Below are 57,671 nucleotides of genomic sequence, written 5' to 3'. Positions count from 1 at the left end.
CCCCACAAGACGAATCCAAAGCCACTTATTTTGGTCGCCGCACCCCGGCTGACGGCTTGCTGCAATGGAACCGCCCGGCTGAAGAACTGTTCAACCTGGTACGTGCCGTGACCCAACCTTACCCGGGCGCCTTCTGCGCCGTGGGTGAGCACAAGCTGATTGTGTGGGGCGCCGAAGTGGTTGCCGGCAACCAGGGCCATGCACCTGGCCAGGTCATCAGCTGCGAGCCGCTGCGTATTGCCTGCGGCACAGACTCGCTGGTCATCACTGCCGGTCAGCGCAACGATAACGGTCTGTACCTGAGCGGCCCGCAACTGGCCCGTGAACTGGGCCTGGTCGAAGGTTCGCGCCTGCGTGGTGCTGAGTCCGGCCGCCCGGCACGCCGCACCCGCGTGCTTATCCTTGGGGTTAACGGTTTTATCGGCAACCACCTGTCCGAGCGTCTGCTACAGGACGACCGCTACGAAGTCTACGGCCTCGATATCGGCTCCGATGCTATCGATCGCCTGCGCAGCCACCCCAACTTCCACTTTGTGGAAGGCGATATCAGCATCCACACTGAATGGATCGAATACCACATCAAGAAGTGCGACGTGGTCCTGCCGCTGGTGGCCATCGCAACGCCAATCGAATACACCCGCAACCCGTTGCGCGTCTTCGAACTGGACTTCGAAGAGAACCTCAAGCTGGTGCGCTACTGCGTCAAGTACAACAAGCGCGTGATTTTCCCGTCCACGTCCGAAGTGTATGGCATGTGCCAGGACAAGAACTTCGACGAAGACACCTCCAACCTGATTGTTGGCCCGATCAACAAACAGCGCTGGATCTACTCGGTCTCCAAGCAACTGCTGGATCGCGTTATCTGGGCCTACGGTACCAAGGGCCTGAAATTCACCCTGTTCCGTCCGTTCAACTGGATGGGCCCACGCCTTGACCGCCTGGACTCGGCACGGGTTGGCAGCTCACGCGCCATCACCCAACTGATCCTGCACCTGGTGGAAGGTACCCCGATCCGTCTGGTTGACGGCGGCGAACAAAAGCGCTGCTTCACTGACGTGGCCGATGGTATCGAAGCTCTGGCGCGCATCATCGACAACAAGGATGGCAAGTGCGACGGCCAGATCATCAACATCGGCAACCCGGACAACGAAGCCAGCATTCGTCAACTGGGCGAAGAGTTACTGCGCCAGTTCGAGGCGCATCCGCTGCGTGACAACTTCCCGCCGTTTGCCGGTTTCCGTGATGTTGAAAGCCAGTCTTTCTACGGTACCGGTTACCAGGACGTCAGCCATCGCAAGCCAAGCGTGGAAAACGCCCGTCGCCTGATCGACTGGACACCCACCACCGAGCTGAGCGAAACCATTGGCAAGACCCTGGACTTCTTCCTGCGTGAAGCCATGGTAGAAATCGCGGAAAAACGCTGATGCAAGCTGGACTGCGTATCGATGTCGACACGTACCGCGGCACCCGTGAGGGGGTGCCGCGGCTACTCGAACTGCTCGACGAAGCCCAGATCAAGGCGACGTTTTTTTTCAGCGTGGGGCCGGACAACATGGGCCGCCATTTATGGCGGCTGATCAAGCCCCGGTTCTTCTGGAAAATGATGCGCTCCAAGGCTGCCAGCCTGTATGGCTGGGATATTTTGCTGGCTGGCACCGCTTGGCCCGGCAAACCGATCGGCAAGGATCTGGGGCACTTGATGCGCCAGACCCTTGCCGCCGGGCATGAGGTCGGCCTGCACGCCTGGGATCACCATGGCTGGCAGGCCAATACCGCGCGCTGGAGCGAGGCGCAGCTGATCGAGCAGATCCGCCGGGGTGTCGACACCCTGAGCGACATCACCGGGCAAGCCGTCGAATGTTCGGCGGCCGCTGGCTGGCGTGCCGACGAGCGCGTGGTCCGGGCCAAGGAAACCTTTGGTTTTCGCTACAACAGTGATTGCCGCGGGCACAGCCTGTTTCGGCCAAGGTTGGCCGACGGCAGGCTGGGGGCGCCGCAAATCCCTGTGGACTTACCCACATTCGATGAAGTGGTCGGGCCCGAGCTCAGTGCCGCCGATTTCAACTCATTCATTCTTGACCGCTTCAGCCCGCAAAAGCTGAATGCGTACACCATCCATGCTGAAGTAGAAGGGATTCTTATGGCCAATGACTTCCGTCAATTACTGGCGCAGGCCCGTGCCCGTGACATTCATTTCCAACCCCTGCGGGACTTGCTGCCCGCCGACCTCGAGAGCCTGCCCGCCGGGCAATTGAGCCGTGGCGTGCTGGAAGGCCGTGAAGGCTGGTTGGGAGTGCAGAAGCCATGACTTCACGCTGGACAATACCGCTGCTGGTTCTGGCCTTTATCGCCTTTTACCTGTTGCCATTGGGCACCCACGGCTTGTGGATCCCGGACGAAACGCGCTACGCGCAGATCGGCCAGCAAATCCTGATCGACGGTAACTGGGTCACCCCGCACTTTATGGATTTGCGTTACTTCGAGAAGCCGATTGCCGGCTACTGGATGATTGCCATCGGCCAGGCCATTTTTGGCGAAAACCTGTTTGGCGTGCGCATTGCCTCGGTCATCGCCACCGGTTTGAGCGTATTCCTGGCCTATGCCGTGGCCCGTCGCCTGTGGAACGATCCGCGCAAGAGCTTTGCCTGCGCCCTGGTGTACATGACCTTTGGCCTGATTGCAGGCCAGGCCGGTTATTCCAACCTTGATCCGCAGTTTACCCTGTGGGTCAACCTGAGCCTGGTGGCGCTGTGGTTTGCCGTCGACAGCAGCTCCAATCGTGATCGCCTGATCAGTTGGGTGGTACTGGGTTTTGCCTGCGGCATGGGCTTTATGACCAAGGGTTTTCTAGCTCTGCTGCTGCCGGTACTGATCGCTCTGCCCTACATGCTCTGGCAAAAGCACTTTCTGGAACTGGTCAAGTACGGCCTGGTGGCCATGCTGGTGGCGGCCATTGTCTCGCTGCCGTGGGTGCTGGCAGTACACGCCCAGGAGCCTGACTACTGGCGCTTCTTCTTCTGGCACGAGCATATCCGCCGTTTTGCCGGTGACGATGCCCAGCACGGTCGCCCATGGTGGTTCTACCTGCCGCTGCTGGTGGTTTCCAGCCTGCCTTGGGCAGCGTTGTTGCCGGTGGCCTTCAAGGACGCCTGGAGCAACAAACGCCATGCAAGCATTGTGTTCGTGCTGCTATGGCTGCTGCTGCCACTGGGGCTGTTCAGCCTGAGCAAGGGCAAGCTGCCAACCTACATCATGCCGTGCATGTTGCCGTTGGCACTGCTGCTGGGCCACGCAATGATGCAACGGGTTGAACAGGCCAAAACCTGCGCCCTGCGCTTCAATGGCGCGGTCAACCTGATCGGCGGCAGTGCGGCATTGCTGGCCCTGGTGTATTTCCAGGTCAAACAGCCCTTCTATGACAACGAACCGCTGCATATGGCCCTGCTGGTCGTGGTGCTGCTGACGTGGATCATTACCGGCCTGCTGACACTGACCAAACCTCTGAAAATGTGGGCTGCGCCGGCACTGGCCATGGGTGTTCTGGTACTGGTACTGCCAGCCGCCATGCCGAGCAGCGTGGTTCACAACAAAATGCCTGACCAGTTTGTCCTGGAACATATGGATGAGCTGTCCCGGGCCAAGACATTTCTGAGTAACGACCTGGGCGCAGCGTCTGCTTTGGCCTGGCGTCTGCGCCGACCTGACGTGACACTCTACAACACCCAGGGTGAGGTCAAGTACGGCCTGACCTACGACGATGCCAAAGGTAAAAGCATTAGCCTGACTGAAGTTGGCCCGTGGATGGCTGAAGCTCGCCGCAAAGGCCCTGTCGGCGTGGTGATGCGCGTCAAGGACAGCGATGAGAGCCATGAAATGGACGAGTTGCCCAAAGACGCCAAGCGCTATGACGAAGGCAATATGGTGATTTTGATTTACCCGCAGATTGCTCCATGACCCTGACGCTATTGCTGTTGGCCTGTCTGTTGACCTGTGCTGGCCAGATCGCCCAGAAATACGCGGTCGAAGGTTGGCGCGGGGTTGACACCGGGGTGGCGCAAAAACTGCGCTCCCCCTGGTTATGGCTGGCACTGCTATGTCTCGGCCTGGGTTTGCTGGTGTGGTTGCTGGTGCTACAACGGCTCGAGGTCGGGGTTGCTTACCCGATGCTCAGCCTAAATTTTGTACTGATCACCCTGGTGGCCCGCTATCTGTTTAAAGAAACCATCGACCTGCGCCATTGGCTGGGCGTTGGGCTGGTAATAGCCGGGGTGGTTTTGCTGGGGCAACACGCATGAGCCTGTACCGTGGATTTGCCTTTGCCTCAGGCAGTGTATTACTGGTCAGCGGCGCCCAACTGGGCATGCGCTGGAGCATGACGCGGTTGCCGCAGCCCGCCCAATGGCTTGAAGCGTTCAGCCAGGGCAGTGTCTCGCTCCCGGCGTTGGCCATGGTAGTTGCCGCCATTGTCGCGTATGCACTGTCGATGCTCTGCTGGCTGCTGGCCCTGCGCGATTTGCCCTTGGGCCGCGCCTATTCGCTGCTAAGTGTCAGCTATGCATTGGTCTACCTGCTGGCTGCCAGCCTGCCGATTTTCCATGAAAGCTTCACCCTTTCAAAAACCCTCGGTGTGACGCTGGTCATTCTTGGGGTGCTTGTGATCAATTCTCGACGTACTTCCGGAAACAGCGCATGAAAATCAGTGTATTTGGTAGTGGTTATGTAGGCCTGGTGCAGGCGACGGTTCTGGCGGAAGTCGGCCATGACGTCATCTGCATGGACATTGACCAGAAAAAGGTCGAGTCGCTGCAACAAGGTCACGTCAGCATTTTCGAGCCCGGGCTTTCAGCCCTGGTGCGTGAAAACCTCGAGAGCAAGCGCCTGCGTTTTACCAGCGATGAAAAAACCGCTGTCGAGCACGGCCAGGTACTGTTTATCGCCGTGGGCACACCACCGAGCGAAGACGGTTCGGCTGATCTTGGCCAGGTGTTCTCCGTGGGTGACGCCGTTGCCCGCCACCGCAAGGAGCCGCTGATCCTGGTCGAGAAATCCACCGTGCCCGTGGGCACTGGCGACGCGCTGACCGCCCATATCAACAAGGCCCTGGAACAGGCCGGACGCTCGCTGCAATTTGACGTGGTATCCAACCCGGAATTCCTCAAGGAAGGCTCGGCCGTCACTGATTGCCGCCGCCCGGACCGCATCATCATTGGCTGTGCCCGTGAAGAGGTGCGTGAAGTCATGCGCGACCTGTACGCGCCGTTCAACCGCAACCATGACCGGATCATTTTCATGGACCTGCGCAGCGCCGAGCTGACCAAGTACGCCGCCAACTGCATGCTGGCGACCAAGATCAGCTTTATCAACCAGATCGCCGAACTGGCCGAGCACCTTGGGGCCGACATCGAAGCCGTGCGCCTGGGCATTGGCGCCGACCAGCGCATTGGCTATCACTTCATCTACCCTGGCTGCGGCTATGGCGGTTCGTGCTTCCCCAAAGACATGCGCGCGCTGATCCACAGTGCCCAGCAGGTCAATTGCTCCAGCGATCTGCTGCAAGCGGTCGAAGCGATCAACGAGCGGCAGAAGCACAAGCTGTTCGAACGCATCAACGCGTTTTTCAAGGGCAACCTTCAAGGCAAGACCTTTGCGTTGTGGGGCCTGGCATTCAAACCCAATACCGATGACATGCGCGACGCACCCAGCCGCGTATTGATGGAGGCCCTGTGGGCTGCGGGTGCCAATGTGCGCGCTTTCGACCCCGAAGCCATACAGGAAACCCAGCGCCTTTACGGCGATGAAGCGCGCCTGAGCCTGATGGGCACACCGGAATCTACCCTTAATGGCGCCGACGCATTGATCGTCTGCACCGAGTGGCAGCAATTCAAGGCGCCGGACTTCGACCTGATCAAGCAACGCCTGAGCACACCGGTGATATTTGACGGGCGCAACCTGTATGACGGTGAGCGCCTGGCCAAGGCCGGCTTGCAGTACTTCCCGATGGGGCGTGGCGAGTCGTGCAACTTGCCGGTCGGGTCTACAGCCCTTTGATGATTCAGCAGCGCCGCCATTGGCAACAATGGCGGCGTTTTTTTTGTGCGTCCCGATGAGACAAGGAAACTCGACATGCGTGCCGATTTCACCTCCCCCGCCCTGCTCACCTTGCGCAGGCAATCGCTGGTTCTGGGCGCGCTCGCCTTGCTGCTGTTTATCCTGGGCAACCATCAAGAGGCCGCGATCGGCTTTGATTCTCGCTTTGTCATGTTCGCCAATGAAATGCTGCGTCACGGCCCCGGTTTTTTCCCGACCACCTACGGCCAGCCTTACGCGGACTACAGCGCAACCTCGACCCTGCTTACCTGGCTGCTGTCCCTGCCCTTTGGCAAAGTCACCAGCCTCACCGCTTGGCTACCCACGGCCATTGCCAGTGCAAGCATTGTGACCTTGATGTATCGCCTGGTAGCGGCGCAATCGCGCACCTGGGCGCTGGTCAGCGTGGCACTGCTGTTGCTGAGCATGACTTTTATCACCGAAACCCGCGCGGTATCGCTTGACCAGATGCTGGCAGCGCTCAGTTTCAGTGCCTTCTACCTGGCTTACGCCCACGATCACTTTGCGGCACCACGCCGTCATTTCTGGTTGTTGGCCCTGCTGGTATTGGGTTTTGCGGTGCGCGGGCCGATCGGCCTGGTCATTCCCACCGGTATTCTGTGCAGCTATTACCTGCTTAATGGCCAGTGGCGGCGCCTGATCAGCTTTGGCCTGCAAGCGCTGGTCTTGCTGATCCTGTGTATTGGCACGTTATTGATGCTGGCCTGGATCAGTGGCGGTGAGGCTTTTGTACATGAAGTCATCCGCATGCAAGTGACAGGACGCATGGATGGAACCGAAGGCGCCAGCGGCGTGCTGTATTACTTCACCAGTTCCATGGGCAATTACGCGCTGGCCTATCCGCTGGCCGTTTTGGTGCTGCTGGCGATCCTGATTACCGGGCGCAAGCCGTCGGGGCCAGCCTTGCAACTGGTCAAGTACTGCGTTGGTGCAGCCCTGATCGTGATGATCGGCCTGTCGATTCCCCAGGCCAAAAAGGCCCGTTACCTGCTGCCCATGTTACCGATGGCCGCGATTATTGCGGCCTACCCGTTCCAGGTCATGCACGGGCGGGTCTTTGCTGGCCTGCGCGGCTTGATTCAGGGGTTGTTCCTGCTGCTGCCGGGTTTACTGATTATCGGTCTGGTGGTTGTACGCAAGCGTTTTGGTGAAGAGTTGCCACCCTTGACCGTCATATTCGTGGCCCTGGCCGTGCTTCAGGTTCTGGCCGTTGGCGTACTGTTCAAAGCCCAATGGCGTGTTGCGGGGCTGGCAACCTGTGCGGTGCTGGCGATGTGGAGCAGCTATATCATGGTCTTCGAACCTGCAGAGCGCAGCCTTTACGATACGCGTACCTTTACCCTCAAGGCCATGCAACTGATCGACCAGGCTCCGGCCCCAGTAGTACTGCATGGCATGGGCAAGGACGCCAAGGCGATCAAGTTCATGGTTAACGTGGATCGTGATCTGCTACCGCTGTTCACCCAGTCATCCGCTGAACTGGCAGCATTGCCGGCTCCGGCCTGGATCATCATGGATCGCAAGGACTATGAGGCCTTGCAAGGCAGTGACCTGGGTAATATTGCCCCGACGCTGAGCGGTCGTTTCGACAAGAACGACTATGTGTTGCTGCATCGGCCTTGATCCTGTGGGAGCGGGCTTGCCCGCTCCCACAACTACGGCAAAACGCCAGAGCACAAACAGTGCGCCTGCAGGTACAATCCCCGCCCTTCTCTCTCCCCAAGGAATCCCAATGTCAGGGCTTGAACTGTTTGCCGCCGCACTCGGCGTCATTGCTGTCTGGTTGACAGTCAAACAGAACCCCTGGTGCTGGCCCATCGGCCTGGTGATGGTGCTGCTCTACAGCTGGATCTTCTTCGAGATCAAACTGTATTCAGGCATGCTCTTGCAGGTATTTTTTGCCCTGTTGCAAGTCTATGGCTGGTGGCAGTGGACACGCGCAGGGGCACAGCATGAAGGCCGTGTCGTCAGCCGGCTAAGCCCATTGCAAGTGCTGGGCGGCGTGATTGCAGGCGCCATCGGCAGCGTGGTTCTCGGCGCCTCAATGGCCCATTGGACCGATTCCACTTTCCCCTGGTCAGATGCCACGCTGACAGCCTTCAGTCTGGTTGCCCAATTATGGATGGCGCAAAAACGCCTGCAGTGTTGGGCATTGTGGTGTGTCATCGATGTGCTTTATATCGGCTTTTTTGCCTGGCAGGACCTGTACTTCACCGCCGGCCTGTACGCGTTGTTTACCCTGATAGCCATTCAAGGCTGGCGTGACTGGCGCCGCGACCCGGCGCTGCGCACATGAAGGTGGTCGTTCTGGCGGGGCCGGAGTCGAGTGGCAAGAGCTGGCTCGCTGCGTTATTGCAGCAGCGCTTTGGCGGCACGATGGTGGGCGAGTATGTGCGCTACTTTATCGAGCAAAACCCTCGCGAGACCTGCCTGGCCGATATTCCGGACATCGCTCTCGGGCAGCTTCGCTGGGAAGACGAAGCGCGCGCCCAACAACCCGCGCTGCTGATTCTGGATACCCATTTACTCAGCAATATCCTCTGGAGCCAGACCCTGTTTGGTGACTGCCCACAGTGGCTTGAAACTGAACTGCTCAAGCGCCACTACGACCTGCATTTGCTGCTGTCCCCCGACGATGTGGAGTGGACCGCTGACGGTCAACGCTGCCAACCCTCACTGGCGGAACGCCAGGCGTTTTTTGCGGCCAGTCTTGACTGGCTCACCGATCATCAACAAACCGTACAAGTGATAACCGGCGACTGGCAGGCCCGGCAACAGCATGCCTGCGCCGCAGTCGAACAATTAATGGGTAGTCGGGAAACTTGCTCAGACAGTATTAGTCCATAAGTTAGGTTGTTTACAACAAACAACTGGCAAGCGAGTTACTTAATGCTTTCAGCTTCTTGCCAATGTCCGTTGCTGTTACATGAAAATTTCGTGAAGCCTCTAAAACATTGGTTTGAGGCACGACTTTGCGAAATTGTAAGGTTAACGAGACACCCCCCTGCACCACGTAATTTGCAACCCGGCCCTTATTGTACAAGGGCCGGGGCTGCACACTGACATCTCATGTTCGTTACACCTGATCCCGCCCGGAACAGTCATCGTGCTGTGTGCTGTTGTTTTCAAACATTAACTTAGAAATGGCACAGCTCATGCTCTCTTCCTATCACGCTTGCCAGGGCCAGCGTCGATAAGGGAGCACAGTCATGGGGCACGCATGTTGTGGTAATGGTCACCTGCTGATGGCTTGCAGCCTGAGCGCCTTGCTGGGCTGGTGCGCCGTTGTTCAGGCCGCCGGCAATGGCGAAATAGTGCTTACCCGTACCGTGCAACCCCATGCGGTGGGCAATCCGCCCATGCATCCCGATCCTGACCCGCTAACCGCAAATGCCAGCCCCTTGGTTCAAGTCATGGGTGCAACCCGTGAACTGAGCGATGGTGACTTTGCCGGCGTCAGCAGCGGAGCTGCGATCACCCGGTCCATTATGCCCAGTGGTAACACACTGCCCGGCCTCACCACCAGCAACGGCCTGCCAGGCATAAGCAATGGTCATGCTGGCGGCAGCGCAAACAGCATTTCCGGCACGATTGGCAATAGCATCAGCCAGGGGATGCGCCCGCTCACTGCCCTGGGCCAGGGGAAATAACATGATTGCCTGCCGCCTGCCTGCACTGATTGCCGCGCTGCTGGTCACCTCCTTCGCTGTGGCGGCTTCCGATAACAACGCCACGATCAAGGATTCGGGGGCCAACTACCATGGCAATGTCTCGCTTAACCAGGCCTCTGGCGATCAGCAACAGCAAGTCAATATCCGTGCAATTGCCATCGGCACCGAGGCACGCGCTACGACTGCAGTGACCCAGAAACTCAATACCCCCGCCGACACCTCGCTCAATGCCCGGGCAACTATCGGTGGCAATTCCTTCAGTAATGGCAGCGGTGTGATCGGTATCAACCAGTCAGCCGGAGCCAATAACCAGATGGTCAATGCCGTGCGGGTCAGCATCAGTGCCCGGCCGCAAGGTATTGACGACAGCGCCTTGTCCCAGCAGAACGTGGCGCTGCTTCCAGACTCGGGTACCGCATCCCCCGCCAGCGGCAGTCGCCAGATCGTTACCAGCGATCAGGCCTTCACCGGCAGCCGAGGGGTGGTGCAGTTGAACCAGAGTGCAGGGGTGGGGAACCGCATGGCTAACACCCTGAATATCCGGGTTGCTGACTGACCCGGCAACAACGCAGTGCAATTGGAAAGTGCCAACACTTAACCCAACTAATGATGCACGGAGAAACACCATGAAACCGTCAATCGTTCTGAAGCCACTGGCTTTCGCTCTGGCAACACTGGTGGCCGTATCTGCTCAAGCCAACGGTACCGGCAACAACAATCCGCCGCCTCCATCGACACCGCCTGCATACACCCTTGACCCTAATGCCGCCGCTGCTGCAGTCGTGATTGACGTGCAAAACAGTCACAACAACAAAGTGACCAACAAGGCGGTCGAAAACAATGCAACCATCAAGGACTCGATCAAAGGGTCTGAAGGCAACATGGGTGCGAACGCCGCTTCCGGCTCCGGCAACCAGCAAGACAACGCCGTAGCGATCGCCACTTCAGACGAGAGCTTTGTGTTTGGTACCGCTGCGTCCCTGACCAGCGCCACCCAGACCAACAGCCACAACAACTCGCACAACTATGGCGCACAAAACAACGCCTCGATCAAAAGCTCGGCCAATGGCAGTTCGGGTAACGTCGGCATAAACGTTGCTTCGGGCGAGTTCAACCAACAGAAAAACAACCTGGCCATCGCCGTATCCAATGGTCGTATCGCCAGCGCCGGGGCAACCGCCTCGCAAACCTCGAACAACCTGTCGGTGATCAACGAAGCCGGTGCGTCTTACCTGAGCAATGTGAATACCTGGAATCAAGGGTCGGGCTGGAACAACAAAACCCCTGTCGTCAACAACGCCACCATGGACCATTCGTTCAATGGCTACTCGGGTAATGGCGGTGCCAATATTGCGGCAGGTACCGGCAACCAACAAAGCAACTCGCTGTCCATCGCTGCCGGCTGCAAGGTCTGCATGTAGTCGCGACGCTAAAGAAGGGTCTCGTTTATGAGACCCTTTTTCCTTATTCAGGCGTATCAATCATGCGTATTGTCGCCCTCACCCTCTTCTTCGGCCTGAGCGCAATGGCCCATGCCGCACAGATGCCAATCGCTGCCCTGCCTGGCGGCAACCTGGTGTTCAAGCAGGTGCAGAGCATTCGTGAAAGGCGCTTTGCGGATATCGTTGAACAAAAAACCGATTTCAGTTGCGGCGCTGCGGCGCTCGCCACCGTACTGCGTCAGGCCTATTGGCTGGACGTCAACGAAGACCAGATCATCAAGGGGATGCTGCAAAACGCTGATCAGGATCTGGTTCGCACCCAGGGCTTCTCAATGCTCGACATGAAGCGCTACGTTGAGAGCATCGGCATGCGCGCCAGGGGTTACCGAATTCCGGCGCAGAGCCTTGAAAGCGTGAACATACCCGTTGTGGTGCTACTGGATATCCGTGGCTACAAGCACTTTGTCGTGCTGCAACGCGCGCAGAAGGACTGGGTGTATATCGGCGACCCTGTACTGGGGCACAAGCGCTACTCCCACGCAGATTTCCTCAAAGGCTGGAATGGCATTGTGTTTGCCATCATCGGCCCCGGTTACGACAAGACCAATGCGTTATTGACCCCGCCTGCCCCGCTGACCGCAAAAAACCAGCTCAACGGGTTTAACCCGGTCAAAGACGCAGAACTCATGGACTTCGGTTTTATCCAAAGCGACTTTTTTTAAGGTGCGTCAATCATGACTACGGAGCCCGACGCTCCAGGAGCCGTACATGAAAACTTCCATATGGCTGATTGCCGCATGCCTTGCGAACAGCCTGCACGCCCAGGCGGCGTCCTTTAAACCGGTTGAATTGAAAGACACTGAAATGGCCGAGTTGCGCGGCCGTTATGTGATGCCCGGGCGGATCATCAGTTTCGGCATCGTGATGAACAGTACCTGGACCAGCAGCAATGGCGGCGTAGTCGGCGCCAGTACTTCCATGTATGTGCAAAACACCATTGAACCCAAGTTTTACGTGTCCACTTACAGTTCTGCCGGTAACGGTGCCCCTGGCTCAAACGGCACTGGCTCGGTTACCGGTGGTGCGGGCCTGACCACAGCCCAAGGCGTCACCCAGAGCGTTCGGGCTGCGGGTGACAACAACAGTGCCTATAACAACGTCGACATCAATGTCAGCGAGGCCGACCAGGCCCCCATGGTCAACCAGCAAGGGGTATTACTCACGACCCATACGTCCATCACCCAGGCTGCTGGTGCGGGCAATGTGACCGTCTCCGCCACGGGTGGGGGCGTTCAGCTGGCCATTCAGGCCAACAACAATCAAGGCAGCTCACTGCAGCAAATCGCCCAGGGTGGCGTATTGCAAAGCACTACTTTGCTGGGCGGCGGTAATAGGGTCAATAACATGGCACAACTTAACGTGGTACTGGGTAACAACCTGCCCAGCCCCGGCGCGCTCGATTGCAACCTCAATCAGTTAAAAGGCCTTCGCAATATGGGTTATTGAACTAGGCTCAGGCTCTACAACTTGGCTTATCTGGACGGCTTATTTCATGCATCGATCGTTAACCTTTCGCGCAGTTGTATGTATGAGCACTATATTCCCGTCACCCCTGTTATATGCAGCGGCTGATGCCGATCTAGCGCTACTAAAACAAGAACTTATGGAGCTTCGCCAACGTTACGATCAACAGCAAAAAGCCTTGGCAGTGCTTGAGCAACGGGTGCGTGAAGTTGAGGATCAGCCTGCGACGCCGCAACCCAGGCGCCTGGCCAAATCACCGGCCGACATGAAGGGCAACCAGAACGTTACGGCTGCCAGTGGCACCAGTACCGCTGCACAAGGCAGCTCTTATGGCGCCGCGCTCAAGGATGACTCCGCCCCCGCCCAGAGTGTGGTCAACCTCTACGATGAAGCCAGCGGTTTTTTCGGCGGCGGCAAGTTCAGCCTCGAAACGGGTATTACCTATTCGCGTTATGACACACGCCAGCTGATTCTCAATGGTTTTCTGGCCCTGGATTCAATTTTCCTGGGCAACCTCAACCTCGACCGGATCAAGGCCGACAACTGGACCCTTGACCTCACCGGACGCTATAACCTGGATAACCGCTGGCAGTTTGACGTTAACGTTCCGGTGATTTACCGCGAGAGTACTTACCAGTCCGGCGGGGCCAACGGCGGTGATGCGCAAGCCACTTCAGAGCAAACGGTTACCCGCGACCCGACCATTGGCGACGTCAACTTCGGAGTCGCATACAAGTTCCTCGACGAGTCGGTCAATACCCCGGATGCGGTCTTCAGCGTGCGGGTCAAGGCCCCCACCGGCAAGGACCCGTTTGGCATCAAACTGGTCAAAGCCTCTGAAAACACCAACTTGTTTGTCCCTGAAGACCTGCCCACCGGCAATGGTGTGTGGTCGATCAGCCCTGCCATTTCCCTGGTCAAGACCTTCGACCCAGCTGTGCTGTTCGGCTCTCTCTCGTATACCCATAACCTTGAAGAGTCATTTGACGACATCAGTTCCACGCAAAACCTGAAGCAGCCTGGCAAGGTCAAACTGGGTGACAGCTTCCAGATTGGCGCAGGGGTTGCTTTTGCCCTCAACGAAAAAATGAGTATGTCGTTTTCCGTGTCCGACCTGATTCAGAAAAAGAGCAAACTCAAGCAGGATGGCGGTGACTGGCAAACAGTTACCACCAGTGATGCCAACGCCGGTTACTTCAATATCGGCATGACCGTAGCAGCGACCGATAACCTGACCATCGTGCCAAACCTGTCCATAGGCTTGACCGACGATGCGCCGGACTTCACCTTCAGCCTGAAATTCCCTTACTACTTCTAAACAGCAAAAGGCCCTCCGCGCTTGAGCGCTGGGGGCCTTTTGCTGCTTTCAACGAATGTGATGCTTGTGCAGTAACCGATAAAACGTCGGCCGCGAAACCCCAAGCACCTTGGCGGCCATGCTCAAATTGTCGCTGTGCCGGTCCAGCACCTCGCACAGTGCCTGGCGTTCGGCGCGGTCCTTGTATTGTTCAAGGGTGTTCATCGTGCCGACCAGCAACGGGCGCAACTCCAGGCCCAGATCATGCGCTTCGATCTGCCGCCCTTCGGCCAATACCAGGCCACGACGCACGCGGTTGGCCAGCTCGCGGACATTTCCCGGCCAGCCATGATTGCCCATGGCAATCAACGCCTCGTCACTGAACGTACGCGGGCGACGGCCTGTTTCCAGACTGTAGAAACGGGCAAAGTGACTGGCCAGCATGGCCAGGTCACCATGTCGCTCTCGCAAGGGGGCGGTGGTTAATTGCAACACGTTGAGGCGGTAATACAGGTCTTCACGAAATTGACCGTTGGCGACTGCCGCCTCGAGATCAACATGGGTCGCTGCCAGAATACGAACATCGATGGGGATCGGCTGGTTGCCGCCGACTCTCTCGATGTGTTTTTCCTGCAAAAAGCGCAACAGGCTGGCTTGCAATTCCAACGGCAGATCGCCAATTTCATCCAGAAAAAGCGTACCGCCATTCGCGGCCTCAATGCGTCCAACCCTGCGCTGATGGGCGCCGGTGAAGGAGCCCTTTTCATGGCCGAACAGCTCAGACTGGATCAAGTGGTCGGGAATGGAGCCGCAATTGATTGCAATAAATGGCTTGCCGTTGCGCTGGGATTGACGGTGCAGTGTGCGGGCGACCAGCTCCTTGCCCGTACCGCTCTCGCCGCGAATCAGGATGGGCGACTGGGTGGGTGCAAATTTGCTCACCGTCATGCGCAGGTCCCGCATCAATCGGCTGTCACCCAGCAGTTCATCTTCCTGTACATCGGACGGGGTTGAAGTTTGCCCTCGCAGGCACGCCATGCCAAAGGCCCGGCCGAGTGTGACCTGGACCCGGGAGACGTCAAAGGGCAAGGTGTGAAAGTCAAAAAACCATTCGCAGACAAAATCCCCCACATTGTTCATTTTCAGTACGTCAGGGGTGAGCGCCGCAATCCACTCGGTACCACTGCGACTGATCATGTCTTTTACCGCTTCGGGACGTTCCAGATGAAAAGGTTGCAGCCTGAACAGGCCAACATCGCAAGAGCGGTCAACAACGGTTGCCAGAGTGCAGCTGTCGACCGCCCAGCCTATGGTTCGCAGACCGGGGAGCAATTCATGACAATCCGCACAGGGATCGACCACCAGCAGACGTCGGGGAGAGGACATTGCAAGCATGACTGTTCCTTGGCGCCAGAAAAACATAAAACAGCATTAAAAACAGTCCCTTGTTCAACTTACGCGTAACCTTAGCAAGCCATTGGGCGCTTTCTGGATCGTTTGTTTATAACCCTAATAGCCAATCAAACTGTACAGCCTCGTTCCAAGAGCAGGGGCGATAGATACACTCACTGAAAATTGATCTGGATCAGTCATATAAAAAAACTTTTAAAAATATGACGAAAGTGTGTGACCTGATGCCCCTCTAAAGTCATCAGTACAAGTAACCAACCGAACGGTAAGCCCAGCCGACGGTTAATCACTTGATGGGCATACTTGAGAGAACACCCTATGAACGCCCCGCTCCGTTTCAACGAAGCTCTTTTGATTGCCGGCCACGCTTTTGAACCTTTTCAATGCGTTGCCTGGGCTGCACAGGATGGTCATGGCGAGTTGAGCCTGACTGTTATCGATCGCACCAATACCCGTATCGGCCGCAAACAGATCCCGCGCAGCGCCTGCGCTGACGCCGCTCAGCTGGAAAGCCTGCTGGCACAAGCCCGCGCCGAGATCAGCAGCGAAGGCTACACCCTGCAGCCTTGGGTCATGCCTGCTTGAGAAGCGGCTGACTGATGTGGGAGCTGGTTGACCAGCTCCCACAAATAATCAGCCATCAATGTGTACATACTCTGCATTCAACTCGGCGGCCATTTGACGCGAGCGGCCCAAACGAAGCGGGCCACGCTCGATATCGATCAACAGTCCCGGGCAGTCAATGGCCGGCAGCGTTGACCACTCTTTCAGTCGGCCATCGGTCAACAGTAAAAAGCGCTGTTGTTCCTCTGGACACTGTTTGCGGCGCCTTTCAAGCCAGTCAGCGACTTCCTGCAAGGCCTCCAGCAAAGGCGTCCCGCCTCCAGCACCCAAGCCCTGCAACCAGTCATTCAAGGCAGCAGACGCCTTGGAGCCGATGACCTGCCACTGCGGCGCCTTTGCGCTGACCGTCATCACCGCCACCCGCACACGCTGGCGATACGCATCTTCAAACAGTTGGGCCAGCAGCCCCTTGGCGTCACTCAGCGCCTGATGGCGACGGGTTGAAGCAGACGCATCCACCACCACCAGCCAGAGTTCCGGCGCTGCACTTTGCCGGGTTTTCCAGGCCAGATCAGCGTGCAGCCGGGGACGACCGCCGAGCAGGGTTTTCACCCAGTCGATCATCCCGCTGCCGGCGCTGCGGCTTGCGCCTTGCCTGCCCGCAGAGAGCTGACCTGACCGGGGCCTGGCATCCGCCCCCACTGCAGAACGGGGGCGGATGCCTAGGGCTTTTTTGGCCAGCTCGGCACTTCACGGCGCGCGCCCATGGGTTGCACCTGTGCAGGCAGTTCGCCCCACTGGCCCTGCCCCGATTGAGGCGAAGCATTGCTGGCCTGAGGGGGTGACTGCGGTGGTGGTGTTGACGCCTGGCCTTTAGGTTCTCGGCGGCGATGACGCAAGGCAAACTCGGCCACGGCATCAATATCGTCCAGGCTGATGGCCGTGGCCCCGCGCCAGGCGGCATGGGCCCGCGCTGCGCGCAGCCAGACCAGGTCGGCACGCATGCCATCCACCGCGGCGGCAAAACAGCGCTCAGTTACAACAGCCAGAGACTGATCATCCAGAGCGATGCTGCCCAGCCGTTCACGGGCCTGCTGGCAGCGCTCGCGCAAGGTCGTTTGCGCCTCATCCCATTGCGCGCAAAACTTCTGCGGATCAGCGTCAAAGGCCAGGCGCCGGCGGATGATTTCGCTGCGTTCTTCCGGTTGCGGCTGGCCGCTGAGCATCACATTCAGGCCGAAGCGGTCGAGCAACTGCGGGCGCAACTCGCCTTCTTCCGGATTCATGGTACCAATCAGCACGAAACGCGCAGCATGCCGATGGGAGATACCATCACGCTCGACCACATTGGTGCCGCTCGCTGCCACGTCCAGCAGCACGTCCACCAGATGGTCGGCAAGCAGGTTGACTTCATCGACGTAGAGCACGCCGCCGTCGGCCTTGGCCAGCACCCCCGGGGAGAACTGCGCCTTGCCCTGGCCCAGTGCGGCATCCAGGTCGAGGGTACCAACCAGACGCTCTTCGGTTGCGCCCAACGGCAAGGTGACAAACTGGCCGCTGGCAAGCAGGTCGGCCAGACCGCGTGCCAGCGTCGACTTGGCCATGCCGCGCGGGCCTTCAATCAGTACGCCGCCAATTTTCGGGTCAATGGCGGTCAGGCACAGCGCCAGTTTCAATGAGTCCGCGCCGACCACCGCCGATAACGGGAAATGTGGGGTGTCAGTCATGTTTTCGGGCTCCAGATTTTAGAATATTGATCGGCCTCAAAAGCTCCTCACCCCAGCCCTCTCCCAAAGGGAGAGGGGGCCGATTTTTGGTGAGGTATAAATCCTGAACATCCCCCGATCAGTCCCCTCTCCCTCCGGGAGAGGGTTAGGGTGAGGGTTGCCTGGTTACTCTTCCTCTATATCCAGCAACAGATTCTCCAGCGCCGCTTGATACTCCCCCGGTTCACTCCACAGCCCGCGCTGCTGCGCTTCGAGCATGCGTTCGGTCATGTCGCGCAGGGCATGCGGGTTGTGCTCACGCACAAACTCACGGGTATCCGGGTCCAGCAAATAGGCATCCGCCAGCAATGCATATTGATGATCATCGATCAGGTGCGTGGTTGCATCAAAGGCAAACAGGTTGTCCAGGGTAGCGGCCATTTCAAATGCGCCTTTGTAACCATGGCGTTTGACCCCTTCTATCCATTTCGGGTTGGCCGCACGGGATCGGATAACCCGGTTCAACTCTTCCTTGAGCGTACGGATCTTCGGCAGATCCGGCTGGCTGTGGTCGCCGTGGTAGCTGGCTGCGGCCTCCCCACGCAAGCTCTCTACCGCCGCCAGCATGCCGCCCTGAAACTGGTAGTAGTCATTGGAATCGAGCAGGTCATGTTCACGGTTGTCCTGATTTTGTACCACCGCCTGCATCTGCCCCAATCGCTGGGCAAACTGACCGCGGGCCGCCGTGCCTTCATCGGCGCCGCCATAGGCATAACCGCCCCAGTTCAGATACACCTCGGCCAGGTCGTCGCGGCTTTGCCACAAACGCCCATCGATTGCGTTCTGTACCCCGGCACCGTAAGCCCCGGGTTTGGCACCAAACACCCGCCAGCCCGCCTGACGGGCCGCCAGTTCCGGGGCCAGCCCTTCGCGCTCCAGCTGTTCACGCTCGCTGCGCACTTTTGCCGCGAGCGGATTCAGGTCATCAGGTTCGTCCAGCGCCGCCACCGCCTGAACAGCGGCATCGAACAGGCGAATAAGATTGGCAAAGGCATCACGGAAGAACCCGGATACACGCAAGGTCACGTCCACCCGCGGCCGGTCCAGCAGGCTCACCGGGAGGATTTCAAAGTCATCCACCCGCTGGCTACCCGTGGCCCACACCGGGCGCACGCCCATCAGCGCCATGGCCTGGGCGATATCATCACCGCCGGTGCGCATGGTCGCAGTGCCCCATACCGACAGGCCGAGCTGACGCAGGTGATCGCCGTGGTCCTGCAAATGACGCTCAAGAATCAGGTTGGCCGACTGAAAACCGATACGCCAGGCCGTGGTGGTGGGCAAGTTGCGTACATCCACGGAAAAGAAATTACGCCCGGTAGGCAGTACGTCCAGGCGCCCGCGGCTCGGTGCACCACTGGGGCCGGCAGGGACAAAACGCCCCGCCAGAGCATCGAGCAGACCCTGCATCTCGGCCGGGCCGCAGGCATCCAGACGCGGTGCAACAACCCCAAGCAGCGCCTCAAAAATCCCCCGCACTTCGCTCCATTGCTCTGTGTCGGGCAATTGCAACGTGCCCGCCAACGCCTGCTCGATCAGCTGCGCAGCATACAGTTCCAGACGTTCGCGGGTATCGCCTGCGGTGCGCCACAGCGCCTCGCTGACTGCTTGCAAAGGCGCGGGGCGACGTGCCGTCCAGGGCTCGGCCAGCGCACAGTCCAGCGGATCAAAACTCAGCCCGAAGGCTTTGGCCAACGCCCGCAGCACGCTTGATTGCGCCCCGCGGCCATCACCGCGGGGGATGCGCAGCAATGCCAGCAAGGTGTCGATGCGCAGACGCCCGGCAGGCGACTCACCAAAAATATGCAGGCCGTCGCGGATTTGCGATTCCTTGAGGTCGCACAGGTAGGTATCCAGCCGTGGCAGCCAGATTGCGGCATCGCTGTCGCTGTCGAGGTGTGCGTCCAGTTGCAGCTCGCGGTCGATATGGGTATCGCGCACCAGCTTGAGAATATCCCGTTGCAACTCCCGCGCCCGGCGCGGATCAAGCAGTTGCGCTTCGTAATACTCGTCGGCCAGCAGCTCCAGGTCAAGCAGAGGGCCATAGGTTTCGGCCCGGGTCAGCGGCGGCATCAAGTGGTCAATAATGACCGCCTGGGTCCGGCGCTTGGCCTGTGCGCCCTCACCCGGATCATTGACGATAAACGGATAGACGTTGGGCATGGGGCCCAAAATAGCATCCGGCCAGCAGTGTTCAGACAGCCCGACGCCCTTGCCCGGCAACCATTCCAGATTGCCATGCTTGCCCACATGCACCACCGCATGGGCGCCGTAGGTGTTGCGCAGCCAGAAATAAAACGCCAGATAAGCATGGGGCGGTACCAGGTCCGGGTCATGGTAGACCGCACTGGCATCGACCTGATATCCCCGCGCCGGTTGAATGCCGACAAAGGTCAGGCCAAAACGCAGCCCGGCAATCATCAGGCGACCGCTGCGAAACATCGGGTCGTGCTGTGGCTCGCCCCAACGCTCAATCACCGCCTGGCGATTGGCTTCTGGAAGACGATTAAACATCGCCTGGTATTCATCCAGCCCAAGGCTTTGATGGCACGGGCGTAGGTCGAGGCTGTCGAGGTCGTTGCTAACACCGCCCAACAGAGCTTGAATCAACGCGGTGCCGGTATCCGGGAGCTCAGCAGCCACCGGGTAGCCTTCGCCCTGCAAGGCGCGCAAAATATTCAGCGCCGCAGCCGGGGTATCCAGCCCTACGCCATTGCCGATACGGCCATCGCGGGTCGGGTAGTTGGCCAGGATCAGGGCGATACGCTTTTGCGGGTTCGGCACACGTGCCAGCTCCACCCAGCGCCGTGCCAGTTCTGCGACAAAATCCATCCGTTCGGGATGCGCTCTGTAACACACCACATCCGACTGACTGCGCTCACTGCGCCACGCCAGGTCCTTGAAGCTGATCGGCCGGCTGATGATCCGCCCGTCCAGTTCCGGCAAGGCAATGTGCATGGCCAGGTCCCGCGGGCCCAGACCCTGCTCGCTGGCTTGCCAGCCGGGCTGGTTGTCCTGGGCACAAATGGCCTGGATCACCGGGATATTGCGGCGAAACGGGCGCAAATGCGGAGCTTCCGGGCTGGACTGGGCAAACCCGGTGGTATTGAGAATGACCCCTGCGCCGACTTCATCGAGCAAGTCCTGTACCACCGCCAGGCAGCCCGGCTCCTTCAGGCTGGCGACCGCAATCGGCAGCGGATTTAGCCCTGCCGCCTGCAGTCGCTGGCAGAACACATCGACAAATGCCGTATTGGCCGCCTGCAAATGCGAGCGATAGAACAAGAGCGCCGCCACCGGTTGGCCCGGCTGCCAGTCGGCTTGCCAGTCCTGCAGTGCAGGGCTGGAATGGGCCGGATGATAAATGGCAGTACGGGGCAAGGTGTGCGGTTCGTCCCAGGCATAGTCGCGGCCCAGCCATTGGCTGGCCAGGCAACGATAAAGCTGCAGGGCGTTATGCCGCCCGCCCTGGCGCAAAAAGTGCCAGAGCCGTTCGGCCTGCTCGACGGGCACTGTGCTCAGGGCGCTGAGTTCCGGGTCGGGGCGGTCATCGCCCGGCACCAGAATCAGGGTCACACCGCGTTCAGCCAGTTGCACCAGCCGTTCAATGCCGTAGCGCCAGTAGCCGATGCCACCGTGCAGCGACAACAAAATCACCTTGGCGTGTTGCAGAACCTCATCGACATACAGGTCGACCGAGCCGTGGTTTTGCACCTGCATCGGGTTGGCCAGACGCAGGCTTGGATAATCGTCAGGCAACTGCTGCGCCGCTTCGGCCAGCAGGGCCAGGCTTGAGTCACCGCTGCACAGGATCACCAGTTCGGCGGGGGTCTGGCCGAGGTCGGCAATATTGTCGTCCGCTACAAAGCCGCCGGGCTGGGTCCTGAGCAAATGCATGGTTTAGGCGCTCAATGCTGTACGCAGGGTGGACTCGAGCAGGGTCGCGTCCAGGTCCTGGCCGATCAGCACCAGTTTGGTGGTGCGCGCTTCGTCGCTGCCCCAGGCGCGATCAAAGTGCTTGTCAAAGCGCGTGCCCACGCCCTGGATCAGCAAGCGCATCGGTTTGCCCGGAATCGCGGCAAAGCCCTTGACCCGCAGAATGCCGTGCTTGACCACCAGTTGGCTCAGAGCATCCATCAGCGCGCGCTCCTCTGCCTGAGGCAGCTCGATAGAGATCGAGTCGAAGGCATCGTGATCGTGGTCGTCGTGGTCATCATCGCCATCGTGATGATGGTCGTGATGGCTGTGGCGGCCATCGATATGGTCTTCCGAACCCGTCTCCAGGCCCAGCAGCACGTCCAGCGGCAAGCGACCGCTGCTGGCTTCGATGATCTTGACCGCCGGTGGCAGTTCTTCAGCCACTTCGGCACGTACACGGGCAAGGTCTTCAGGGCTGATCAAGTCAACCTTGTTGAGAATCACCAGATCGGCACTGGCCAGTTGGTCAGCAAACAACTCGTGCAGCGGCGACTCGTGGTCCAGGTTAGGGTCGAGCTTGCGCTGGGCATCTACCTGATCCGGGAAGGCCGCGAAAGTGCCAGCCGCCACCGCCGGGCTGTCGACCACGGTAATCACCGCGTCAACTGTGCAGGCGCTGCGGATTTCCGGCCACTGGAAGGCTTGAACCAACGGCTTTGGCAGGGCCAGGCCCGAGGTTTCGATAAGGATATGGTCGATATCGCCACGGCGCGCCACCAGCTCACGCATCACCGGGAAGAATTCTTCCTGCACCGTGCAGCACAGGCAGCCATTGGCCAGTTCATAGACGCGTCCCTTGGCCTCTTCTTCGGTGCAGCCAATAGCGCATTGCTTGAGGATTTCGCCATCGATACCCAGTTCGCCGAATTCGTTGACGATCACTGCAATGCGACGGCCGTTGGCGTTGTCCAGCATATGACGCAGCAAGGTAGTCTTGCCCGAACCGAGAAAGCCGGTAACGATAGTGACGGGGGTTTTGGCCAGTGTTTTCATCGGATGCCCTTTGGCAAAACGGCGGGCATACGGGACGACGGCCGCAAGCAGTGCGCGGTCAGTCTTCGCCACCGGATCACCCCGCCCGGTTGAAGTAAGAATCTGTTACGAGGCAGGTCTCCTGGCTTACGGCTGATACCTACCTTGCGCCTTCCCGCCTGTGAAGCAGTGGCATTGCAAGATCAACGACCGTTTACAGTTGCGGGGGCAGCCGCGGCATACCGCGTTCCCTTCTTAGCTTCGCGCTGCGAAGAACCTCGAACGCGCAAGGCTACGCAGTGCTTTGTAACAGGTCAACACAGATACGTTTAGATACCCTGACCTATTGTGGGAGCGAGCCTGCTCGCGAACGACCTTCGCGAGCAGGCTCGCTCCCACAGGTGCAGTATTCCTGTAGCCGCTCACAAGGTAAGAGGCAGCGACCACAGGTGTTGTAGGCAACTTGTGTTCTAATTACCGCCTTTTATCAGCCACAGCGCTTCAAGGATCTGCCCATGCCGTCCACTCGCCCAACCCGCGTCCTGATTATTGGCTACGTGTGGCCCGAGCCCCGCTCTTCGGCGGCGGGCGGACACATGATGCAGATCATCGAAAGTTTCTTGCAGCAAGGCTGGCACATCACCTTCAGCAGCCCGGCAGGCATTGGCGAACACAAGGCTGATCTGGCGACATTGGGCATTGATGAAGTCAGTATCGCGCTCAATAACAGCAGCTTCGATACCTTCATCACCGAGCTGGCCCCGGATATCGTGCTGTTCGACCGCTTCATGATGGAAGAGCAGTTCGGCTGGCGCGTGGAGAAGCATTGCCCGCAGGCCCTGCGCGTACTGGAAACCTCCGACCTGCAAAGCCTGCGCGACGCCCGCCAGCAACAGCTCAAGGCGCGCCTCAAACTTGACGCCGACACTGATGATTTCAGCAGCCTGTTCGCCCCGGCACAACGGGAGACCTTCGAGCAGATGGCCGTTACCGATCTGGCGCAACGGGAGATCGCGGCGATTTATCGATGCGACTTGAACCTGATGATTTCCGAATACGAAATCGATCTGCTCGTAGAGCACTTCAAGGTGCCCCGAGCCCTGCTGCACTGGTGCCCGTTGATGGTCGACAGCGTACCTGCGCAGTTCGTACCCTTTGACCAGCGCCAGCATTTCCTGAGCATCGGCAATTTCCGTCATGCCCCCAACTGGGATGCCGTGCTCTGGATGAAAACCGCGATCTGGCCATTGATCCGTCAGCAACTGCCCACGGCGCAATTGCATGTCTATGGTGCTTACACCCCGCCCAAGGCCACTGCGCTGCACAACCCGGCACAGGGTTTTCACGTGCTCAACTGGGCCGAAGATGCGCTTGAGGTGATGAGCAATGCGCGGATCTGCATGGCCCCCCTGCGTTTTGGTGCAGGAATCAAGGGCAAAATCGCCGATGCCATGCTCTGCGGCACGCCCAACGTCACAACTCCCGTAGGCGCCGAAGGCATGCATGGCGACCTGCCGTGGGCAGGTGCCATCGAACAGAGTGCCAGTGCGATTGCTGCCGCTGCGGTGCAGCTGTATCAGAGCCCTGACGCCTGGCATCAGGCCCAGCAGCACGGAACGGCACTACTGGCGCAGCGCTATTTGCAAAGTACCCACGGCCCGGCTCTGGTCGAGTGCATCGAAGCCTGCCGCGCCGGCCTGCAACAGCATCGGCGCAACAACTTCACCGGTGCCATGCTGCGCCATCACCAGCATAAAAGTACCCAGTACATGTCGCAGTGGATCGAGGCAAAGAATCGAACGGTTTGACTAGGGCTGTGCCAGTCGCGTCGCCTTGAACATCTCGGCAATCATGATGATGCGGTCTTTTTCGCCCGGTATCTGGACGCTTGCCGACATTGGCGCAAATTGCATGGCGTCGGCACTTTGCGCCTTGTCTGGATTGAAATTGACCGTAATTCGGGTTCCATCATCAAACACCGTGCGCTGCAGGCTCCGGTCTGCACTGAGCACCTGAAAATCAACCAGTGCCTGGGTAAAAAGCCGTTGATGCAAGGGCGAAAAAACCTCGTTGTAGGCCGCGATAAAGGGCAAGTCGCGCTCCAGCACGGCGGCATTGAGGTGGTACATGGGCGGCGTCATGTACAACAGCTGCAGCAGTGCCGTGTTCTGCTGCTCATTGGAAAATTTCAACGATGGGTAGGCCCAGTGATGCGTGCTGACCAGACTGTCGTGAAGCACCATTTGGTAAAGCGGCAAGCGGTACTTCCAGGAGCGGACATAAGTTGCCAGTTGCCGTTTGATCGGAACAGTCTTGAAAAACAGTGTTGGCGTCTCCGGGGGCCAGTACTGCCCTACAAAGAAAGGTGACTGTTGATTACCGGACATGTCAGGGTCGGTCCAGTCGAATGGTTGTGTGGCAATGCCGTGGCTGTAGGCAATATTGGCTGCAAACGGAGAAACCGCCCCCTCGCTGCCCGTGACCAGCCCCAACGACTCGCCCGGGTAATCCAGGCGCCGGGCAATCACCCGGGCATTTTCACTTTCACTGGTTTCCCGGCCGGGGGTGTAGTCCGCCTGTGCAGTGACCGCAGCATCGACATCGAGAAAATAGCTGTTGAGCCCGGCAGCACCTGCCACAGCCTTGATGCGCTGGCGCGCATAGTCCTGGGCCTCCCGGGGATTGGCAAAGACGCCAATGCCATTAAACCCCTTGCTCGAAGCACCGCTCGCATCATGCTGCCCTGCACTGGCCAGGTTCGCGCCCATTTGCGCAGCGGCCCAGGTTTCCGGTTCGGCGGGTGCATGAGCGTCTGCGTAGTTGTCGTACACCGCCACCAGAAACCCGGCTTGCTTGGCCAATGCCACAGCCTGCGGGTGCCAGAATGCATCAAGCCAGTCCTTGGCACCCAGCCAGGCACGGGTGAGCCCGGCTTGTTTGAGCGCGTTGACCGTATCCACAGACAGCCCTCCTCCCCAGCGCTCGGCCGGTAACAGGTAAGGCCCGAAAGCCTCGACCAGCTGAGTTCTGGCTGCCTGCCCCCACAGCACCTCGCCAGCCGGATCATGCCCCCCGTCCAGAGGTTCCTTGGCGGGTACCGCTACAACCTGCCGCATTCCCTGGTTGATGGCACGAACCAGTTGCAGTTGATTGAACGGTGAAACCATTCGTAGCCGTGAGCGCGTACTCGACAAACTCATGTCAAATACGCTGCGGGTTTGCGGATCAAAGCTTGCCCATAAACTGGCAGCCAGATGCCCGGGGGTACGGCGCGCCCGGTCAAAAGCCGTGATAAAGCTTGCCCAGTTGAGGACGTCTGTGGTTTTCAGCGGCCCTGCGTCCCAAACGTAGATATGGGGTGCACCGCCGAGCAGGGCAGTTTGCGGCACCGCACGAATTTTATCTGTCAGTGAAACGAACTGGCCGTTGCTCTTGAGCCATTTGCGATATAGCCCTGCGCCATATAACGGTTGTGCAGGGCCGGGGGCGATGCTGATCACAAAGGGCGCATCAGGTGCAAGCCGGTTGAAGTCATGCTGCAATTGCGGCACCGCAGTGTTTTTGACTCGCTTGATACTAAACAGGGTGTCGAAGGGCGTTTCTACTATCCAGGTGACCGACAGGTCCTCGTGCAATTGAGTCCAGAACGGCATGCTCAACTCACCCAGCAACTGCCCGCCGGAGTAGCGCTTGACCAGCCAGTTAAGCCAGCCGGGGTCATTGGCCGGTATATAGCTACCCTCGCCAAAAGGAATGGCGTAGGCGCGAATGTCGGTTTGCAGGCGCGGCCAACGCAAGCTTGCAGGGCGGGACGCCTGTATCGAAACGCGCAACCTGTCGTCCTCAACCTTGATGTCGACCCGGTATTGATTCCCCTCCTGGCTAATCATCCAGCTGTCGGAAGCCAGTTCAGTGACCTCGCTGTCCTGCCTGAATGCACCGCCACTGAGCAACAAGGGCGCTTTGCCGGGCCGTAGCAAGAACACCTCAAGGGTTGCCCGGTTCACATCGAAGGTACCCTGAGCGACAGCAAAACTGGCTCTGCCAGTGGCATTGGCAGGGCCCGGCATCACAAGCCCCCATGCTGCAAAAAGCAGGACACACAACAACCCACGGTAACAACGCAAACAGGCAAGATGGGCTTTCATAGCTGACTCATGTAAACGACGCAATACAGGAGCCGAACTGTAGGCAGTTGTATCAACTTGACGCCATAATCTAATTCTACAAAACATGTACGAAAAAGACTTCGACGCAACTGCCTATTCACTCAGGCGGGTGCGCCTGCGCAGCAGATACGTGTCCATTATCCAGCCCTTGCTTGCTCGGGCAGTACTGCGGGCCTGCTTGATCTGCTCGCACACTTCGCTCAGTTTGCCCGCGATCAGAACCTCGTCCGCAGTGCCGATATAGGCGCCCCAATAGATATCGACATTTTCTTCGACAAAGGCTTCAAAGGCACAATGTGCGTCGAGCATGACCACGACATTATCCAGATCCTCGGCCACCAGCTTGCGTCCGGTGGTGATGCGGATCGGCTGGCCGATAGTGTTGAGCGCAATGCGATGGCGGGCGACAAGGGCCTGCACACTGCTGATACCGGGGATCACCTCATGCTCGAAGTCGCTGCAGCCCCCGGCCCGGACACGGTCGAGAATACGCAAGGTGCTGTCATACAGCCCCGGGTCGCCCCACAACAGAAAAGCCCCGCATTCGCCATCGGCCAGTTGGTCTTCGATCAAGTGGGTAAACACTTCGGCCCGCTGTTGGTGCCAATCCTCGACGCCATCGGTGTAGCACGCCGTTGAGCTGTCACGCTGCGGGTCGTTGACCTGCACCACACGGTAGCCCGGCTCACGGATATAGCGCTGGCAGATCTGCAGGCGCATGCGCACCAGGTCTTCGGTGGCCTGGCCCTTGTCGAGCACAAACAGCACATTGGCGCGATTCAGCGCGTTGATCCCCTGGACGGTGATGTGCTCCGGGTCTCCGGCGCCGATACCGATCAACAACAGTGTTTTCATCCTGTAATACCCTCAAATCTGACTGGACTTAACCGCAGGAACCGGCATGATCCACGCCATAACAAGACTGACGACGGCCCAGCCCATGACCCGCCCCGCCCGCGCCACAGACCCGTCCTACGAACTGATGGACGACCACAATGGCCTGTCGATCATCTATCGCCAGCATGGCTTCCCCTGTCCGCTGGTGCGCTGGCACTTCCATAAGGAATACGAGTTGCATCTGATCGTTGCCAGCAGCGGCAAGGTGTTTGTGGGCGACTATATCGGTAATTTCCACCCCGAAACATTATTCCTCACCGGGCCCAACCTGCCTCATAACTGGATCAGCCAGGTGGCCGGTGACGAGGTGGTACCCACCCGCGACATGCTGGTCAACTTCACCGATGAACTGCTTGAGGGCGCCGCCTCGGTACTCACCGAACTCAAGTCCCTCACGCCAATGCTTGAACGGGCGCGCCATGGGATCGAGTTCCGCTGTAAAGCCACGATCCGCAAGGCTATGGACCTGATGCAGGCAATTGCCGGCTCCAGCGGCATCACCCGGCTTGGCCATTTCCTGATCCTGCTGGAACTGCTGGCCGGCTGTGATGACTACCAGCTGCTGTCTGGGGTCACCGCCGGAAATCTGGCCGACGAGCAGACCATCGACCGCACCAACCGGGCTGTCGACTATATCTTCAGCCACTACACCCGCGAGCTGCCGCTAGAAGAAGTCGCCGACTACATGGGCATGAAGCCCACCTATTTTTCCCGCGTATTCAAGCAAGCCACAGGGCGCTGCTTCATCGAGTTCGTCAATCGGCTACGCATCAGCAAGTCCTGCGAGTTACTGGCCGATGGTCAAAAGCCCGTCACAGATGTGTGTTTCGAGTCAGGTTTCAACAATATTTCCAACTTCAACCGTCGCTTTCAGCAACTCAAAGGAATGACCCCGTCACACTATCGTCGCCTGGCGGTGCAGCGTTTGACCGAGCAAAACCAGCGTGCGCCGGGTGAACGCCTGCGCAGTGCAAAATAGTATCGATTGATGTGCTTCCTGTGATTTGTCACGCCGGTGATTGAGGGCTGTAATCGGCCCAGGCGCTTGCCCCGTGCGAGCCGCTATAAAAACAATAACCGTCCTTCAAAAGCCGCCAGGCCGCTGAAGTGGAGTGCTCAATGAATATCCCTGTCAAAGCGTTATGTGTCGCCACGTGCATGACCCTGAGCGGCATCAGTTCAGGCGCGCAAACCCTGACCATCGCCACGGTCAACAACAGCGACATGATCCGCATGCAAAAGCTGGCGAAAACCTTCGAGAGCGAGCACCCCGAGATCAAGCTCAACTGGGTGGTGCTGGAAGAAAACGTATTGCGCCAGCGCCTGACCACGGACATTGCCACCCAGGGCGGACAATTTGACGTGCTGACCATCGGCATGTACGAAGCCGCACTCTGGGGTGCCAAGGGCTGGCTTGAGCCCATGACCGATCTGCCCGCCACCTATGCCATCGACGATGTGTTCCCGTCGGTTCGCGACGGCCTGTCCGTCAAGGGCACGCTCTATGCCCTGCCGTTTTATGCCGAAAGCTCGATGACCTATTACCGTACCGACCTGTTCAAGGATGCCGGGCTGAGCATGCCCGAGCATCCCACCTGGGAGCAGATCGCCGGCTTTGCCCGCACCCTCAACAAACCTGACCAGGAACAATACGGCATCTGCCTGCGCGGCAAGGCGGGCTGGGGTGAAAACATGGCGCTGATCAGCACCATCGCCAACGCCTACGGCGCGCGCTGGTTCAATGAACAATGGCAACCGGAGTTCAACGGGGCCGAGTGGCAAAATGCCTTGAATTTTTATGTCGGCACACTGAAAGCCTCAGGCCCGCCGGGTGCGACCAGCAATGGTTTCAACGAAAACCTGGCGCTGTTCAACAGCGGCAAATGTGCGATCTGGGTCGATGCCAGTGTTGCTGGCTCGTTTGTCACCGACAGTAGCCAGAGCAAGGTCGCCGAGCATGTCGGCTTTACCTTCGCCCCCCATGCTGTGACCGATAAAGGCAGTGCCTGGCTGTACTCCTGGGCACTGGCCATACCCACCAGTTCCAAAGCCAAGGACGCCGCCAGGACATTCAGCACCTGGGCCACGTCCAAAGAATACGGTGCTTTGGTGGCGGAAAAAGACGGCATTGCCAATGTACCCCCGGGCACCCGGGCCTCGACCTACACCGAGGCGTACCTGAAAGCTGCACCCTTTGCCAGGGTCACCCTCGAGTCCTTGAAAGTTGCCAACCCTCAGGACCCGACCCTCAAGCCCGTCCCTTATGTGGGTATCCAGTTGGTCACCATTCCGGAGTTCCAGGCGGTGGGCACCCAGGTTGGCAAGCTGTTCAGTGCCGCGCTGATTGGCCAGACCACCGTGGACCAGGCACTGGCCGCGGCCCAGCAGAGCACCGAGCGCGAAATGAAGCGGGCGGGTTACCCCAAGTAGCACTGCCAACACCAAACTCTGGTCTGTGGGAGCGAGCCTTCTCGCGAATACCGCGTCGACTCCTTCACGAGGAGGCTCGCTCCCACGCAAAGCAATTCAGGTGTATTGACGATGACGACTTCGACTGTTATTGCCGCGCTCGACGCCCCGCCAACGGGGCGGCGTCCGCGCCTGTTCAATCCCGGCTGGTTTCTGGTAACGCCCTCTGTGGCGCTTCTGTTGCTGTGGATGATCGTGCCACTGGGGATGACCCTGTACTTTTCACTGATCCGCTACAACCTGCTCTATCCCGGCGAAAACCAGTTCGTGGGGCTGGAGAACTTCACCTACTTCCTCACCGATTCGGGCTTCCTGCCCGGCGCAACCAACACTTTGCTGCTGGTTGGCAGTGTGCTGCTGATCAGCGTGGTGCTCGGCGTACTGATCAGCGCCCTGCTCGAAGCCAGCGAATTCATGGGCCGCGGCATCGTAAGGGTGCTGTTGATCTCGCCGTTTTTCATCATGCCGACCGTGGGCGCGCTGATCTGGAAAAATCTGATTTTCCATCCGGTATCCGGCGTCCTGGCCGCCGTGTGGAAGTTGTTTGGCGCCCAGCCGGTGGACTGGCTGGCGCACTACCCGCTGCTGTCGATCATCATCATTGTGTCGTGGCAATGGCTGCCCTTCGCGATCCTGATTCTGATGACCGCCATGCAGTCTCTGGACCAGGAACAAAAAGAAGCCGCGCGCCTGGACGGTGCCGGCCCCATCGCGATTTTCTGGCACCTGACCTTGCCCCATCTGGCGCGCCCCATTGCCGTCGTAGTGATGATCGAGACCATCTTTCTGTTGTCGGTGTTCGCCGAAATCTTTACCACCACCAACGGCGGCCCGGGCTATGCATCCACCAACCTCGCGTACCTGATCTACAACCAGGCGCTGGTGCAGTTCGACGTGGGCATGGCCTCGGCCGGCGGTTTGATCGCCGTGGTCATCGCCAATATTGCCGCCATCATTCTGGTGCGCATGCTCGGCAAAAACCTGACAGACAAGCCGTGAGGGCTCAGTGATGACACTTCAACAATCGCGCCGCCTGCAAAGCCTGCTGCTGGGCACCCTGGCCTGGGCCATCGCCATCCTGATCTTTTTCCCGATCTTCTGGATGCTCCTGACCAGTTTTAAAACCGAACTCGACGCCTTTGCCACGCCGCCCCAGTTCATTTTCACGCCCACGCTGGAGAACTACCTGCATATCGAACAGCGCAGCGGTTACTTTCACTTCGCCTGGAACTCGGTGGTGATCTCGTTCACTGCCACGGCCCTGTGCATGCTGATCGCTATCCCGGCGGCCTACTCGATGGCGTTCTACGAAACCAAGCGCACCAAGGGCACGCTGCTGTGGATGCTCTCCACCAAGATGCTGCCGCCAGTGGGTGTACTGATGCCCATCTACCTGCTGGCCAAGAGCTTTGGCCTGCTGGATACACGGGCGGCACTGATCATCATCTATACCCTGATCAACCTGCCGATCGTGGTGTGGATGATTTACACCTACTTCAAGGATATTCCCAAAGACATCCTCGAAGCCGCACGGCTGGACGGCGCCACGCTGTGGCAGGAGGTGGTGCGCGTATTGCTGCCGATCAGCAAGGGCGGCCTGGCTTCAACCCTGCTGCTGTCGCTGATCCTGTGCTGGAACGAAGCGTTCTGGTCACTGAACCTGACCTCTTCCAGCGCCGCGCCTCTGACTGCACTGATCGCGTCCTACTCCAGCCCCGAGGGCCTGTTCTGGGCCAAGTTGTCGGCCGTTTCGACCCTGGCCTGCGCACCGATCCTGATTTTTGGCTGGATCAGCCAGAAGCAACTGGTGCGCGGTTTGTCCTTCGGCGCAGTCAAATAAAAATACTGATTGGAGGCCCACTATGGCCAACCTGAGAATCAACAATCTGCACAAGGGCTTTGAAGGTTTCTCGATCATCAAAGGCATTGATCTTGAGGTCAACGACCGTGAGTTCGTGGTATTTGTCGGGCCGTCGGGCTGCGGTAAATCCACACTGCTGCGCCTGATTGCCGGGCTTGAGGAAGTGACGGACGGCACCATCGAGCTGGACGGGCGCGATATCACTCAAGTCAGCCCGGCCAAGCGCGATCTGGCCATGGTATTTCAGACCTACGCTCTGTACCCGCATATGAGCGTGCGCAAAAATATGTCGTTTGCCCTCGACCTGGCAGGCGTGCCCAAGGCCGAAGTGGCAAAAAAGGTCAACGAAGCCGCCCGCATTCTGGAACTGGCACCCTTACTTGAGCGCAAGCCCAAACACCTGTCCGGTGGTCAGCGTCAGCGCGTGGCCATTGGCCGGGCGATTGTTCGCAACCCCAAGATCTTCCTGTTTGATGAGCCGTTGTCCAACCTCGATGCCGCGCTGCGGGTGCAAATGCGTCTGGAACTGGCACGCCTGCATCAGGAACTGCAAGCAACCATGATCTACGTGACCCACGATCAGGTCGAAGCCATGACCCTGGCCGACAAGGTGGTGGTGCTCAATGGCGGCAGGATCGAACAGGTTGGCTCACCGCTGGAGCTGTATCACCACCCCGCCAACCTGTTTGTTGCAGGCTTTCTCGGCACACCGAAAATGGGCTTTTTGAAAGGCCGGATCAGCCGCGTTGACAGCCAGGGTTGCGAAGTCGAGCTGGACGCTGGCGCCCGTATCCAGTTACCCCTGAGCAGCCCTGCGCTGAGCCTGGGCAGCCCGGTCACCCTGGGCATTCGTCCGGAGCACCTGAACCTGGCCAAACCCGGTGAGTGCACCCTGAGCGTGACTGCCGATGTCGGCGAGCGCTTGGGCAGCGACACCTATTGCCACGTCAATACTGCCTGCGGTGAACCGCTGACCATGCGCGTGCGCGGTGATATGGCCAGCCGCTATGGCGAGCAGTTGCAGTTGCACCTGGACAGTGAACATTGCCATTTATTCGATGCCGGGGGCCTGGCCCTGACCCGTCCATTGCGCGCAGCTGCCTGAACCCACGAGATTGCCCCATGAAACTCAATCGCCGAAACCTCGACACCCTTACCAACCTGGTGGCCAAACCCACCTACCTTGGCAGCGATACCCGGCAGGGCATTGCCCACATCGGCGTGGGCGGATTTCATCGCGCCCACCAGGCGTACTACACCGATGCCCTGATGAACCGGGGCCAGGATCTGGACTGGAGCATCTGCGGCATCGGTCTGCGGGGCGAAGACCGCAAGGTGCGCGACGCTCTGGCCGGTCAAGACTACCTCTATACCCTGTTCGAACTGGGCGACAGCGACGACACCCAAAGCCGCATCATCGGCTCTATCAGCGGCATGCTGCTGGCCGAAGACGGCATCAATGCACTGATCGACAAGCTGGCCAGCCCGGCCATTCGCATCGTTTCGCTGACCATCACCGAGGGCGGCTATTGCATCGATGACAGCAGCGGCGAATTTATGTCTGCACTGCCACAGATCCAGCACGACCTCACCCACCCCGAAGCACCGACAACCGTGTTTGGTGTGCTATGCGCCGCCCTGGCCCGACGCCAGGCCAGCGGTATCCGGGGCTTTACCCTGATGTCCTGCGATAACCTGCCCCACAACGGCGCTGTCGCGCGCAAGGCCCTGCTGGCTTTTGCCGCGCTGCGCGGTGCTGAACTACATGATTGGATCGCTGCCAATGTCAGCTTTCCAAATGCCATGGTGGATCGCATCACGCCCATGACCAGTAACGCCCATCGTTTGCAACTGCATGACCAACTGGGTATAGACGACGCCTGGCCGGTGGTCTGCGAGCCGTTTATCCAGTGGGTACTCGAAGACAAATTTGCCTGCGGCCGCCCGGCATGGGAAACCGTGGGCGTACAGCTCACCGACGACGTCACGCCTTATGAAGAGATGAAAATCAAACTGCTCAATGGCAGTCATCTGGCATTGACGTACCTGGGGTTCCTCAAGGGCTATCGGTTTGTTCACGAAACCATGGGCGATCCCCTGTTCGTGACGTATATGCGTGCCTACATGGATCAGGACGTAACGCCGCAACTGGCGCCGGTGCCCGGCATTGACCTGACGGCCTACAAGAACACCCTGGTGGAACGCTTTTCCAATCAGGCCATTGCCGACCAGTTGGAGCGCGTGTGCTCGGATGGCTCGTCGAAGCTTCCCAAGTTCACCGTGCCTGCCATCAACCGGCTGATCAGCGATGGTGGCGAGTTGAAACGTGCGGCACTGGTGGTTGCAGCCTGGGCGCTGTATCTCAAGGGAGTTGATGAAAATGGGCTGCACTATGCCATTCCCGACCCGCGAGCGGAGTTTTGTCAGGCCCTGGTGGCGGATGATGAGTTGATCGTGCAGCGATTATTGAGCGTTGAAGAGATCTTTGGCGGCGCCATTCCCCGGTCTGCCGAGTTTGTGGCTGCGTTCGAGTGGTGCCTGAACAGCTTGCGTGATGTCGGGGTGAGCAAAACCCTGGAAAATCTGCTTCATCTTTGAAGCCCACCCAGCCCTCTCTGGCAGAGGGTGCTGAATTGAGCAGTCGCAAGTGCACCGTTATCCCCGATCAGTCCCTTATCCCTGCGAAAAGGGTCTGTTAGAGGCTTTTGATCTGGCTAAGAGCAGGTTCCCATGAGCACAACCCACTTATACCTGGGCATCGATTGCGGCACCCAGGGCACCAAGGCCCTGATCCTCGACAGCGAGTCCGGCCAGGTGCTCGGGCTGGGCAGCGCCCCACACACGTTAATCCAGGGCGCACAGGGGCGGCGCGAGCAGGATCCCGGGCAATGGCTGGATGCATTGCAACACGCCACCCGCCAGGCCCTGACCCAAGCCGGCATCAGCGGCCAGCAGATTCAGGGCATAGGCGTGTCCGCACAACAACACGGGCTGGTGCTGCTCGATAGCCAAGGCGATGTATTGCGCCCGGCCAAACTGTGGTGTGACACCGAGTCAACTGGCGAAAACAACCAACTGTTAGAATGGCTGGGCGGCGAAACCGGCTCCCTGGAGCGGCTGGGCCTGGTGATCGCGCCAGGCTACACGGTCTCCAAGCTGCTCTGGACAAAACACCATCATCCTCAGATTTTGGCACGCACTGCCCATATCCTGTTACCCCATGACTACCTGAATTTCTGGCTGACCGGACGCTGCTGCAGCGAATACGGTGATGCGTCCGGCACCGGTTATTTCAACGTGCGCACTCGCCAGTGGGATCGCGAACTGTTGCATCATATCGATCCCGACGGCCATCTGGAGCAGGCGCTGCCCGAGCTGATCGAGCCCCGCCAACCGGTCGGGCGTATCCGCCCGCTTATCGCGCAGTTGCTGGGACTGAACCCCGATGCCGTGGTTTCCAGCGGGGGCGGCGACAATATGATGGCAGCCATTGGCACCGGCAATATCGAACCCGGAATCATCACCATGAGCCTGGGCTCGTCGGGTACGGTGTATGCCTTTGACCCGCAGCCACAGGCCCGCCCTGAGGCCTCAGTGGCCAACTTCTGCTCGAGCACCGGCGGCTGGCTGCCGCTGATCTGTACCCTGAACCTGACCAATGTCACCGGTGCCGTGCGCGAGCTGTTCGGCTTGTCTCTGGAGGGTTTCAACCATATGGCCAGGCAGGCACCCGCAGGCGCAGAGGGCGTCAGTCTGCTGCCCTTCCTCAACGGCGAGCGGGTGCCTGCCCTGCCCGATGCCACCGGAAATTTTCAGGGCCTTACACTGACCAACATGACCCAGGCCAATCTGTGCCGCGCAGCCATTGAAGGCACCACCTATGGCTTGCGCTACGGCCTCGATCTGCTGCGCCGCAACGGCCTGCAAAGCCACGTCATCCGCCTGGTAGGCGGCGGTTCAAAAAGCCCCCTGTGGCGCCAGTTAGTGGCCGATATCATGGCCACCCCGGTAGTCTGCCCTGAGCAGAGCGAAGCAGCCGCACTGGGGGCTGCAATTCAGGCTGCCTGGTGTGTGGCTGCTGACTCACCGACACTGGCTGATCTGTGCCGGCGTTGCGTGCGCCTGGATCCTGCGGGTGAAACCCGGCCCGAGGCCGATAACGTCCGGGCCTACGAGCACTTCTATCAACGCTACCGACTACAGGTCGCAGCCTTAACCGAGTAAATGTTATGTATCTGGTATGCGGAGAAGCCTTATTCGATTTTTTTGCCCGGTCGCCTGAGAGTACGCCGACGGGCCAGGTGGACTTCAAGGCCATTGCTGGCGGCTCACCCTTCAACGTGGCGGTGGGCCTGCGCCGCCTGGGCGTCGACACGGCACTGTTTGCCGGGCTGTCGACCGACTACCTGGGCCAGCGGCTGAAACAGGTGCTGGTGAATGAAGGCGTGAGCACGCGATACCTGCATGATCTGGACGCGCCCACCACGCTGGCCATGGTCGCGCTGGATGCCAACGGCTCGCCCGCCTACAGCTTTCGCGGTGAAGGCTGCGCCGACCGGCAATTGCACGCCCATCACCTGCCGCTGCTGGGGCCCGAGGTGCGGGGTGTGCATGTGGGGTCTTTTTCGTTGGTGGTGCAGCCGGTGGGCGATACGTTGCTGGCACTGGTCAAGCGCGAGAGCGGGCAACGGCTGATCAGCCTTGACCCCAATGTGCGCCTTAATCCAGAGCCGGACATCGAACGCTGGCGTCAGCGGATCAAGGAACTGATCCCCTATGCCGATGTGATCAAGGTCAGCGATGAAGACCTGGAGCTGCTGTACCCGGGACAGGACGCGCAGCAGATCGCCCGGTCATGGCTCAACCATCGTTGCCAACTGGTGTTTTTAACCCGGGGCAGCCAGGGCGCCAGTGTGTTCAGTCGCGAACATGGCCAGCGTTCGGTGCCCGCCAGCCTGGTGGATGTAGCCGATACCGTGGGCGCGGGGGATACCTTCCAGGCCGCAGTGATTGCATGGTTGACCGGGCATGGGCTGGACTCGATCAAAGGCATACAGGGCCTGAGTGCGGTGCAACTGGACGCCCTGCTCGACTTCGCCAGCCGTGCCGCAGCCCTGACCTGCAGTAAAACCGGCCCGGACCTGCCCTACCGCGAACAGCTGCTATAACCGTTGTAGCCGCAGAGGAGCGAACGAGGCAGCGATAAGGGCCGCAGGACCTTCAATATTTCAGGGTCGCTGCGCAACCCATCGCCGCCTCGCTTCGCTCCTCAGCGGCTACAGCCCTTACCAGATCGACAGGTTATAGCTGACGATCAAACGGGTCTCATCCACGTCACGGGCAAACTGGGAGTAGTTGGTGCGGTAGGTGGCATTACGCAAGCGCAGGCTGACGTCCTTGAACGTACCGCTTTGCACGATGTATTTCAGCTCGCTGTCACGCTCCCACTCCTTGCCCTCTTCGCTGCTGCCCACCACCTTGATATGGTCGCCGTTGACATAACGGGCCAGGAACGACAGACCGTCGATGCCGATGGCCTTGAAGTCGTAGTCGTAACGCAGTTGCCAGGAACGCTCCTGAGCGTTGGCAAAGTCGTTGACCTGCAGGTAGTTGACCAGATACGGGTTGCTGCCATCCAGGTACGGCATTGAAGTATCGCCGTTCATGCGCTGCCAGCCAGCACTGATCTTGTGCCCGCCCAGTGCATAGCCGAGCATGGCGCCCAATGCGCGGTTGTCGATAGTGCCAGCTTTGGCCGAACCCGAGTCATCACTTTTCAGCAAGCGCACATCGGCGGACAACACACCCGGACCGACCGGTTGATTGGCCTGCAAACCGACAAACTGCTGGCGATAGATATCCTGCAATTCACCGTAGTGGTATTGCGCAGTCAGATGCTCGTTAACCTTGTAGTCCAGACCATACATGCTGAAGTGATCAGCGGTGATATTGCAGCCATAACGCTTGTTTTTGCAGTTCAGGCGCAGGTCCTGGGAGTCGGTGGAGTCCCGGGCGGTATAACGGTCAAGGCGCGAGGCCATGAACTTGAGATCCCTGATTTCCTGGGATACCAGCATGGCGCCATTGAACATGTTTGGCAGTAAACGGCCATCATTGTATTTGAGCAACGGCAGATCAGGCAGCAGCGCGCCGTATTTGAGCACGGTGTCGGATACGCGCATTTTTGCTGTCAGGCCAAATTTGGCGTACTGATCCTTGGAACGACGCGGGTCGCTGCCGGTCGAAGGCAGCAGGCCACTATTGCTGTCGGCCGGGCTGGAATCCAGCTTCAGGCCCAGCATGCCCAGTGCATCCAGGCCAAAACCGACGGTGCCCTCGGTATAGCCCGATTGCAGATTGAGGATAAACCCTTGCGCCGTTTCATCGCGCTTGGAGGCGCCCTGGGGGTTTGAGCTGCTACCATCGCGAAAATCGCGATTGAAGTACACCGTACGTGCTTCCAGTCTGGCGCTGCTGTCTTCAAAAAAGCCGCCGGCCTGTGACGGTGCGGCAAAGCCGGCACACACTGCCAGCGCGCCCAAGTGTGCTACCCGGCGATGCGCCAACAATGAAAAAGGATGAACCATGTACAAGCTCCAGCAGCCAATCATTGGCAGGGTGAAAACGACCGAAGACACGCTCGGATACAAAGTGAGCGTCCTCAATCAAAAAAAGGGGCGCAATTGTACGAAAGGCTAAGCTGGAGCCTCATTCGACCTTAGTCGCACGGTCAAGACCGGGCTTTGCAGCAAGGCTGACAGCCTTGTACCGGTATGCGGCCTTAAACAGACCGACTTACAGATTCAAATTCAGGACCTACCATGCCAATCAAGAGTTCAAGGCGCCACCAACGCTTGCAGGCCAGCGCCACCGAACAAGCTTTGCTTGAGCTTAACGAAACCCTTGAGGAGCGTGTGGCCGAGCGTACCCGGGCATTGGCCGAGGCCAATATGCAATTGCAGCTCGAGATACAGGAGCGGGCCCGTGCTGAGGAAGCCCTGCGCCACGGGCAAAAAATGGAGGCGGTAGGGCAATTGACGGGCGGCATCGCCCATGATTTCAACAATATGCTCACTGGCATTATCGCCAGCCTGGACCTGATGAAACGCTACATCGCGGCAGGCCGTATTGACGAGGTCGAGCGTTTTGCCGATGCCGCCGTCAACTCAGCGCAGCGCGCCGCCGCGCTGACCAACCGCTTGCTGACGTTCTCCCGTCGCCAGTCGCTGGATCGCAAGCCGCTGGACCCCAATCAGCTGGTGAAATCACTGCAGGAATTGTTCAGCAGCAGCAAAGGCGCGAATATCGACCTGATCCTGGAACTGGGGCAAAACATCTGGCCGGTCAATACTGACAGCGGCCAGCTCGAAAGTGCCCTGCTCAATCTGATGATCAATGCCCGGGATGCGATGCCCGACGGTGGCACCCTGGTGGTCAAAACCGCCAATCATTACCTCAATGCCAGCGATCTCGGCACTCTGGAATCAGTCAGCTCCGGGGATTACGTCATGCTCGAGGTCAGTGACAACGGCACCGGTATGAGCCCGCGGGTCCTCGCCAGGGCCTTTGACCCGTTTTTCACCACCAAGCCCGTGGGCCAGGGAACCGGGCTTGGGCTATCGATGATTTACGGCTTTGCCCAGCAGTCCGGCGGGCATGTCAGCATCAACAGCCTGAGCGGATGCGGCACCCGTGTGTGCTTGTACCTGCCGCGCCATCATCACCCGGAGGCGAAAACTCAGGCATAATCCGCGCCCGCGCACTATGCCCCACTGTTCCAAGGTACAGATCACATGAAAGCTCAAGCCCGCCATATTTTGGTGAAAACAGCCGAAGAGGCCGAATCGCTCAAACAACGCATCGCCAAAGGCGAAGCCTTCGATGTGCTGGCGAAAAAATTCTCCACCTGCCCGTCAGGCAAACGCGGCGGCGATCTGGGCGAAGTGAGGCCCGGGCAGATGGTTGGCATCATTGACCAGATCATCTTCAAAAAACCGCTGCGGGTGGTGCATGGCCCGGTCAAGAGCAAGTTCGGCTATCACTTGGTGCAAGTCTTTTACCGCGACTGAACAGCCCCCTGCCCTCTGACGGCACCCTCGAAGACAGGGTTTGGGGTACTCGAGATTTCGTTCACTGCAGTCGCCACCAGCGCGGCAGCAGTTGCTGCACCTTCGGCTCGGCAAAACGGTCATCAATCAGAAACAGCGTCCCCTGATCGTTCTGGGTGCGAATTACCCGGCCGGCGGCCTGCACCACTTTCTGCACACCCGGATAAAGGTAGGTGTAGTCATAACCGGCGCCAAACCGTGCCGCCATGCGCTGTTTGATCTGTTCATTGACCGGATTCAACTGGGCCAGACCGAGGGTGGCGACAAAAGCACCAATCAGCCGCGCGCCAGGCAAATCAATGCCTTCACCGAATGCCCCGCCCAGCACGGCAAAACCAACGCCCTGACTGGTCAGGGTGAACTGGTCGAGAAAGTCCTGACGTGCTGCTTCGTCCATTCGTCGTGCCTGCAGCCATCGTGATATCGACGGATGGCGCTCGGCCAGTAGTTCGGCAACCTGTTGCATATAATCAAAACTGCTGAAAAACGCCAGATAGTTGCCCGGACGCTGGCCGAACTGCCTGGCAATCAGCTCCACAATCGGCTCCAGCGAAGCCTGACGATGGACAAAACGGGTGGATATGCGGCTCACCACCTGCACGTCCAGTTGCTCGGCGCCAAATGGCGATTCGACATCCATCCATAGCGCATCCTCCGGCAAGCCCAACAGATTGGCGTAATAGGTTTGCGGGCTGAGGGTGGCAGAAAACAGCACATTGCTGTGAGCACTCGCCAGACGCGGGCCGATAAAACCGGCAGGCACAATGTTGCGCAGATTGAGTTGCGAGAGGCGGCGCTTGCCGCCTTCAACCAGGCTAACGTCGAACAGGAAATTGTCATCGAACAACTCCGCCACCCGATTGAACTGCAAGGCTTCGAAGTAGAACGCCTGCAGGTTTCCCGCCAGCCCATGGGGGTGATCGTTGAGGTAATCGCCTATGGCGGTGATGCAGGAAGACAAGGCATTCAGCCATTTGGCTGGCAGTTGCGGGTATGCCTGATAGGGGCCCGCCTGCGCCTTGTGCAGGGCACTCCATTCGCGGTCAAGGCGTATGAAGGGTTTGTCCAGCGGTGCCGGAGCCGTGTGCCGTACGCTGTTGAGGGTCTGCTGATCGAGGCTTGCGCTGTACATCCCGCGCGCCCGCTCGACCAGGTTATGGGCTTCATCCACCAGGGTCCCGACCCGCCACTGGTTGGCCTGGGCCAGACCATAAAGCAAGGCACTGAAGTCGAAGTAATAGTTGTAATCGGCAATCACCAGATCAGCCCAGCGCGCCATCTCCTGACTCAGGTAATAAGGACAGACCTCGTGCTCCAACGCGACATTGCGCAGGCTCTTCTGATCGAGGGGGGTTTGGCCAATCGCAGCCCTTCGCGCAGCGGGTAAACGATCGTAGAAGCCTCTGGCCAGAGGGCAAGAGTCACCATTGCAGGCGTTTTGCGGGTATTCACAGGCCTTGTCTCGCGCCACCAGCTCCAGCACCCGTAACGGAGCGTCCTGCCCCTTGGGAAAAAGCACCTGAATCGCATCGAGGGCGAGTTTGCGCCCCGGCGTCTTGGCCGTCAGAAACAGCAGCTTGTCGAGCTGCTGGCCGGGCATGGCCTTGAGCAACGGAAACAGGGTACCGATGGTTTTGCCGATCCCGGTAGGTGCCTGGGCCATCAGGCAGCGCCCGGTGCTGACGGTCTTGTATACCGCTTCTGCCAAAGCCCGCTGCCCGGTTCGAAACTGCTCATGGGGAAAGGCCAGGGCACGGGCGGCAGCATTCCTGGCTGCACGATGGGCCATTTCCTGCTCGGCCCAGGCCAGGAACAGCCCGCATTGCAGCTCGAAAAATTGCTGCAGGTCCGATGCTGACCAGGTTTCCTGCAGGCGGGTTTCCTTTTCACTGATAATGTCAAAATACACCAGCGCCAGGTCAACCTGTGGCAACTGCAGGCTCTGGCACAATAACCAGCCATAGACCCGGGCCTGAGCCCAATGCAGTTGACGGTGGTTGGCCGGTATTGCAGTGAATTCGCCGCGAAAGGTTTTCACTTCTTCCAGGACATTGGCCGCGGGGTCATAACCGTCTGCACGACCGCGAACGCTCAAGGCGCCGAACTGTCCTTCCAGGCTCAGCTCCGCCTGATACTCCGGGCTGCGCCGCGAGGCAACCGTGCGATGCCCGGCTATGCCCTGTTGCGCCGTGGGCGAAGGGGTAAATCGCAAGTCCAGATCGCCAGTCTTGGCGGTGAATTCACACAAGGCACGCACTGCAACGCGATAATTCACCCTTGCAGCTCCTGCCATTGCACATAACACACGGTCACCGGCATCCCGTGCTCTTCACAAAAGGCCAGCCAGCGCAGTTGGTTGTCCTGCAGACGGTCACCCGGGCCTTTGACCTCAATCATGCGATAGGTGTGTTGCGCCGAAAAAAACTGGATCAGGTCGGGCATACCGCTGCGATTGGCCCTGATATCCAGCAACAGACGCCGAAACCAAAGTTTCAAGTGCGCAGGGGGCAAACACCGTAATGCCTCTTCCAGCAGGTTCTGATTCAGGTGATTCCAGGCCACGAAGTTAGACTGCACGCCAAATTTGGCAGCATAGGTGTCGCGGATAGTGGTCAGGTAACGGCCATCATCGAGCTGCGCCAGGCAAGCCTCGAACCTGTCGGCACGCTGCTGATAGAAATCATCTTCCAGCATGTCTGCCGGACCACTCTGATACGGGTGAAAAAAGGCGCCCGGCAAGGGTGCGAAAATCGCCGGCCAACACAGCAGACCGAAGAGCCCGTTAACCAGGGTGTTTTCCACGTAATGCACAGGCGCTGCAGCGCTGTGCAAGTGCGCGGCAGCCATTAGCTCGACACTGGCCGCTTCGTCCCGTGGCAGGCTCAGGTCGAGCCGGTCGGGTGCCATTGCCTGGGCCACGGGCAATGGCGCCAAGCCCAGCTTGCGGCGCAAGCGCGGGATGATTCGTCGCAGATGCTGAAGCTCGGCATCAGTCAGTGGGGCCTGTTGCGCGTCTTCGGCCAGCTGCAATGCCGGTGCATAGTGCGCCTGACGTTCGAGCACGCGAATGCTGCGCTGGCGTGCCTCGGGGTGCAGGCTGTGCTGATAGACCTCCAGTGCCCGCGTCAGATCCCCTGCCCGCTCCAGATGCTGACCCAGCTGAAACAACAAGCGCCCGCGGCGCCGTTGCAGCCAGCGGTTGCCTGCCTGGTAGTCGAGCACCTGTTGCAGCACGGCAGCGGCATCGCCACTGAGCTCAAATTGCTCGCGACAGGCATGGAGCTGCAAATAGCCCTCTATATCGGCCCGGCACCCCAGAGCACGGGACTCGTGGCTGAAATCGACCTTCTCATAGGTAAACAGGCCGAGGTCGGCCAGTACCAGATCGGACCAGCTCTGCCCCAGGTTGCCAAAAAACATCAGCCGCAGGCGGTCACACAGCGCTCGGTGGTTGAGGGTGTAAAGCGGCTCGGTAAGGCCGGGATGCCATTGGGAAAGGGGTTGGCGCTGGGTAAAGTCGGCAGCCAGTTGCTCGAACCAGTCCGTTTTTTTACCCTTGGGTTGCGTGATACGGGCACTGAAACAGGCCAGGATTTCCGCTTTTTGCAGTACGTCAAACACGTCGGCCAAGGCCAAGGGCGCCTGATTATCCAGCCAGCCAAGGGCCAGCAAGGGGGCCGCCGCCAGCGCGGTATCACCGATTTCCGGGTAATTGAGCCTGCCGGCCCGGAAGTGATCGCCCTTGCGCATGATCATGCGCACCCACAGCGCTTGCGAGGAGCCGGGTAATTGGGCAAAACCTGCGATAAACCGTTGCTCGTCGACAGTCAGCACGTCTTCATAACGGGCAGCGATCCAGTCAAGCACATGCCGGAAGTTTTTCAGGTAGTAAAACGGGTCTTCGAGGGGATTGGAAATCACAGGCAGAACTAACCACTGAGCATGAATACTGGATATGCGTACAGATATCAGTTTGCCCGGGGCTCTGGCAAATGCTATTGGATGAGCGGTGCGTTCGCCGGGTCCCCGCCAGCAGGCCGGGGTGGTACTCACCCGCCCCCAAACCACCTGCCTTAGCCCGCAAGTACTGGGTGCCAGGGTTTTTTGCTTGGGTCGTGAGCGCACAATGTGGCAATCAGGGTGTTGCTTGTTCTCACGTCTGTTTTTTCCATGTGATAAAGCGCTTGCAACGATGCAAGGGGCAGTCCGCTTACAGACTCCAGCCAGGCGATATCGACCTGCGAAGAGCTGTCCGGGTCCATCAGTACCCGTCGAAACTCGTGGATGTATTGCAATTTTTCGGGGTAGCAGTTTTGTAGAAAGGACTCCAGGTCATCGGCTTTATTAACAAAAGGCGAACATATAAAGCAGCCCAACTGTTCATTATTGACACCGTGCAGTTCACCCAGGTACTGAGTGGCGACACCGTGCAACTTTCTAATTCGTTTCGGTGTATTGAACGAAGCGCCGAGCCTCTTTATCAATTGACCTTTAAACCGTTCATTGCACTGATTTTCCAGCGATGCACGGCGCAAGTAAGCATCCGCACCGACACTGTATTCCACCCCGTACTGGTAAGTGCCACGCAAACCCTGGAGGTGGGCAGCCACTAACACGACCGCCGCTTGCGGCTCCTCAATGTCCAGCATTTTTATATTCCATGGTCCCTCCACAAACATCAGTACCTGAGAACTCAACACGTCCGCTTCGTGGCATAAACAATCAAAAATATTGATCACGTCAATATCATTGCTGCCGCCACTGATTGCAGAAAACTCACCCCGATACGCGGGAGGCAATTTCAAGAACTCTTTATAGTCATCATCCAGCTTGCTGCACAACTTGACTGCGTTTTCAAAACTTTCATGGTCATCACCCGGCGGTGCATGCCCGTGCTGCTCTGCAACCTGCTGGATCCACGTCACGTATTGCCCCAGATGGCTGGGCGGGCGCCGGTCAATCAGGGCGTCCACCCTGGCGCCCCATCTGCATGCCTGACGGTACAGCTTGGCCCGGGCCAGCAGGTCGGAATAAAAGAATGTCGCTCTGGCGTCGCCTTGGGTCAGGTGTCCTGACATCAGCACCTGAGTACGATTCATCACCGAAGGCAGGCTCTCGAAAACCGTCTGTTTATGCAGCCTGGTTGTACTCTGCTCATCGACAATCAATAACTCGACACGCATATCTTCATAGATAAACAACTCGTTGCACTGGGTCTGAATTCGCTCCATCACATTGGCGGTCATGCGTGGCTGGCGCAGTATCGCAATGCGCAACTTGAACGTCTCTGGCGAGCGCCCGGCAATACTCAGTTGTGCGGCGCGTAAAAAAGCCAATGTATAGGCACACTCCTTGCCGCCCTCATGAACCACCATTACCCGGTAATTCCCTATGCGCTCCACGCCACCGGCCGCCACTAATAAACGTTGAATCAACAACTGCAATGCAATGCGCTCGGGACGACTGAAACACCCCAGAAGCCGATGCAGAACTTGTTGATACACAAAGCCCATGGCCTGTTCATGAAAGTTGTTCATGGATTATCCTCCGGATCGAGCTTCTTATTATCAGCACGCCCAATTAGACGCGCCCAGATTTACTGCAACTCTTGGACCCGGAAGAGACGAGACGCACATACGCACAGGAACAAACCTACAAAAACCACTCAATAGAATACATACTTTATTATGCTGCACTCTTATGACATGTTCTTCAGTCGCACTTTCTTTCTGGATAAAGCAATCCAAAAGTCCGCTGGGGCCAGACACAAAAAAATGCGGCCCTGAACACTATGTTCAGGGCCGCGTTTATGAGACGGGAAGTTTTGCGCAGCCTTGTCAGGCTTCAGGTCGCTGACACTTGCAAAGCAACTCGCCCCCGGCACGGACAACCATCCATATAACGATGGGCTTCTACAAAGTCCTCAAAAGGAAACACCTTGATCTCCAGCGGTGTGAGCACCCGGTCAGCAGTTAGCTGGTTGATATCACGCAAGGCACGTTTCATCGCCTCTTCGTCCTGTGCGATACCCAGCTCGGGCTTGCCAGTGAAGTTACCGATGCAGTGCACGAAGAACTTGATGTTCTTCTGAAAGCACGCACAGCCCGGAAACCCTGTCTGGTTACCGCCTTGCAAACCATACAGAACAAGGCTGCCACGAGGCGCCAGGACATCACCCAGCACTGACATTTGCGGGCCACCCAGACCATCGAGCACCACATCCACGCCCTTGTTGTCGGTGATCTTGTTGATCTGCATCAGCAAGTCCTGCTCTTCGGTGACAATCACCTTGTCGGCACCCAGTGCCAGCAGGCACTCGCGCTCACTGGCGTCCTTGGTCGCAGCAATCACCTTCAGGCCCATCGCCTTGCCCAACTGCACGAACGAAGGACCGGCGCAATGGCTGGCATCGGTGATCAGTACGGTCTGCCCGGGCTTGACCTGGGCCAGATCGACATATGCGAAATAGGCGATCAACAGCGGTGTGTAATGTACGCTGGCCTCTACCGCAGACAATACGTCCGGGTAGCGGGTCAGCGTGGAGCGTGGCATCAAAATCAGCTCGCCATAGGTCGGGTAGTCATTGGCGCTCTGGCCCGGAAAGCTGGCGACCTTGTCACCAATCGCCAGATCATCAACCCCGGCACCGACGGCGGTGACGATACCTGCCATTTCATGGCCGATACCCGCAGGCAAACGGGCGTGGCTGGGGGCCAGGTTCTGCCGCCAGAGCACGTCATACCAGCTGATGCCAATGGCTTGAACACGGACCTGCACTTCGCCGGGAGCAGGCGCGGCGACTTCGTGCTCTTCGCACTTGAGCACCTCGGCCGGACCAAACTTGTGAAAACGGATCGTGCGCGACATTACCAACCTCGCCTAATTAATCGCTAATACCACGGGACTTTATCCGGGCTTTGTGCGCAAGACTAACAGACAGCATTAATAGTCGACATGCCTGGCATTGATCCGCCGACAGGTTTACAGCGAGCAGAAGCCCTGAAAAACCGGGGAAACCACCATAAACAGGAGTTAAACCTCCTACAGTCAAGCAAGAAAGAAAATCTACCGAGTGACGAAAAAACAGTTTTGCCAGTAAGATCCGTTACCTCACTACCTGTTGAACCGACTGCGAAGCCTGCCCGATGAACCGTAACGACTTGCGTCGCGTCGATCTGAATCTGCTGATCGTCTTTGAAACCCTGATGCATGAACGCAGTGTGACCCGTGCAGCCGAGAAGCTGTTTCTGGGCCAGCCGGCCATCAGTGCGGCGCTGTCACGCTTGCGCAATCTGTTCGACGATCCGCTTTTTGTCCGTACCGGGCGCAGCATGGAGCCGACTGCCCGGGCGATCGAGATCTTTGCCCTGCTCTCGCCTGCCCTTGACTCGATTTCCACGGCGGTGAGCCGCGCTTCAGAGTTCAACCCGGCGACCAGCACCTCAGTGTTTCGTATCGGCTTGTCGGACGATGTCGAATTCGCCCTGCTGCCGCTGCTGCTCAAGCGCTTGCGTGCAGAAGCACCGGGTATCGTCCTGGTTGTCCGCCGCGTCAACTACATACTGATGCCGCCACTGCTGGCCTCGGGCGAGATTTCGGTGGGCGTCAGCTACACCAGCGACCTGCCTGCCAACGCCAAGCGCAAAGTACTGCGCCGTAGCCGTCCCAAACTGTTACGTGCCGACACCATGCCCGGCCCCCTGAGCCTGGACGACTTCTGCGAACGCCCCCACGCACTGGTGTCGTTCGCCGGTGACCTGAGCGGGTTTATCGATACCGAACTGGAAAAAATGGGCCGCAAACGTCATGTGGTGCTCGCCGTACCGCAGTTCAATGGCCTGAGCACCCTGCTGGCAGGGACCGATATCATCGCCACCGTGCCCGACTATACGGCTGAGGCCCTTACCGCAGCGGGGGGCGTACGTGCCGAAGATCCGCCGCTGAACACGCAAAGCTTCGAGTTGCATATGGCCTGGCGCGGCGCCCAGGACAACGATCCCGGGGAGCGCTGGTTGCGATCAAGGATTCAGATGTTTTTCGGGGATCCGGACAGCCTTTGACACCTGCAAGGCGCAGGAGCAATTACCACTCACCTGGCAAAATCCTGCTGTGACTGAGCCTGTGCTGCAACATTCAGCGTGCGCAGGCCAAGCAATACAATCAGCACCATCACCGCTCCGGCGACAATAGGAACGGCAAAACCGGCGCGGGCGCCCCAGGCGTCGATCACCAGGCCTGCCACCACCCCGCCGAATGCCACGCCGATGCTGATGCCAGTGGACATCCAGGTCAGACCCTCAGTGACCCGCTGCGGCGGCAATATAAGCGTGCCCAGGTTCATGACAATCACCATGGTTGGTGCGAAAGACACCCCGGAAACAAACAGCAACAGGGCCAGGACATAGACACCGGATGAAAAAATCGGCAATACCGCAGTGATGGCCGTGACCAGAATCCCGATAAAAAATTGCTGTGCCATGGGCATGGCAATTCTGAAAGCGCCAAAGGCCAGACCGGCAATCAATGACCCCAGAGCATAGGCGGCAAGGATAAAACTGGCAGATGCCGGCCAGTCATGGGCGTTGGCAAAGGCAACCACGGCCACATCGACGGAGCCGCCGATAACGCCCATGCCCAGCAAGGCCAGGACAATGGTAGGCAGGCCCGCAAGACGCCAGGTCGAGCCTGTATGAGTGCTGGCCGATTTGATGATCTGTGGCTCAGTCTGGCGCTGCATCACAAACGCCGTAACGCCCACCGCCAGCAATACGGCCACCGCCAGGGGCCCGGCTTCGGCAAACAGCCCGGTGCTCAGGCCAATCGCCAGGGGCGGCCCCAGGATAAAGGCCATTTCAGTTAGCACGGTATCCAGGGAGAACGCGGTATGCAGCAGCGACTTGCCGCGAAAAAGCTGGGTCCAGCGCGCCCTGGTCATGGCCGGCATGCTTGGCATGGTGCCTGCCAGTGCCGCCAGAACAAACAGCAACGGTGCGTCGGCACGCAGATGTGCTGCGGTGATCAACGCCAGCAGCATGGCGATGCTGAATGCGGTAAACACCGGCAGCACCCGGCGCTGGCCCAACCGGTCGACGCGTTTTGATATCTGCGGCCCCACCAGGGCATTGGCCAGGGTAAAGGTTCCGGCCACCGCCCCGGCCAGCCAGTAAAGCCCTGTTTGCTGCACCAGCATGGTGATGATGCCGATGCCGATCATTGCCTGCGGCAAACGGGCAATCGAACTTGCCACCACCAACCCCATGACGCCAGGTATTGCCAGAAGTTCGCGGTAAGGGTTGGCCATGGTTATTCCTGTTCAAAGACGCTTCAGATAAAGAATCCAGCGTCGTATCCTTCTGGCGATAAGTCAAAGCCGGCGGCCTTGACCGCACTTTAAAACTGCCCGATTGCGGAGCCACAATGCACGAACATATTGCAGCCGTCCCTCTGGACAAAGCCTACCGACTGCTTAATCACGGCCCGACGATTCTAGTCTCGTCCCGCCATGCAGGGGTGCAGAATGTCATGGCAGCAGCCTGGGCATGCGCCCTGGACTTCGACCCGCCCAAGCTGACCGTGGTACTGGATAAAAACGTGAAAACCCGCGCCTTGGTGGAAAACAGCGGGGTCTTTGTGATCCAGGTACCTACCGTAGCCCAAATCAGGCTGACCAGCCTGGTGGGCAGCGTCAGCCTGGTCGATGACCCGGACAAACTCGAGCATTGTGCGGTGCAACTGTTCGAGATGCCTGGCCATGATCTGCCATTTGTTGAAGGTTGCTCAGCCTGGCTGGCCTGCAAGTTGATCCCCGAACCGCACAACCAACAAACTTACGACCTGTTTATCGGGGAAGTGGTTGGGGCCTGGGCCGACACTCGCGTTTTCAGCGAAGGTCACTGGCACTTTGAAACTGCCGCCCCGACCTTGCGCAGCCTGCATTACATCGCCGGAGGACATTACTACGCTATCGGCCAGGCGCTGGATGTGGATGAAAGCAATCTGTAGAGGCGCTTCCTGTCGTTGCGGGTATCAATCACCGTGGCAGTAATCGACACGCCGGGCGAGTTCTTCGACGTTCCGCGGTACTGCCTGAAAAAAACGTCCAGCCATGCCTGAACCGATTTACCCCGGGACTACAGCCAAAGCGGCGTCCGGCGAGCTGGGTCTGGTTGCGTTTGGCAGGCAGTGACGTGCCCATCGCAGGCAAATCAGCGCTAACGATCATTAACCCTCAGCGGCATATCACATACTCATCTCTGGCACAGATGCCCGCTTCAAACCGAATTTAACCCTCATAACACTGAGGTTTTCTGTTACCGAGTACAGTTTTATTGTGTATTAATTGCGGATAAGCGCAACGATCAGAACTGTCTGTGCCCGCACATTCAGCCGCCAGAGAAAACCTGGCTCAGTTGAACAATCCTGCCCAAGAGTGACAACTTGAAATCACTGCCACTGCAACACGTTTTCGGGATGTTTCTGCTATTACTGGTTTCATGCAGTTCATTGGCCGATGGCAACCCCCTTGGAATCCATGCGCGACAGCCCTTGGAGGGGCTGAAGGTGCATCTGGATGCGGCGACAAAAGCGTGGGTACTGGAGAAGCACACGCTGATTGTCGGCGTGTCAGAGGGCAATTATCCACCCTACAAAATCATTACGGCGCGCGATGAGCTGGAAGGCATTGCCGCCGACTATCTGTCGGCCTTGCAGCGTGAGTTGGCGCTGAAGCTGGTCATTCGCCGCTTCACTTCAACCGATGCGCTGTACCAAGCCTTGCGCGAAGGTCAGATAGATCTGGTGGCCGTCGCAACTTCGACTGAGGCCAAACACTATCAGGTGCAATCAAGCCCGCCCTACGCGTTTACCGAGCTGGCATTGTTCACCGAAGCCGGAGATCTGCACGACTACGACATGCAAGCGAGTGCCACCCAAATTGCCTTCGCCGACGAACAGTTCCAGGAGTTGTACAAACAGACTGGCGGTCAGGGTACCACTACCCTTTACCCTTCAATTCGCGATGCCATGTCAGCGGTCTTGAGCGGAAAGTCCCAGGCCTTTATGGGTGATACTTTCTCCAGTCGCTATCTGTCTGCCCAATTGTTCAGCAATCAGCTGGTCGTCAATCAGAGTACCCGCCTGGCAGAAATCCCAGTGGGCTTTGCCTTCAACGCCTCCAACACCATGCTCGGTTCTGTGCTGAATCAAACACTGGGCGGCCTCTCGCGATGTTACCTGGCCGCTGCCATGCGCATCTGGGGTGACTCAGAGGGATGCGACATGAGCAGCTTTCGCCTGCACCTCAGCAAGCCCGAAGTGGCCTGGCTCGACAAGGCAAGTGTGGTCAAGCTGGCCATCAGTGAAGATTTGGCGCCTTACAGTTTTTTTGACAACAGGGGCAGACTCAACGGTATTGCCTCAGAACTTCTGGATATCGTGCGACGTAAAACCGGCATCCGCTTTGAGATCATTCGCGTCAGTTCCCTGAGTGATGCACTGGGTTTGCTCAGCCAGGGTGAAGCTGACCTCAGCGTTTTATTCCATACCAGTGCAACACAGGGGGATTATCTGTATAGCCGGCCTTTCGTGACCGCCCCCTACCTGATCGTCACCCGACGAGAAGACACTTCACTCACCGCACTGCACGCACACACTGCTGCCTCACTGGCGGTAGCCAAAAACCAAGTGCCGCCCGAGTTGCTCCACAACTATCCAAACCTTCGCTTGATAGAGGCGACTACGACCGCCGATGCACTTAATCGAGTGCGCGGCGGCGAAGCGGACTTCTCCCTGGTACCCGCTAATATGGCGCGCTACTACCTGTCCTATAAGTATGAGAACAGCCTGAAAATAAACGGTGTGATTAACCATAATGATGCACAGGTCACCTTCGCCACACCGTCGAAAGCCCCTTTGCTAATGTCGATTCTAGACAAAGCACTGGCTGAAATAACCCCTGAGCAAGTCATACATATAACCGGTCGCTGGCGGGCCAACGCGGCAACTGACGACAAACATTGGGAAGGTTTAGCCTCCACCACCTGGAGTACCCTGGGCGCACTGTGCGTGCTGCTCATCGTGGCGGCATTGCTGATCGTCGCGCAACGGCGGCGGATCATACGCAAGCAGCTAGACCTGCATCAGCGCCAGCTTATTCTTGATGAACTGGAGGTCACCAAAGAGGCTGCGGAAAAGGCCAACCGCAGCAAGTCGGTTTTTCTGGCGACCATGAGCCATGAAATTCGCACACCGCTGAACGCACTCATCGGGGTGCGAATCTCATGACTCATGGTCGTCAGGAAGGTGGTCTTGGCCCTGTTTGAATTGTCTGCCTGGTGCTTGGCCGCACGTAATTGCTCAATAAGTTCGCGTCGTTCACTGATATCGATCCAGCCACAAATAACACCCTGAACTTGCCCGCCAGTATCATGAAATGGCTGAATCCAATGGTAAATGATCTGTTTCGAGTCACCCACGTGTAACGTGCGATCAACCACGTAGGGCTCGTCCTGCTGGATGACCCGCATATAACCGGCGTGGAACTGCATGGCCTCGTCGCTGTTGTGCTTGGCGCTTTGCAGCGCGGTTTTGCCGATAACCTCCTCACGGGCGACAGAAAATGTTTTCAGGTAATGAGTGTTGCAAGTCACCATTACGCCTTGACGATCACGTACGTAGATCGGGTGCGGAGTGCCGTTGATCAGTGCCTCCATAAAGGCCAACTGATCACTGAGGGCCAACTGTGCACGCTTGCGCTCGCGAATCTGTCGGCGGATGTAAATATTCCAGACCAATGAGCAAAAAACGAAAAGGAAGGCGACTCCAGCCATCTGGTAAATAAGGGCTTTATAGTTTCTCCATTTCATGACCTCAAACACTGCAACGGGACGCCAGCGATTAAGTACCAGATTAATTTCGTCACGGGTAATACTGCGAAGCGCCTTGTCGATAATTGAGATCAATTCGGTCTCACCGCGCTGGGCCGCAAAGGCCAGGGCGCCATACTCACCTTGCAGGATATTGCTGATGCGCAACTTGCCTGGGTACAGATGCTGAAGGTAGTAGCGGGCGCCGTGCAGTGTGGCGAAGGTCGCGTCTGCCCGCCCATCGGCAACCATCGCGAGGGACTCGAGAATGGTAGATGAGTCAATGACTTCGATATCCTTGTAGGTACCCAGCACGTTGCGCTCGGCCGCCATCATCGGCACAGCGACCCGCTTGCCACGCAAACCCTGAAGACTTGAAGGCGGGTCGGCCACGTCACGGGTGACAATCACAAACGAACTGAACATAAAGGGCTTGCTGAACCGCAGGCTGCTCTCACGCTCAGCCGTGTGCGCAGCCAAGGTCAGATCCGCGCTGTTATCCGACAGAGAGCTGAGCAGGCTGGCAAAACTGTCAGTGCGAACCGCTACAAATTGCACCCCCGTACGCCTGTTAATCAACTCCAGCAGTTCCGAACTCATTCCACTAAAACGCCCCTCGGCATCAAAGAAAGCAAAAGGCGCCAAGTCATCATTAACCACGAAACGCACAACCGGGTGACGCTCTATCCAGCGTTGCTCATTGATCGACAGGTCAATTTGCCGGGCCGATAGCATGGCCCCACCCCCGGACCAGCGTTTCACGATCTGCTGCAGACTCTTTTCGTCCATTGCGCTGATTGCACTGTCCAGCACCGTTTTCAACCGTGTGTTGCCAGGCTGAATGGCGAACGCGAAGCCGCCACTGTGCACATCGACAAAACGCTCAAGACGCACATCGTTGAAATAATTCAAGTTGATCAGATAGTTGCTCGACAACCCGTCTCCCAGGTAACCATCAAGACCGCCGAACGCGAGCGCAGCCAAAGCCAGGTTACGTGATGCGTAAGCAATAAACCGGGCATCGGGATACCGTATTGCAAGCTGGCTGTAGGGGAGATAGTCCGCAGCTACCGCTATGCGCTTTCCTGCCAGGTTGGACGGCAACGGTTGCTGATCTGCGTAACGGACAAATAGGGCTGGCTGGTCTTGCACATAAGGTTTACTGAGTAGCGCATTATTGCCAAGTACCTCAAGAGCGCTGGAGCTGCCCAACAGATCAATTTCGCCACGTTCGAGTGCGGCCAACGCACTGCCCCGATCAGCAAAGCGGCGAAGCTTTGTATCGATATGAAGTGTTTGCCCCAAATAGCACACTACGTCTGCAGTAATACCCTCGTAAAACGGGGAACCCGCGGTCATCTCAAAAGGCGGGTAATCGGGTTGGGCGACGCCAATCACCAATGCACGCTTTTGCCTGAGCCACTGCCAGTCATCATTGGCAAGAGAGACTTGCGCCGCTGGGCAGTAATCACGCTCCTCCAGCCGCAGCAGCCCCTCGTCGTTGGCTGCAAGCAGCGAATCATATGGAAAAAAATGCATCACAACGATCGCTAACACCGCGCGTTTAATGGCAGCGCCAAGTGATACCGCAACCCCTGTTACAACTCCGTTGTGTATCAACCAGGGTGCAATCACTGCTGATCGAGGTTGTGTTGCAACCTGAACAATTCAAGATCGGTGCGTATACCCAGCTTTCTGAAGGCCGCCTGCTTCTGCCCGCTGATGGTTTTAGGGCTGCGCATGAATTTGAGTACAATCTGCGAAACCTGCATGCCCTCCAGGCAACACCGCAGCACCTCACGCTCTTTGGGTGAAAGCGCAACGTTACCGACGAGCAAGGTATCGCCAGCCGGGTCTTCGCCCGTGTCACAGGGGCGCTCATGGCCAGGAATCGGCTTTTTGTCGAGTTCATGGGCCATCATCGACGACAGGTACAACTGCCCCGATGCCACGGTGCGAATGGCCAGGATGAGATCGTCAACCGGTTGAGACTTCCCCAAGAAACCATTCGCGCCTGCGCCAATGGCTAGCTTGACTATTGCAGGCTTCTCCGCCGAAGAAGAAATGAGGATAAGCAGTTGCGGATATTGCTTTCGCAGCAAGCGAATCAGGTTCAGACCATCCAGCTCGCCATCATGCAATTGATAGTCCAGTACCAATAGATCAATCGTCTGCACCCGCAGGGCCGAAATCAACTCGGCGCTTGCGCTGTACACGCCGACCACCGCCAGGTCAGTCTCCCGGCTCAGCCGCGAGTTCAAGGCCAGTCGAATAAGAGAATGATCATCCAGCACGGCAACACGTAAGGGTGTGACAACAGAAAACTGCATTCTTTGTCTCCGGATCGCTCACGTTTTAATCATTAAAAACATAGGAAAAGTCTGAACGATGCACAAGACAATGCATATAGGGATTGCCTCAAAATCAGCCGCTGAGAGGGTTCGGCGTAAAAATATTTCACCCCGCAGGGTGCAAAGCTGCGCGCCATATCGACGGATCGCCTGAAAAGGTCCAGGTCATCAACTCTGCCTCGCTCATTGGTCGGGCATACAAATACCCCTGCCCCAACTGGCAACCCATGCCTTGCAGGCAGCGTAATTGCGCTACGGTTTCTATCCCCTCGACAACCACCTGCATATCCAAAGACCGCGCAAAGTGCAGGACACTCCTGATCACTGCAACTGAGCGATTGCGCTTAAAGTCGCGGATAAAACCGCCATCCAGTTTCACCTCGTTAAACGGCAACTGGCACAACCGCTCAAGCGATGAGTAGCCGACACCAAAGTCATCCATCGACAAGTTGCAACCCAACATGCGCAGCCCAAACATGCTCGCCATGCACCTCCCGGGGGCTAGCAAAAGACCGGTTTCCGTAAGTTCAAACGTCAGGCTTGCCGGTGCTGCATGGTGTTTATTCAGCACCTGCCTGATCCGGTCAACGAAGCGCGGGCATTCCAGTTGCGTTGTATCCAGATTGAACGCAAGGTTGAACCCATTTCCACCCGCCTGCATAAACTGCTGCAAACGCAGCCCTTGCTCAAATACTCTGAAGAAGACCTTATCGAGCAACCCCAACTGAACGACAGCGGGAAGAAATGCCTCCGGCGACAACATGTCACCCTGCGCCCGCTGCCATCTGAGCAACACCTCGGCACCCTGGATCAATCCACTGCCCAGATGGAATTTTGGCTGAAACCAGGCACAAAACTCTTGCCGATCGATGCCTTCGAGTATGTCCTCATCATCAGGTTCAGATCCCGAGTCACAGGGCTGTCCAATACCGGTTTGACTGGCTCGACCGCTTGCACAGTAAGCTTGCAACAACAGGGCAAGCTCCTCTGCCACGAGTGGCCGGACTGCATTGCCCAGCCACTCCAAGCCCTGCAGCCTTACGATTTGCTCCACGGTATACACCAGCTCATCGGGTATCGAACTGCAGATAATCACCGCATTGACCAAACCTGCCTCACGTGCCTGACTCAAAAAGCACAACCCATCGGTTGCCAGGGTCTGCAAATCACATAACACGATATCAACGCCTCCGTGCAGGTGCAGCAATGACAGGGCGGCCTCCCCGCAAGAGGCTTGCAAGACATCAATGCACCCCATATCAAGCAACGTATTGACTGCAACAGCACGCTGTAAATCGTGACGCTCAAACATCAGCAAACGCAGTGTGTTCAAAACATCTTTCCCGTTTGAAATACAACTGTTCAAGAGAAACGCAGGGGCAGACGCCGGAACAAATCAAGATCATTTCTCAAGCCCAGCTTTTTATAGGCTGCACGTTTCTGAGCGTTGATCGTTTTGACACTTCTTGTGAAGCCCGCCGCTATTTGTGTGTCGGTCAATCCGGCCACACACAAATGCAGCACTTCTCGCTCTTGTGACGTCAACATTACGCGATCCAACAGGCACACCCGCGTTGCACTTCCATCACCTGCATGGGTACCGACCGGCATGTCGAAGGTCGCTTGCAAAATCAACCTGGAGCAGAAATAAAACTCTCCGTTGGCCAGGCTGCGAATGGCTGTTACATAGCTATCCAGTGGTTGTGTCTTGCAAATAATGCCGTGAGCCCCTGATGCCATGAGCAATACAGCTGTCGGCAGATGCGGCTGATCCAGCAAAACCAGAATTCTCAGTGTCGACTGTTCTATGCTGAGTGCCCTGATAAGCGCAACCGTATCATTCCCCTCTGACAAGTGCCCTATCAGCAGCAAGTCAAACTCATCCTCGGAAACACCACGCATAGCGATATCGCAACGTCCATAGGAACCAACAACCGTGATATCAGGCTGTTCGAAAAGATGCAAACACAAGCCATAACGGGCTATCTCATGGGTATCCAGAACACCTACCCTGATGGACTTAAACATTGCAAGGCTCCATAACCTATCAGCCAATTTGCCCGCCGCATTGACTGGAGCAGACAGAAGGAAAACTTCAAAAGATAATTTTAATATTCATAAAAGCGGTTTCTGATACGCCTGTTCTAGGCTCTGTACGTAAAGTATTGTCGCAAGCACCGCATAGCGCAGGCCAATGAGACCATCGCCGCAAAACTTGTTG

At 58.2% G+C, this 57,671-nt stretch carries 44 protein-coding genes, 4 pseudogenes and 1 riboswitch (1 of these 49 running past the window's edge); of the genes and pseudogenes, 31 read left to right on the top strand and 17 right to left on the bottom strand.

The window, feature by feature from the left end; all coding sequences use genetic code 11:
* The 15 genes from arnA to GHN92_RS16670 all read left to right on the top strand — a co-directional run.
* On the top strand, nt 1-1,424 hold the 3' portion of the coding sequence (arnA, locus tag GHN92_RS16740) for a bifunctional UDP-4-amino-4-deoxy-L-arabinose formyltransferase/UDP-glucuronic acid oxidase ArnA (protein ID WP_153326051.1). It extends 568 nt beyond the left edge of the window; 1,424 of the gene's 1,992 nt are visible here — the last part of the coding sequence; the start codon falls outside the window, past its left edge; its stop codon occupies nt 1,422-1,424.
* Nucleotides 1,424-2,308, top strand: coding sequence for a 4-deoxy-4-formamido-L-arabinose-phosphoundecaprenol deformylase (gene arnD / locus GHN92_RS16735; RefSeq protein ID WP_095019952.1), 885 nt, complete (start codon nt 1,424-1,426; stop codon nt 2,306-2,308). The genes arnA and arnD overlap by 1 nt, the downstream gene beginning before the upstream one ends.
* Entirely contained in the window at nt 2,305-3,954 is a 1,650-nt protein-coding gene (gene arnT, locus GHN92_RS16730; protein ID WP_153380617.1) for a lipid IV(A) 4-amino-4-deoxy-L-arabinosyltransferase, read from the top strand. Before arnD ends, arnT begins: the two co-directional genes overlap by 4 nt.
* The gene (gene arnE / locus GHN92_RS16725; protein ID WP_095000278.1) at nt 3,951-4,295 is read left to right on the top strand and encodes a 4-amino-4-deoxy-L-arabinose-phosphoundecaprenol flippase subunit ArnE; all 345 of its coding nucleotides are present in this window, start codon (nt 3,951-3,953) and stop codon (nt 4,293-4,295) included. Before arnT ends, arnE begins: the two co-directional genes overlap by 4 nt.
* Complete coding sequence (gene arnF, locus GHN92_RS16720) at nt 4,292-4,693, top strand: 4-amino-4-deoxy-L-arabinose-phosphoundecaprenol flippase subunit ArnF (RefSeq protein WP_095000279.1); 402 nt, start codon at nt 4,292-4,294, stop codon at nt 4,691-4,693. The genes arnE and arnF overlap by 4 nt, the downstream gene beginning before the upstream one ends.
* Nucleotides 4,690-6,048, top strand: a complete 1,359-nt coding sequence (locus tag GHN92_RS16715) for a UDP-glucose/GDP-mannose dehydrogenase family protein (RefSeq protein WP_153380615.1) — start codon at nt 4,690-4,692, stop codon at nt 6,046-6,048. Before arnF ends, GHN92_RS16715 begins: the two co-directional genes overlap by 4 nt.
* Before the next feature lie 75 nt (nt 6,049-6,123).
* On the top strand, nt 6,124-7,731 hold the full coding sequence (locus GHN92_RS16710) for a glycosyltransferase family 39 protein (protein WP_133144592.1): 1,608 nt from the start codon (nt 6,124-6,126) through the stop codon (nt 7,729-7,731).
* A 109-nt stretch (nt 7,732-7,840) separates the two neighbouring features.
* Entirely contained in the window at nt 7,841-8,404 is a 564-nt protein-coding gene (gene pnuC, locus GHN92_RS16705; RefSeq protein WP_095000282.1) for a nicotinamide riboside transporter PnuC, read from the top strand.
* A complete protein-coding gene (locus GHN92_RS16700) occupies nt 8,401-8,955 on the top strand; it encodes an AAA family ATPase (protein ID WP_095019956.1) in 555 nt (184 codons plus the stop codon). The genes pnuC and GHN92_RS16700 overlap by 4 nt, the downstream gene beginning before the upstream one ends.
* Before the next feature lie 362 nt (nt 8,956-9,317).
* Nucleotides 9,318-9,758, top strand: coding sequence for a hypothetical protein (locus GHN92_RS16695; RefSeq protein WP_133144591.1), 441 nt, complete (start codon nt 9,318-9,320; stop codon nt 9,756-9,758).
* Between the two features lies 1 nt (nt 9,759).
* Nucleotides 9,760-10,335, top strand: a complete 576-nt coding sequence (locus GHN92_RS16690; RefSeq protein ID WP_133144590.1) for an adhesin — start codon at nt 9,760-9,762, stop codon at nt 10,333-10,335.
* Nucleotides 10,336-10,405: 70 nt separating this feature from the next.
* Nucleotides 10,406-11,200 (top strand): hypothetical protein, encoded by a 795-nt coding sequence (locus GHN92_RS16685; RefSeq protein ID WP_153380613.1) that lies wholly within the window; start codon nt 10,406-10,408, stop codon nt 11,198-11,200.
* Nucleotides 11,201-11,262: 62 nt separating this feature from the next.
* Nucleotides 11,263-11,943, top strand: coding sequence for a C39 family peptidase (locus GHN92_RS16680; protein ID WP_095024692.1), 681 nt, complete (start codon nt 11,263-11,265; stop codon nt 11,941-11,943).
* A 46-nt stretch (nt 11,944-11,989) separates the two neighbouring features.
* Nucleotides 11,990-12,727 (top strand): hypothetical protein, encoded by a 738-nt coding sequence (locus GHN92_RS16675; RefSeq protein ID WP_133144588.1) that lies wholly within the window; start codon nt 11,990-11,992, stop codon nt 12,725-12,727.
* A gap of 46 nt (nt 12,728-12,773) precedes the next feature.
* Nucleotides 12,774-14,063: a transporter gene (locus GHN92_RS16670; protein ID WP_095032583.1), complete on the top strand. Its 1,290-nt coding sequence runs from the start codon at nt 12,774-12,776 to the stop codon at nt 14,061-14,063.
* Nucleotides 14,064-14,111: 48 nt separating this feature from the next.
* Here the strand turns inward: GHN92_RS16670 and GHN92_RS16665 are convergent, their stop codons facing one another.
* Nucleotides 14,112-15,437, bottom strand: a complete 1,326-nt coding sequence (locus tag GHN92_RS16665) for a sigma-54 dependent transcriptional regulator (protein ID WP_095000289.1) — start codon at nt 15,435-15,437, stop codon at nt 14,112-14,114.
* A 333-nt stretch (nt 15,438-15,770) separates the two neighbouring features.
* Here GHN92_RS16665 and GHN92_RS16660 point away from each other — a divergent pair, with 333 nt between their 5' ends.
* Nucleotides 15,771-16,037, top strand: coding sequence for a hypothetical protein (locus tag GHN92_RS16660; protein ID WP_095000290.1), 267 nt, complete (start codon nt 15,771-15,773; stop codon nt 16,035-16,037).
* Nucleotides 16,038-16,085: 48 nt separating this feature from the next.
* Here the strand turns inward: GHN92_RS16660 and GHN92_RS16655 are convergent, their stop codons facing one another.
* The 4 genes from GHN92_RS16655 to cobW form a co-directional block, all read right to left on the bottom strand.
* Nucleotides 16,086-16,640, bottom strand: a complete 555-nt coding sequence (locus tag GHN92_RS16655) for a VWA domain-containing protein (RefSeq protein WP_095038825.1) — start codon at nt 16,638-16,640, stop codon at nt 16,086-16,088.
* Nucleotides 16,641-16,738: 98 nt separating this feature from the next.
* On the bottom strand, nt 16,739-17,743 hold the full coding sequence (locus tag GHN92_RS16650) for an ATP-binding protein (protein ID WP_095000292.1): 1,005 nt from the start codon (nt 17,741-17,743) through the stop codon (nt 16,739-16,741).
* A gap of 165 nt (nt 17,744-17,908) precedes the next feature.
* Nucleotides 17,909-21,679: a cobaltochelatase subunit CobN gene (cobN, locus tag GHN92_RS16645; RefSeq protein WP_153380611.1), complete on the bottom strand. Its 3,771-nt coding sequence runs from the start codon at nt 21,677-21,679 to the stop codon at nt 17,909-17,911.
* A gap of 3 nt (nt 21,680-21,682) precedes the next feature.
* A complete protein-coding gene (gene cobW, locus GHN92_RS16640; protein WP_133144690.1) occupies nt 21,683-22,753 on the bottom strand; it encodes a cobalamin biosynthesis protein CobW in 1,071 nt (356 codons plus the stop codon).
* Nucleotides 22,754-22,846: 93 nt separating this feature from the next.
* Nucleotides 22,847-23,028, bottom strand: a riboswitch (cobalamin riboswitch).
* Between the two features lie 219 nt (nt 23,029-23,247).
* On the opposite strand from cobW, the gene GHN92_RS16635 reads away from it, so the two are divergent.
* Complete coding sequence (locus GHN92_RS16635; protein WP_095019210.1) at nt 23,248-24,540, top strand: glycosyltransferase; 1,293 nt, start codon at nt 23,248-23,250, stop codon at nt 24,538-24,540.
* On the opposite strand, the gene GHN92_RS16630 is transcribed toward GHN92_RS16635, so the two are convergent.
* Both GHN92_RS16630 and cobF read right to left on the bottom strand, forming a co-directional pair.
* Nucleotides 24,541-26,802, bottom strand: a complete 2,262-nt coding sequence (locus tag GHN92_RS16630; RefSeq protein ID WP_153380609.1) for a glycoside hydrolase — start codon at nt 26,800-26,802, stop codon at nt 24,541-24,543.
* 192 nt (nt 26,803-26,994) lie between these two features.
* Nucleotides 26,995-27,756: a precorrin-6A synthase (deacetylating) gene (cobF, locus tag GHN92_RS16625; protein WP_133144582.1), complete on the bottom strand. Its 762-nt coding sequence runs from the start codon at nt 27,754-27,756 to the stop codon at nt 26,995-26,997.
* Nucleotides 27,757-27,841: 85 nt separating this feature from the next.
* Here cobF and GHN92_RS16620 point away from each other — a divergent pair, with 85 nt between their 5' ends.
* The 8 genes from GHN92_RS16620 to GHN92_RS16585 all read left to right on the top strand — a co-directional run bounded on the left by GHN92_RS16620 (nt 27,842) and on the right by GHN92_RS16585 (nt 37,296).
* On the top strand, nt 27,842-28,777 hold the full coding sequence (locus GHN92_RS16620) for an AraC family transcriptional regulator (protein WP_095000296.1): 936 nt from the start codon (nt 27,842-27,844) through the stop codon (nt 28,775-28,777).
* A 140-nt stretch (nt 28,778-28,917) separates the two neighbouring features.
* Nucleotides 28,918-30,228: a sugar ABC transporter substrate-binding protein gene (locus tag GHN92_RS16615; protein ID WP_095017966.1), complete on the top strand. Its 1,311-nt coding sequence runs from the start codon at nt 28,918-28,920 to the stop codon at nt 30,226-30,228.
* A 111-nt stretch (nt 30,229-30,339) separates the two neighbouring features.
* Nucleotides 30,340-31,266: a carbohydrate ABC transporter permease gene (locus tag GHN92_RS16610; RefSeq protein ID WP_095000297.1), complete on the top strand. Its 927-nt coding sequence runs from the start codon at nt 30,340-30,342 to the stop codon at nt 31,264-31,266.
* Nucleotides 31,267-31,273: 7 nt separating this feature from the next.
* Nucleotides 31,274-32,107: a carbohydrate ABC transporter permease gene (locus tag GHN92_RS16605; RefSeq protein WP_095000298.1), complete on the top strand. Its 834-nt coding sequence runs from the start codon at nt 31,274-31,276 to the stop codon at nt 32,105-32,107.
* A 22-nt stretch (nt 32,108-32,129) separates the two neighbouring features.
* Complete coding sequence (locus GHN92_RS16600) at nt 32,130-33,233, top strand: ABC transporter ATP-binding protein (RefSeq protein ID WP_153326061.1); 1,104 nt, start codon at nt 32,130-32,132, stop codon at nt 33,231-33,233.
* Nucleotides 33,234-33,250: 17 nt separating this feature from the next.
* Nucleotides 33,251-34,726 (top strand): mannitol dehydrogenase family protein, encoded by a 1,476-nt coding sequence (locus tag GHN92_RS16595; RefSeq protein WP_095000300.1) that lies wholly within the window; start codon nt 33,251-33,253, stop codon nt 34,724-34,726.
* 132 nt (nt 34,727-34,858) lie between these two features.
* Entirely contained in the window at nt 34,859-36,352 is a 1,494-nt protein-coding gene (gene xylB / locus GHN92_RS16590; protein ID WP_133144579.1) for a xylulokinase, read from the top strand.
* Between the two features lie 5 nt (nt 36,353-36,357).
* Nucleotides 36,358-37,296 (top strand): carbohydrate kinase, encoded by a 939-nt coding sequence (locus GHN92_RS16585; RefSeq protein WP_133144578.1) that lies wholly within the window; start codon nt 36,358-36,360, stop codon nt 37,294-37,296.
* Nucleotides 37,297-37,413: 117 nt separating this feature from the next.
* Here the strand turns inward: GHN92_RS16585 and GHN92_RS16580 are convergent, their stop codons facing one another.
* Nucleotides 37,414-38,715 carry an OprD family porin gene (locus GHN92_RS16580; RefSeq protein ID WP_133144577.1) on the bottom strand — a complete coding sequence of 434 codons (1,302 nt, stop codon included), beginning with the start codon at nt 38,713-38,715 and terminating at the stop codon, nt 37,414-37,416.
* A 282-nt stretch (nt 38,716-38,997) separates the two neighbouring features.
* Here GHN92_RS16580 and GHN92_RS16575 point away from each other — a divergent pair.
* A pseudogene (locus GHN92_RS16575) lies at nt 38,998-39,849 on the top strand (sensor histidine kinase); the annotation flags it as partial.
* A gap of 72 nt (nt 39,850-39,921) precedes the next feature.
* Entirely contained in the window at nt 39,922-40,197 is a 276-nt protein-coding gene (locus tag GHN92_RS16570) for a peptidylprolyl isomerase (protein ID WP_083369510.1), read from the top strand.
* 61 nt (nt 40,198-40,258) lie between these two features.
* Here GHN92_RS16570 and GHN92_RS16565 read toward each other — a convergent pair whose 3' ends face one another.
* The 4 genes from GHN92_RS16565 to GHN92_RS16550 form a co-directional block, all read right to left on the bottom strand.
* On the bottom strand, nt 40,259-42,511 hold the full coding sequence (locus GHN92_RS16565) for an ATP-dependent DNA helicase (RefSeq protein WP_133144576.1): 2,253 nt from the start codon (nt 42,509-42,511) through the stop codon (nt 40,259-40,261).
* Entirely contained in the window at nt 42,508-44,157 is a 1,650-nt protein-coding gene (locus GHN92_RS16560) for a VRR-NUC domain-containing protein (RefSeq protein ID WP_133144575.1), read from the bottom strand. Before GHN92_RS16560 ends, GHN92_RS16565 begins: the two co-directional genes overlap by 4 nt.
* Nucleotides 44,158-44,309: 152 nt before the next feature.
* On the bottom strand, nt 44,310-45,773 hold the full coding sequence (locus tag GHN92_RS16555; RefSeq protein WP_095019975.1) for a hypothetical protein: 1,464 nt from the start codon (nt 45,771-45,773) through the stop codon (nt 44,310-44,312).
* 307 nt (nt 45,774-46,080) lie between these two features.
* On the bottom strand, nt 46,081-47,103 hold the full coding sequence (locus tag GHN92_RS16550; RefSeq protein WP_095017976.1) for a zinc-dependent alcohol dehydrogenase family protein: 1,023 nt from the start codon (nt 47,101-47,103) through the stop codon (nt 46,081-46,083).
* Nucleotides 47,104-47,381: 278 nt separating this feature from the next.
* Between GHN92_RS16550 and GHN92_RS16545 the strand changes: the two genes are divergently transcribed.
* Nucleotides 47,382-48,296, top strand: coding sequence for a LysR family transcriptional regulator (locus tag GHN92_RS16545; RefSeq protein WP_133144574.1), 915 nt, complete (start codon nt 47,382-47,384; stop codon nt 48,294-48,296).
* Between the two features lie 29 nt (nt 48,297-48,325).
* On the opposite strand, the gene GHN92_RS16540 is transcribed toward GHN92_RS16545, so the two are convergent.
* Nucleotides 48,326-49,537, bottom strand: a complete 1,212-nt coding sequence (locus GHN92_RS16540) for an MFS transporter (protein WP_133144573.1) — start codon at nt 49,535-49,537, stop codon at nt 48,326-48,328.
* Nucleotides 49,538-49,653: 116 nt separating this feature from the next.
* Between GHN92_RS16540 and GHN92_RS16535 the strand changes: the two genes are divergently transcribed.
* From GHN92_RS16535 to GHN92_RS24455, 3 genes and pseudogenes are all read left to right on the top strand, one after another.
* Nucleotides 49,654-50,238: a flavin reductase family protein gene (locus GHN92_RS16535; protein ID WP_133144572.1), complete on the top strand. Its 585-nt coding sequence runs from the start codon at nt 49,654-49,656 to the stop codon at nt 50,236-50,238.
* Between the two features lie 468 nt (nt 50,239-50,706).
* Nucleotides 50,707-52,182: pseudogene (locus GHN92_RS16530) on the top strand (transporter substrate-binding domain-containing protein); the annotation flags it as partial.
* Nucleotides 52,183-52,419: 237 nt separating this feature from the next.
* Nucleotides 52,420-52,506: pseudogene (locus tag GHN92_RS24455) on the top strand (histidine kinase dimerization/phospho-acceptor domain-containing protein); the annotation flags it as partial.
* Nucleotides 52,507-52,646: 140 nt separating this feature from the next.
* Here GHN92_RS24455 and GHN92_RS16525 read toward each other — a convergent pair.
* The 4 genes and pseudogenes from GHN92_RS16525 to GHN92_RS16510 all read right to left on the bottom strand — a co-directional run.
* Nucleotides 52,647-54,458 (bottom strand): annotated as a pseudogene (locus GHN92_RS16525) (transporter substrate-binding domain-containing protein); the annotation flags it as partial.
* A 272-nt stretch (nt 54,459-54,730) separates the two neighbouring features.
* The gene (locus GHN92_RS16520) at nt 54,731-55,429 is read right to left on the bottom strand and encodes a response regulator transcription factor (protein ID WP_153380606.1); all 699 of its coding nucleotides are present in this window, start codon (nt 55,427-55,429) and stop codon (nt 54,731-54,733) included.
* Nucleotides 55,430-55,556: 127 nt separating this feature from the next.
* Nucleotides 55,557-56,783, bottom strand: a complete 1,227-nt coding sequence (locus GHN92_RS16515; RefSeq protein ID WP_240043213.1) for an EAL domain-containing protein — start codon at nt 56,781-56,783, stop codon at nt 55,557-55,559.
* A gap of 29 nt (nt 56,784-56,812) precedes the next feature.
* Nucleotides 56,813-57,478: a response regulator transcription factor gene (locus GHN92_RS16510; RefSeq protein WP_095024706.1), complete on the bottom strand. Its 666-nt coding sequence runs from the start codon at nt 57,476-57,478 to the stop codon at nt 56,813-56,815.
* Nucleotides 57,479-57,671: the final 193 nt, after the last annotated feature.

Source organism: Pseudomonas sp. FSL R10-2964 (genome assembly GCF_009600035.1).
Taxonomy (GTDB): Bacteria; Pseudomonadota; Gammaproteobacteria; order Pseudomonadales; family Pseudomonadaceae; genus Aquipseudomonas; species Aquipseudomonas bubulae.
This window is presented reverse-complemented; position numbering and strand designations above follow the sequence as displayed.

Coding starts and splice junctions, on each gene's coding strand:
- GHN92_RS16555 (WP_095019975.1), bottom strand. CDS start 45,773: ATGAACAACTTTCATGAACAGGCCATGGGCTTTGTGTATCAACAAGTT.
- arnD (WP_095019952.1), top strand. CDS start 1,424: ATGCAAGCTGGACTGCGTATCGATGTCGACACGTACCGCGGCACCCGT.
- GHN92_RS16690 (WP_133144590.1), top strand. CDS start 9,760: ATGATTGCCTGCCGCCTGCCTGCACTGATTGCCGCGCTGCTGGTCACC.
- cobW (WP_133144690.1), bottom strand. CDS start 22,753: ATGAAAACACTGGCCAAAACCCCCGTCACTATCGTTACCGGCTTTCTC.
- GHN92_RS16595 (WP_095000300.1), top strand. CDS start 33,251: ATGAAACTCAATCGCCGAAACCTCGACACCCTTACCAACCTGGTGGCC.
- GHN92_RS16520 (WP_153380606.1), bottom strand. CDS start 55,429: ATGCAGTTTTCTGTTGTCACACCCTTACGTGTTGCCGTGCTGGATGAT.
- arnT (WP_153380617.1), top strand. CDS start 2,305: ATGACTTCACGCTGGACAATACCGCTGCTGGTTCTGGCCTTTATCGCC.
- GHN92_RS16685 (WP_153380613.1), top strand. CDS start 10,406: ATGAAACCGTCAATCGTTCTGAAGCCACTGGCTTTCGCTCTGGCAACA.
- GHN92_RS16710 (WP_133144592.1), top strand. CDS start 6,124: ATGCGTGCCGATTTCACCTCCCCCGCCCTGCTCACCTTGCGCAGGCAA.
- GHN92_RS16695 (WP_133144591.1), top strand. CDS start 9,318: ATGGGGCACGCATGTTGTGGTAATGGTCACCTGCTGATGGCTTGCAGC.
- GHN92_RS16630 (WP_153380609.1), bottom strand. CDS start 26,802: ATGCCGGGCCCTGCCAATGCCACTGGCAGAGCCAGTTTTGCTGTCGCT.
- cobF (WP_133144582.1), bottom strand. CDS start 27,756: ATGAAAACACTGTTGTTGATCGGTATCGGCGCCGGAGACCCGGAGCAC.
- GHN92_RS16700 (WP_095019956.1), top strand. CDS start 8,401: ATGAAGGTGGTCGTTCTGGCGGGGCCGGAGTCGAGTGGCAAGAGCTGG.
- arnF (WP_095000279.1), top strand. CDS start 4,292: ATGAGCCTGTACCGTGGATTTGCCTTTGCCTCAGGCAGTGTATTACTG.
- GHN92_RS16510 (WP_095024706.1), bottom strand. CDS start 57,478: ATGTTTAAGTCCATCAGGGTAGGTGTTCTGGATACCCATGAGATAGCC.
- GHN92_RS16615 (WP_095017966.1), top strand. CDS start 28,918: ATGAATATCCCTGTCAAAGCGTTATGTGTCGCCACGTGCATGACCCTG.
- GHN92_RS16660 (WP_095000290.1), top strand. CDS start 15,771: ATGAACGCCCCGCTCCGTTTCAACGAAGCTCTTTTGATTGCCGGCCAC.
- xylB (WP_133144579.1), top strand. CDS start 34,859: ATGAGCACAACCCACTTATACCTGGGCATCGATTGCGGCACCCAGGGC.
- GHN92_RS16610 (WP_095000297.1), top strand. CDS start 30,340: ATGACGACTTCGACTGTTATTGCCGCGCTCGACGCCCCGCCAACGGGG.
- GHN92_RS16655 (WP_095038825.1), bottom strand. CDS start 16,640: ATGATCGACTGGGTGAAAACCCTGCTCGGCGGTCGTCCCCGGCTGCAC.
- pnuC (WP_095000282.1), top strand. CDS start 7,841: ATGTCAGGGCTTGAACTGTTTGCCGCCGCACTCGGCGTCATTGCTGTC.
- GHN92_RS16715 (WP_153380615.1), top strand. CDS start 4,690: ATGAAAATCAGTGTATTTGGTAGTGGTTATGTAGGCCTGGTGCAGGCG.
- GHN92_RS16550 (WP_095017976.1), bottom strand. CDS start 47,103: ATGTCGCGCACGATCCGTTTTCACAAGTTTGGTCCGGCCGAGGTGCTC.
- GHN92_RS16620 (WP_095000296.1), top strand. CDS start 27,842: ATGACCCGCCCCGCCCGCGCCACAGACCCGTCCTACGAACTGATGGAC.
- GHN92_RS16635 (WP_095019210.1), top strand. CDS start 23,248: ATGCCGTCCACTCGCCCAACCCGCGTCCTGATTATTGGCTACGTGTGG.
- GHN92_RS16545 (WP_133144574.1), top strand. CDS start 47,382: ATGAACCGTAACGACTTGCGTCGCGTCGATCTGAATCTGCTGATCGTC.
- GHN92_RS16675 (WP_133144588.1), top strand. CDS start 11,990: ATGAAAACTTCCATATGGCTGATTGCCGCATGCCTTGCGAACAGCCTG.
- GHN92_RS16540 (WP_133144573.1), bottom strand. CDS start 49,537: ATGGCCAACCCTTACCGCGAACTTCTGGCAATACCTGGCGTCATGGGG.
- GHN92_RS16535 (WP_133144572.1), top strand. CDS start 49,654: ATGCACGAACATATTGCAGCCGTCCCTCTGGACAAAGCCTACCGACTG.
- GHN92_RS16650 (WP_095000292.1), bottom strand. CDS start 17,743: ATGACTGACACCCCACATTTCCCGTTATCGGCGGTGGTCGGCGCGGAC.
- GHN92_RS16585 (WP_133144578.1), top strand. CDS start 36,358: ATGTATCTGGTATGCGGAGAAGCCTTATTCGATTTTTTTGCCCGGTCG.
- cobN (WP_153380611.1), bottom strand. CDS start 21,679: ATGCATTTGCTCAGGACCCAGCCCGGCGGCTTTGTAGCGGACGACAAT.
- GHN92_RS16670 (WP_095032583.1), top strand. CDS start 12,774: ATGCATCGATCGTTAACCTTTCGCGCAGTTGTATGTATGAGCACTATA.
- GHN92_RS16600 (WP_153326061.1), top strand. CDS start 32,130: ATGGCCAACCTGAGAATCAACAATCTGCACAAGGGCTTTGAAGGTTTC.
- arnE (WP_095000278.1), top strand. CDS start 3,951: ATGACCCTGACGCTATTGCTGTTGGCCTGTCTGTTGACCTGTGCTGGC.
- GHN92_RS16570 (WP_083369510.1), top strand. CDS start 39,922: ATGAAAGCTCAAGCCCGCCATATTTTGGTGAAAACAGCCGAAGAGGCC.
- GHN92_RS16665 (WP_095000289.1), bottom strand. CDS start 15,437: ATGCTTGCAATGTCCTCTCCCCGACGTCTGCTGGTGGTCGATCCCTGT.
- GHN92_RS16680 (WP_095024692.1), top strand. CDS start 11,263: ATGCGTATTGTCGCCCTCACCCTCTTCTTCGGCCTGAGCGCAATGGCC.
- GHN92_RS16580 (WP_133144577.1), bottom strand. CDS start 38,715: ATGGTTCATCCTTTTTCATTGTTGGCGCATCGCCGGGTAGCACACTTG.